Source organism: Citrobacter sp. U14242, assembly GCF_046555775.1.
GTDB lineage: Bacteria > Pseudomonadota > Gammaproteobacteria > Enterobacterales > Enterobacteriaceae > Citrobacter.
Window position 1 is genome coordinate 57,672 of record NZ_JBKGLW010000008.1, and the last position, 57,671, is coordinate 115,342.

General features: G+C 51.4%; 47 protein-coding genes, 1 tRNA gene and 1 other RNA gene (1 of these 49 only partly in view). 18 read left to right on the top strand and 31 right to left on the bottom strand.

The window, feature by feature from the left end; translation table 11 throughout:
- Positions 1-35: 35 nt before the first annotated feature.
- The 9 genes from ACLJXE_RS14430 to serC all read right to left on the bottom strand — a co-directional run bounded on the left by ACLJXE_RS14430 (position 36) and on the right by serC (position 12,067).
- Positions 36-1,268: a winged helix-turn-helix domain-containing protein gene (locus ACLJXE_RS14430; RefSeq protein ID WP_410751238.1), complete on the bottom strand. Its 1,233-nt coding sequence runs from the start codon at positions 1,266-1,268 to the stop codon at positions 36-38.
- A 41-nt stretch (positions 1,269-1,309) separates the two neighbouring features.
- A complete protein-coding gene (gene lpxK / locus ACLJXE_RS14435) occupies positions 1,310-2,287 on the bottom strand; it encodes a tetraacyldisaccharide 4'-kinase (protein ID WP_286628212.1) in 978 nt (325 codons plus the stop codon).
- The gene (msbA, locus tag ACLJXE_RS14440; RefSeq protein WP_040231807.1) at positions 2,284-4,032 is read right to left on the bottom strand and encodes a lipid A ABC transporter ATP-binding protein/permease MsbA; all 1,749 of its coding nucleotides are present in this window, start codon (positions 4,030-4,032) and stop codon (positions 2,284-2,286) included. Before msbA ends, lpxK begins: the two co-directional genes overlap by 4 nt.
- A gap of 36 nt (positions 4,033-4,068) precedes the next feature.
- Complete coding sequence (locus tag ACLJXE_RS14445) at positions 4,069-6,333, bottom strand: ComEC family protein (RefSeq protein ID WP_410751239.1); 2,265 nt, start codon at positions 6,331-6,333, stop codon at positions 4,069-4,071.
- Between the two features lie 206 nt (positions 6,334-6,539).
- Positions 6,540-6,824 (bottom strand): integration host factor subunit beta, encoded by a 285-nt coding sequence (gene ihfB / locus ACLJXE_RS14450; protein ID WP_003035780.1) that lies wholly within the window; start codon positions 6,822-6,824, stop codon positions 6,540-6,542.
- 159 nt (positions 6,825-6,983) lie between these two features.
- Positions 6,984-8,657 (bottom strand): 30S ribosomal protein S1, encoded by a 1,674-nt coding sequence (gene rpsA, locus ACLJXE_RS14455; RefSeq protein WP_003035776.1) that lies wholly within the window; start codon positions 8,655-8,657, stop codon positions 6,984-6,986.
- Between the two features lie 113 nt (positions 8,658-8,770).
- Complete coding sequence (gene cmk / locus ACLJXE_RS14460; RefSeq protein ID WP_137382818.1) at positions 8,771-9,454, bottom strand: (d)CMP kinase; 684 nt, start codon at positions 9,452-9,454, stop codon at positions 8,771-8,773.
- A gap of 171 nt (positions 9,455-9,625) precedes the next feature.
- A complete protein-coding gene (gene aroA, locus ACLJXE_RS14465; RefSeq protein WP_410751240.1) occupies positions 9,626-10,909 on the bottom strand; it encodes a 3-phosphoshikimate 1-carboxyvinyltransferase in 1,284 nt (427 codons plus the stop codon).
- A 69-nt stretch (positions 10,910-10,978) separates the two neighbouring features.
- Complete coding sequence (serC, locus tag ACLJXE_RS14470; RefSeq protein ID WP_410751241.1) at positions 10,979-12,067, bottom strand: 3-phosphoserine/phosphohydroxythreonine transaminase; 1,089 nt, start codon at positions 12,065-12,067, stop codon at positions 10,979-10,981.
- Positions 12,068-12,514: 447 nt separating this feature from the next.
- Here serC and ycaO point away from each other — a divergent pair, with 447 nt between their 5' ends.
- The 4 genes from ycaO (at position 12,515) to pflA (ending at position 18,805) form a co-directional block, all read left to right on the top strand.
- A complete protein-coding gene (gene ycaO, locus ACLJXE_RS14475; RefSeq protein ID WP_410751242.1) occupies positions 12,515-14,275 on the top strand; it encodes a 30S ribosomal protein S12 methylthiotransferase accessory factor YcaO in 1,761 nt (586 codons plus the stop codon).
- Positions 14,276-14,679: 404 nt separating this feature from the next.
- Positions 14,680-15,537: a formate transporter FocA gene (gene focA, locus ACLJXE_RS14480; protein ID WP_003831909.1), complete on the top strand. Its 858-nt coding sequence runs from the start codon at positions 14,680-14,682 to the stop codon at positions 15,535-15,537.
- Between the two features lie 59 nt (positions 15,538-15,596).
- Positions 15,597-17,879 carry a formate C-acetyltransferase gene (gene pflB / locus ACLJXE_RS14485; protein WP_137382814.1) on the top strand — a complete coding sequence of 761 codons (2,283 nt, stop codon included), beginning with the start codon at positions 15,597-15,599 and terminating at the stop codon, positions 17,877-17,879.
- Positions 17,880-18,064: 185 nt separating this feature from the next.
- Complete coding sequence (pflA, locus tag ACLJXE_RS14490) at positions 18,065-18,805, top strand: pyruvate formate lyase 1-activating protein (RefSeq protein ID WP_003035751.1); 741 nt, start codon at positions 18,065-18,067, stop codon at positions 18,803-18,805.
- A gap of 334 nt (positions 18,806-19,139) precedes the next feature.
- Here the strand turns inward: pflA and ACLJXE_RS14495 are convergent, their stop codons facing one another.
- The gene (locus ACLJXE_RS14495) at positions 19,140-19,988 is read right to left on the bottom strand and encodes a MurR/RpiR family transcriptional regulator (RefSeq protein ID WP_286628217.1); all 849 of its coding nucleotides are present in this window, start codon (positions 19,986-19,988) and stop codon (positions 19,140-19,142) included.
- 120 nt (positions 19,989-20,108) lie between these two features.
- Here ACLJXE_RS14495 and ACLJXE_RS14500 point away from each other — a divergent pair, with 120 nt between their 5' ends.
- The 5 genes from ACLJXE_RS14500 to ACLJXE_RS14520 are packed head-to-tail and all read left to right on the top strand — an operon-like array spanning position 20,109 to position 23,876.
- A complete protein-coding gene (locus ACLJXE_RS14500) occupies positions 20,109-20,384 on the top strand; it encodes a PTS sugar transporter subunit IIB (protein ID WP_286628218.1) in 276 nt (91 codons plus the stop codon).
- Between the two features lie 16 nt (positions 20,385-20,400).
- Positions 20,401-21,666 (top strand): PTS ascorbate transporter subunit IIC, encoded by a 1,266-nt coding sequence (locus tag ACLJXE_RS14505; RefSeq protein ID WP_410751243.1) that lies wholly within the window; start codon positions 20,401-20,403, stop codon positions 21,664-21,666.
- Positions 21,667-21,678: 12 nt separating this feature from the next.
- Positions 21,679-22,476, top strand: a complete 798-nt coding sequence (locus tag ACLJXE_RS14510; protein ID WP_410751244.1) for a transketolase — start codon at positions 21,679-21,681, stop codon at positions 22,474-22,476.
- Complete coding sequence (locus ACLJXE_RS14515) at positions 22,476-23,387, top strand: transketolase family protein (protein ID WP_410751344.1); 912 nt, start codon at positions 22,476-22,478, stop codon at positions 23,385-23,387. Before ACLJXE_RS14510 ends, ACLJXE_RS14515 begins: the two co-directional genes overlap by 1 nt.
- A gap of 51 nt (positions 23,388-23,438) precedes the next feature.
- Positions 23,439-23,876 (top strand): PTS sugar transporter subunit IIA, encoded by a 438-nt coding sequence (locus ACLJXE_RS14520; protein ID WP_286628687.1) that lies wholly within the window; start codon positions 23,439-23,441, stop codon positions 23,874-23,876.
- A gap of 4 nt (positions 23,877-23,880) precedes the next feature.
- On the opposite strand, the gene ACLJXE_RS14525 is transcribed toward ACLJXE_RS14520, so the two are convergent.
- The 10 genes from ACLJXE_RS14525 to lrp all read right to left on the bottom strand — a co-directional run bounded on the left by ACLJXE_RS14525 (position 23,881) and on the right by lrp (position 39,327).
- A complete protein-coding gene (locus ACLJXE_RS14525; protein WP_410751245.1) occupies positions 23,881-25,302 on the bottom strand; it encodes an amino acid permease in 1,422 nt (473 codons plus the stop codon).
- Positions 25,303-25,518: 216 nt separating this feature from the next.
- Positions 25,519-26,667, bottom strand: coding sequence for an MFS transporter (locus tag ACLJXE_RS14530; protein ID WP_410751246.1), 1,149 nt, complete (start codon positions 26,665-26,667; stop codon positions 25,519-25,521).
- Between the two features lie 330 nt (positions 26,668-26,997).
- Complete coding sequence (locus tag ACLJXE_RS14535) at positions 26,998-27,861, bottom strand: dimethyl sulfoxide reductase anchor subunit family protein (RefSeq protein ID WP_410751247.1); 864 nt, start codon at positions 27,859-27,861, stop codon at positions 26,998-27,000.
- A gap of 1 nt (position 27,862) precedes the next feature.
- Positions 27,863-28,480, bottom strand: a complete 618-nt coding sequence (locus tag ACLJXE_RS14540) for a DMSO/selenate family reductase complex B subunit (RefSeq protein WP_005123570.1) — start codon at positions 28,478-28,480, stop codon at positions 27,863-27,865.
- A 10-nt stretch (positions 28,481-28,490) separates the two neighbouring features.
- Positions 28,491-30,935 (bottom strand): dimethylsulfoxide reductase subunit A, encoded by a 2,445-nt coding sequence (gene dmsA / locus ACLJXE_RS14545; protein WP_410751248.1) that lies wholly within the window; start codon positions 30,933-30,935, stop codon positions 28,491-28,493.
- A gap of 236 nt (positions 30,936-31,171) precedes the next feature.
- Positions 31,172-32,464 (bottom strand): serine--tRNA ligase, encoded by a 1,293-nt coding sequence (serS, locus tag ACLJXE_RS14550; protein WP_003836908.1) that lies wholly within the window; start codon positions 32,462-32,464, stop codon positions 31,172-31,174.
- 92 nt (positions 32,465-32,556) lie between these two features.
- Positions 32,557-33,900, bottom strand: coding sequence for a replication-associated recombination protein RarA (gene rarA / locus ACLJXE_RS14555; protein WP_286628226.1), 1,344 nt, complete (start codon positions 33,898-33,900; stop codon positions 32,557-32,559).
- A gap of 10 nt (positions 33,901-33,910) precedes the next feature.
- Complete coding sequence (gene lolA, locus ACLJXE_RS14560; protein WP_410751249.1) at positions 33,911-34,522, bottom strand: outer membrane lipoprotein chaperone LolA; 612 nt, start codon at positions 34,520-34,522, stop codon at positions 33,911-33,913.
- 111 nt (positions 34,523-34,633) lie between these two features.
- The gene (ftsK, locus tag ACLJXE_RS14565) at positions 34,634-38,698 is read right to left on the bottom strand and encodes a DNA translocase FtsK (protein ID WP_410751250.1); all 4,065 of its coding nucleotides are present in this window, start codon (positions 38,696-38,698) and stop codon (positions 34,634-34,636) included.
- A 134-nt stretch (positions 38,699-38,832) separates the two neighbouring features.
- Positions 38,833-39,327, bottom strand: coding sequence for a leucine-responsive transcriptional regulator Lrp (lrp, locus tag ACLJXE_RS14570; protein WP_002439523.1), 495 nt, complete (start codon positions 39,325-39,327; stop codon positions 38,833-38,835).
- A 618-nt stretch (positions 39,328-39,945) separates the two neighbouring features.
- Between lrp and trxB the strand changes: the two genes are divergently transcribed.
- From trxB to infA, 5 genes are all read left to right on the top strand, one after another.
- The gene (trxB, locus tag ACLJXE_RS14575) at positions 39,946-40,914 is read left to right on the top strand and encodes a thioredoxin-disulfide reductase (RefSeq protein WP_286628228.1); all 969 of its coding nucleotides are present in this window, start codon (positions 39,946-39,948) and stop codon (positions 40,912-40,914) included.
- Between the two features lie 114 nt (positions 40,915-41,028).
- Entirely contained in the window at positions 41,029-42,795 is a 1,767-nt protein-coding gene (gene cydD, locus ACLJXE_RS14580) for a heme ABC transporter permease/ATP-binding protein CydD (RefSeq protein ID WP_410751251.1), read from the top strand.
- On the top strand, positions 42,796-44,517 hold the full coding sequence (gene cydC, locus ACLJXE_RS14585; protein ID WP_410751252.1) for a heme ABC transporter ATP-binding protein/permease CydC: 1,722 nt from the start codon (positions 42,796-42,798) through the stop codon (positions 44,515-44,517). It begins immediately after the preceding gene.
- Between the two features lie 44 nt (positions 44,518-44,561).
- The gene (gene aat / locus ACLJXE_RS14590; RefSeq protein ID WP_286628231.1) at positions 44,562-45,266 is read left to right on the top strand and encodes a leucyl/phenylalanyl-tRNA--protein transferase; all 705 of its coding nucleotides are present in this window, start codon (positions 44,562-44,564) and stop codon (positions 45,264-45,266) included.
- A gap of 286 nt (positions 45,267-45,552) precedes the next feature.
- A complete protein-coding gene (infA, locus tag ACLJXE_RS14595; protein ID WP_002211347.1) occupies positions 45,553-45,771 on the top strand; it encodes a translation initiation factor IF-1 in 219 nt (72 codons plus the stop codon).
- 78 nt (positions 45,772-45,849) lie between these two features.
- On the opposite strand, the gene ACLJXE_RS14600 is transcribed toward infA, so the two are convergent.
- On the bottom strand, positions 45,850-46,761 hold the full coding sequence (locus tag ACLJXE_RS14600; protein WP_410751253.1) for a LysR family transcriptional regulator: 912 nt from the start codon (positions 46,759-46,761) through the stop codon (positions 45,850-45,852).
- 108 nt (positions 46,762-46,869) lie between these two features.
- Here ACLJXE_RS14600 and ACLJXE_RS14605 point away from each other — a divergent pair, with 108 nt between their 5' ends.
- The 4 genes from ACLJXE_RS14605 to ACLJXE_RS14620 all read left to right on the top strand — a co-directional run bounded on the left by ACLJXE_RS14605 (position 46,870) and on the right by ACLJXE_RS14620 (position 48,842).
- Positions 46,870-47,730 (top strand): pirin family protein, encoded by an 861-nt coding sequence (locus ACLJXE_RS14605; RefSeq protein WP_410751254.1) that lies wholly within the window; start codon positions 46,870-46,872, stop codon positions 47,728-47,730.
- A gap of 16 nt (positions 47,731-47,746) precedes the next feature.
- On the top strand, positions 47,747-48,424 hold the full coding sequence (locus tag ACLJXE_RS14610; protein ID WP_061067608.1) for an isochorismatase family protein: 678 nt from the start codon (positions 47,747-47,749) through the stop codon (positions 48,422-48,424).
- Between the two features lie 149 nt (positions 48,425-48,573).
- Positions 48,574-48,661, top strand: a tRNA-Ser gene (locus tag ACLJXE_RS14615).
- 45 nt (positions 48,662-48,706) lie between these two features.
- Positions 48,707-48,842: non-coding RNA, RtT sRNA (locus tag ACLJXE_RS14620), on the top strand.
- A gap of 142 nt (positions 48,843-48,984) precedes the next feature.
- Here the strand turns inward: ACLJXE_RS14620 and rlmC are convergent.
- From rlmC to ACLJXE_RS14670, 10 genes are all read right to left on the bottom strand, one after another.
- Complete coding sequence (gene rlmC, locus ACLJXE_RS14625) at positions 48,985-50,112, bottom strand: 23S rRNA (uracil(747)-C(5))-methyltransferase RlmC (protein ID WP_410751255.1); 1,128 nt, start codon at positions 50,110-50,112, stop codon at positions 48,985-48,987.
- 40 nt (positions 50,113-50,152) lie between these two features.
- Positions 50,153-50,674 (bottom strand): YbjO family protein, encoded by a 522-nt coding sequence (locus ACLJXE_RS14630; RefSeq protein ID WP_410751345.1) that lies wholly within the window; start codon positions 50,672-50,674, stop codon positions 50,153-50,155.
- Positions 50,675-50,700: 26 nt separating this feature from the next.
- Positions 50,701-51,546, bottom strand: coding sequence for a putrescine ABC transporter permease PotI (gene potI, locus ACLJXE_RS14635; RefSeq protein WP_286628236.1), 846 nt, complete (start codon positions 51,544-51,546; stop codon positions 50,701-50,703).
- Positions 51,543-52,496 (bottom strand): putrescine ABC transporter permease PotH, encoded by a 954-nt coding sequence (gene potH / locus ACLJXE_RS14640; RefSeq protein ID WP_286628237.1) that lies wholly within the window; start codon positions 52,494-52,496, stop codon positions 51,543-51,545. Before potH ends, potI begins: the two co-directional genes overlap by 4 nt.
- 9 nt (positions 52,497-52,505) lie before the next feature.
- Positions 52,506-53,639 carry a putrescine ABC transporter ATP-binding subunit PotG gene (potG, locus tag ACLJXE_RS14645; protein ID WP_061067606.1) on the bottom strand — a complete coding sequence of 378 codons (1,134 nt, stop codon included), beginning with the start codon at positions 53,637-53,639 and terminating at the stop codon, positions 52,506-52,508.
- A 139-nt stretch (positions 53,640-53,778) separates the two neighbouring features.
- Positions 53,779-54,891 carry a spermidine/putrescine ABC transporter substrate-binding protein PotF gene (gene potF, locus ACLJXE_RS14650; protein WP_286628238.1) on the bottom strand — a complete coding sequence of 371 codons (1,113 nt, stop codon included), beginning with the start codon at positions 54,889-54,891 and terminating at the stop codon, positions 53,779-53,781.
- Positions 54,892-55,321: 430 nt separating this feature from the next.
- A complete protein-coding gene (locus ACLJXE_RS14655; protein ID WP_286628239.1) occupies positions 55,322-55,798 on the bottom strand; it encodes a YbjN domain-containing protein in 477 nt (158 codons plus the stop codon).
- Positions 55,799-55,888: 90 nt separating this feature from the next.
- Entirely contained in the window at positions 55,889-56,791 is a 903-nt protein-coding gene (rimK, locus tag ACLJXE_RS14660) for a 30S ribosomal protein S6--L-glutamate ligase (RefSeq protein WP_286628240.1), read from the bottom strand.
- A gap of 59 nt (positions 56,792-56,850) precedes the next feature.
- Positions 56,851-57,573 carry a nitroreductase NfsA gene (gene nfsA, locus ACLJXE_RS14665; protein WP_410751256.1) on the bottom strand — a complete coding sequence of 241 codons (723 nt, stop codon included), beginning with the start codon at positions 57,571-57,573 and terminating at the stop codon, positions 56,851-56,853.
- A protein-coding gene (locus ACLJXE_RS14670) for a YbjC family protein (protein WP_286628242.1) crosses the window boundary here: on the bottom strand, positions 57,557-57,671 show its end. Its footprint extends 176 nt past the window's final position; only the last 115 of its 291 coding nucleotides appear in the window; its start codon lies beyond the right edge, outside the window; it ends in the stop codon at positions 57,557-57,559. Before ACLJXE_RS14670 ends, nfsA begins: the two co-directional genes overlap by 17 nt.

The window sequence follows — 57,671 nt, forward strand, 5'->3', positions numbered from 1 at the left end:
CCGGATTGTGAATCCGTAAATATTAACATAATCAATTAAGAGGCTGGGTCTATTTCCCAACCGTGCCGAGAGTCAGCAAATAAACCGTCCGGGCAATTCCCCAATGTCACTCGCGTCGCCTGCTGCCAGCGAGCAAAATCACTGATAGCCTGGAGCAAACCTTTTTGCAGCATCCCCCCGGGCCTGACGCCATCCTGTAACCACAGTGAAATGACTTCCAGCACACCGGTTTTACGGTGCATTTTGGCATCTATACGTCCAACCAACTGGCCGCGATGCAGCAGAGGTAAGACAAAATAGCCATACTGACGTTTGGCCGCTGGCGTATAGCATTCCAGTCGGTAGTTAAAATCAAACAGCTGTTCAGCCCGTTTACGATCCCAGATCACCGGATCAAACGGGGATAAAACAGCGCTGTGAGTGGCAGTCAACTTTCCTGCTAACGCAAGTTCCAGTTGCGGCTGAAGGTTGCTATGCAGCCACAGGGTGCCCAGCCCTTCTACATCAACAGGAATTATATGTCGCTGTTCCCTTCGCATATCGCACCAGTTTTTTAACGCCGGACGCTTCAGTCGATAGTAGTCCGCCAACCACTGCTCACGGAAAATACCCAAACTACGAGCGCTATTATCCAGCATCACAATTTCGGCTTCATCCTGCGACAGCCGGTCACGCTCGTCATCCCAATGAGGCATGACGCGATGCGTTAAATCATACACTCGCTGAAAATTACGCCGTTCCACCACCATCACTTTCCCGGATGTAAAAAGCCCTTCCAGATGCCGCTTTTGTGGTTTCCATTCCCACCAGCCGCTGGCCCCCTTACGTGGATGCTCAAAATCGGCTGAACGTACCGGCCCGTTATGCTGGATATGCTGTAACAGTTGCTCAATCTCATGCGCATGTTCTTTCATCCACGCCGCTTTGTATTTCCAGCCCATTTTTTCCGGAGCCAACATACGATGGCGTATCAGCATAAAGTCGCTGCGCGGTAAAAAACAGGCTTCATGCGCCCAGTACTCCATCAGTTCGCCCTGCCGTAAGGAGTCATCGAGCCATTGGGGAGAATAGTCGCCCAAACGGCTAAACAGCACCAGATAGGGACTGCGCGCGACAATGTTGATGGTATCGATTTGCAATAAGGACATGCGAGAAATGGTCGCCAGAATATCCGCCGGCGTTGCCCGACGACGTGTTTTTTTCAGCAGACCCTGTGCAGCAAGGTGAAGATGACGGGCATCCGTCAAAGAAAGGTGCGGCAACGACATTTATGGCCTCATAAATGATTCGCTGCCGCAGCTTGAATCTGTTAGCGAGTCAGCGAGATTAAGCTATCCAGCAACACATCAGGTCGTTCGCCTGACAGATGTGCGTCAACGGGTAAATACCACCAGTTATCATCGGCAAATGCGCGGCATTTCACGGCATCTTTTTCCGTCATCACCAGCGTTTGTCCTGCGGCCACCAACGCACTGACGTCACTGTAGGTCAGAGACTGATGGTCCGCCAGTGCGACACATTTTTGTGGCCTGGCGCCACATGCCTCAAGCGTGGCAAAAAAACGTGGTGGATGGCCGATACCCGCCATGGCGACGATATCAGGCAGTTGCGCGACATCGCGGCGTTCACCGGTACGTAAATTAACGGCCAGCCCCGGCTCAAGATGCATGGGAATTTCACCCGGTCGCGCAACGCCGCCATTAACGATCGTGGCATCCACCGATTTCAGCCGACCAGCACGTTCACGCATTGGACCCGCAGGAAGCCACCAGCCGTTACCAAACCGACGCACACCGTCAATCACCACGATTTCAACATCACGTGCCAGACGATAGTGCTGTAACCCATCGTCCGTCACAATAATCTGCACGTCATGATGAGCAAGGATCGCTTTTACCGCATCCGATCTTACCGGAGAAACCGCTACGGGTACGCCAGTACGCTGAAAGATAAGCACAGGCTCATCCCCCGCTTCTGCGGTAGTGGTGTCTGCCGTTAGCAATAGCGGATAAGTCGCGGCTTTCCCGCCATAACCGCGAGACACCACCCCCACACGAATACCGCGTTGCTGCAACCGTTCAACCAGCCAGATGACTACCGGTGTTTTACCATTGCCGCCTGCGGTAAGATTACCGACCACCACCACCGGGACTGGCGCGCGCCACGCACGTTTAAGCCCAAGCTTGTAGCATAGACGGATCCCTCCACTCACCAGGCCATACAGCCAGGAAAGTGGCAGCAATAATCGCCATAACGGCGATTCACCGGACCAGATACGAGCGATCATTGACCAAATTGCATTTTATGTAATTGCGCATAAACCCCACGCTGCTCAAGCAGTTCGCTATGGGTTCCGCGCTCAACAATCAGCCCGTCTTCCACCACGATGATCTCGTCCGCCTGTTCAATGGTAGAAAGACGGTGAGCAATGACCAGAGAGGTACGGTTTTTCTGTAACTCATCAAGTGCAGACTGAATCGCGCGTTCGGATTCGGTATCCAGCGCCGACGTAGCCTCATCGAGGATCAGGATCGGACTGTCGCGCAGCAAGGCGCGAGCGATGGCGATACGCTGGCGCTGACCACCTGAAAGCAGCACACCGTTTTCGCCAATCACCGTATCCAGACCATCATCCATCTTGTTGATGAAATCCATGGCGTAGGCCATCTGTGCAGCTTTTTCGATCTGCTCACGGCTATACATATCGGTACGCGCGTAGGCGATATTGTTGGCAACCGTATCGTTGAACAGGTGAACGTTCTGCGATACCAGGGCCACCTGATCGCGCAGAGATGACAGGGTATATTCACGCAGGTCGTGCCCATCCATCAGAATCTGCCCTTCATCGATATCGTAGAAGCGCGTGATCAGGCTGGCGATCGTGGATTTACCAGAACCAGAACGCCCAACCAGGGCAACGGTTTTGCCCGCCGGGATATTCAGGTTGATATTACGTAACGCGGGAATGTCACGGCCTGGGTAGGTAAAGGTCACATTACGGAACTCCAGATCGCCGGAAGCGCGCTCAATGACGCGTTTACCCTCATCTTTCTCTTGTTCGCTATCCAGAATCGTAAATAAGGTCTGGCATGCCGCCATACCGCGCTGGAACTGTGCATTGACGTTAGTCAGTGACTTCAGCGGACGCATCAGGGCGATCATTGAAGAGAAGACAACTGTAATTGTCCCTGCTGTCAGGTTTTCCATCACGCTTGGGAAACTGGCCGCATATAACACGAAGGCCAAAGCCAGAGAAGCGATCAACTGGATGATAGGATCGGAGATAGAAGAGGCAGAAACCATCTTCATACCCTGCAAACGCATCTTGTTGCTGACTTTATCAAAACGCTTGGTTTCAACTTCCTGACCACCAAAAATCAACACTTCTTTGTGGCCTTTCAGCATCTGCTCTGCACTGGTGGTCACCTGTCCCATGGTGTTTTGCATATTTTTACTGATGCTACGAAAACGCCTGGAGACCACGCGAATGGCCACCGACACGATAGGCGCCAGCACAATCAGGATCAATGACAACTGCCAACTGTAGTAGAACATCATGATAAACAGGCCAATAATTGAGGCCCCTTCACGTACCACAGTGATCAATGCGCCTGAAGACGAAGACGCGACCTGCTCTGAATCATAGGTAATACGAGACAGCAGCGTACCGGTAGACTGTTTATCAAAAAAGGCGACGGGCATGCCCATCATATGACCGAACAAGCGGCGGCGCATGGTCATGACCACTTTGCCTGACACCCATGAAATACAGTAGCTGGAGACATAGCTCGTAATACCACGAACTATCATCAGCCCAATGACCACCAGCGGCATCCACAGCAGCACAGAGCGATCAGTTTTACCAAAACCATCATCCAGTAATGGTTTGAGGAGCGATAACATGAAGGTATCGCTGGCCGCGTTAAGGACTAACGCTATACCCGCCACGATCAGACCCGATTTAAAAGGCGCTATGGTTGGCCATAGTCGGCGAAACGTCTGCCACGTAGAGAGATCTTTATCGTTATGCATTCAAAAAACCAGCATTTGTTAGAATAGCCGCATATTCTACCCGTTATCCTCCAACACGCCAAACCACTGATGATACCAACGGGGTAAAATCTGATCCCGTAAGCTGCGTATTCGCCAACTTTTCTGATAAACATCCAGCGTGATTTGCCCCTGGTGGGGGGTGTCCAGCCACTGATAATTTTGTTGCCGGTAACGCTGTCGGACTTTCCATGACGGTAGACGCCAGGCATTGTAGCGGGATGCAGAGGCTATTGCGGCCTGTCCGCCAATGCGTTGAATCAGCGCCAGTGAGGATGAAGTGTTACTACCATGGTGTGGAACCTGCACAAACGTAGCCTGCAGATACTGCCAGTAGTGACTTAGCATTTTCTGTTCAGCGGGGGATTCAATATCACCTGTCAGAAGAATACTCTGATGTCCGTCATCCACTTTTACCACACAGGAATGGTTATTCCCCTGCTCTTTATTTCCACTCACTGGCCAATGTGCGCTAAATGTTAATCCCTGCCACTGCCAGCGCTCCCCGCGAAAACAAGGGAGATGGCCTTTCCAGCCCAACGGACTTCTAATCCACAGCGACGGCCAGGCTTGCTGTAGTGATTGCAGCCCTCCCCGATGATCCAAATGTTCGTGGCTTAGAATTACCCCTTGCGGTTCCAGGTTGTGCCAACGTAGCCAGGGAATGATCAACTGCTGCGCACTATCGCCCTCGGGCCAGGCCAACCCGGTATCATAGAGAATCGCTTTGCCATTACGGGCAATCACCATTGCCAGCCCCTGCCCTACATCCAGCATATGTACCTGCCACAAATCAGCGCGGGGTGTTCTCCAGAACGGTCCACTCAATAACAAAAGCCCGGTAAAACAGACAACCGGTAGCGTTTTCCAGGCATTTAATCGCCATGCAATAAGCATCAGCCATGGGGACAGCGCAAGCCATTGCCAACGTCCATCAATGTTGATCCATCCTTCCGGTAAACTATTGAGTCCCCAAAATAACAGGGCCAGAGAACGGTCAGCGAAATACCACAGCCCCGCCTCAATCATCACCTGACCGGTTAAATGCACGACCATCCCCGCTAATATCAGGGGAACTGAAACAAATGTGACCAGCGGTACCGCAAATAAATTGGCCAGGAATGAGGTCAGGCTAATACCGTGAAATAATGCGATTTGGACAGGCAGAAGCAGCACCGTGATACCCAACTGAAGATGAGCAAGCGCCAGTACTGCACGCCCTATACGTGGGAGTGGCCAGTACGGCATCGGCATCCACTGATACCAGAATATCAGCGCCGCTACGGCGAAAGCAGACAACCACAGGCTTTGTGAAAGCACCGCGACCGGATCCACGACCACAATTGCTGCCAGGCAGGTAATCCAGACCGCCCATCCACTCCACTGCCTGCCGCTTAGTTTTAGTCCCCCCCATACCATTAGCGCGGTAACTGTGCGTAATGCCGGTGGTTGCAGCCCCGTCAGCCAGGCATAAAATGCAGCGCAGAGCACGCCCCCGACTAGCGGAGCCTGCCAGCAGATCCAGCGTGCCGGCATTAAAAATTGTCCACCACGTATCAGTCCGCCAGCGAGGAGTGCGGCAAAAGCAATATGCAGCCCGGAAATGGCCATCAAATGTGCTGTTCCGGTATCACGCATTATATTTTTTACCGCCTGCGATACAAAGACACGTTCCCCCATCCCCAGCCCCAGTATGACTTGCTGCCAGGGATAGGCGGCAAGCGTCGTATTTAGCGAGGAGAGATAACGTGCACGCAGACTGCATTGCGGTGTAATCACTGAGGCCTGCAGAAAACGCCCCGTCAGCGACTGATGCTGTGCCAAGGCATAGCGCTGGCTATCAAATCCACCTTCATTCAGTTGCCCATGCACAGCGCGAACTTTCAACGTCATCGCCCATGTCTGACCTGCGCAAACATCGCCGGGTAAGTACTGCCCATACAGTACGACGCCAACGGCAGGAAATATCCGTCTCCCCTGAAGGTGTGTAATCTGACCGTAGTGCGTGGTCATATTGTCAGTCCCGGTTATTTGAACGATAGCCTGCTGCGTTTTGGCCGGGAGCGTATCGCCAGCCCAGATAACCTCCTTCGCTGCCAGTATTCCCCACAGGAAAAACAGCAGGACTAATCCGGCGTAATGCATATATTGATGAGGAATGAGACAAAGCAGACATGCCAGGCCAAATACAAGGCTGATACACAGCATGTCAGGTAATACGGGTAATATCGTCAGCGGGAGAATGCCGCATAACGCACACGTACTGATTGTTGTTATTTTCATATGACACCTCCCTGTGACAGGGAGTGTGCAGGACAACTCAGCAGATGTCTGGCAACCATTTACCGGTAAACGAGGTGCATTCCGCTGTTATTTAACTGCGGATGTAACATACAAAGAAGTTGGGAGAGAGATTCCAGTACAGAGAGGTAAAAATGAAAAAAGCACCCATACAGGTGCTTTTCTCGGGGCTAAGTCTTGCTGAGCACTTAACCGTAAATATTGGCGCGATCGCGCAGTTCTTTACCCGGCTTAAAGTGCGGAACATATTTTCCTTCCAGATCCACTTTATCGCCAGTCTTCGGATTACGTCCGGTGCGTGGTGCGCGGTAATGCAAAGAAAAACTACCGAAACCGCGGATTTCAATACGCTCGCCCTGCGCAAGAGTCGAGGCCATATGTTCCAGCATCTCTTTTACTGCATCTTCAACCGCTTTCGCGGGAATATGAGGTTGCTGGGTTGCAAGTCTTTCAATCAATTCTGACTTGGTCATGATTCCTCCGGTTCCTTAAAGGCAAAATTAGCTGCTGCATTGATTAAGGGCGGCCGTAGCCGCCCTTTGTCATTGATTACAGGACGAATCCTGTAATCTGTCAAGCTACTCGTCACCCTTTGTGCTGTTAATAGCACAAAGGATTTGGAGCACTCGATATTACTCGCCTTTAGCTGCTTTGAAAGCTTCAGCCATTGCGTTGTTAGAGAAGTTTGCATCTTCCTGTTTGTTAACAGTTGCGATTGCATCTTTCTCATCAGCTTCGTCTTTAGCACGAACAGACAGGCTGATTGCACGGTTCTTACGATCAACGCCGGTGAATTTAGCTTCAACGTCGTCGCCTACGCTCAGAACCAGAGTTGCATCTTCAACGCGGTCGCGGGAAGCTTCAGAAGCGCGCAGGTAACCTTCAACGCCGTCAGCCAGTTCTACGGTTGCGCCTTTAGCGTCAACTGCAGTGACTTTACCGTTTACGATTGCGCCTTTCTTGTTCAGTGCAACCCAGTTGTTGAACGGATCTTCTGCGAGCTGTTTAACGCCCAGAGAGATACGCTCACGTTCTGCATCAACCTGCAGAACAACTGCTGCGATTTCGTCGCCTTTTTTGTATTCACGTACTGCTTCTTCGCCTGCAACGTTCCAGGAGATGTCAGACAGGTGAACCAGGCCGTCGATGCCGCCGTCCAGGCCGATGAAGATACCGAAGTCGGTGATAGACTTGATTTTACCTTCAACACGGTCGCCCTTGTTGTGGGTTTCCGCGAACTGCTGCCATGGGTTGTTTTTGCACTGCTTCAGACCCAGGGAGATACGACGACGTTCTTCGTCGATATCCAGAACCATAACTTCCACTACATCGCCAACGTTAACAACTTTGGACGGGTGGATGTTTTTGTTGGTCCAATCCATTTCGGAAACGTGAACCAGGCCTTCAACGCCTTCTTCGATTTCAACGAAGCAGCCGTAGTCGGTCAGGTTGGTCACGCGACCAGTCAGTTTGGTACCTTCCGGATAACGCTTAGCAATAGCTACCCATGGATCTTCGCCCAGCTGTTTCAGGCCCAGAGATACACGAGTACGCTCGCGGTCGAACTTCAGCACTTTAACAGTGATTTCGTCGCCAACGTTTACGATTTCGCTCGGATGCTTAACGCGTTTCCATGCCATGTCGGTGATGTGCAGCAGGCCGTCAACGCCACCCAGATCAACGAATGCACCGTAGTCAGTGAGGTTCTTAACGATACCTTTAACTTCCATGCCTTCCTGCAGGTTTTCCAGCAGCTGATCGCGTTCTGCGCTGTTTTCGGATTCGATAACGGCACGACGGGAAACAACAACGTTGTTACGCTTCTGATCCAGCTTGATTACTTTGAATTCAAGCTCTTTGCCTTCCAGGTGCAGCGTGTCGCGGACCGGACGAACGTCTACCAGGGAACCCGGCAGGAACGCGCGAATACCATTCAGCTCAACAGTGAAGCCACCCTTGACTTTGCCATTGATAACACCAGTAACGGTTGCAGCTTCTTCGTAAGCTTTTTCCAGCGTGATCCAAGCTTCGTGACGTTTAGCTTTTTCACGGGACAGCAGAGTTTCACCGAAGCCGTCTTCTACTGCATCCAGAGCAACGTCAACTTCGTCACCAACCTGGATTTCCAGCTCGCCCTGGGCGTTTTTGAACTGCTCTGCCGGAATGGCGGACTCAGATTTCAGACCGGCGTCAACCAGTACTACGTCTTTGTCGATAGCAACAACAACACCACGAACGATGGAACCCGGACGGGTTTCGATTTCTTTTAAGGATTCTTCAAACAGTTGAGCAAAAGATTCAGTCATGTTTAATCTTCAGGTTTCATATTTAACGTCCACCTGGCTCCATGCCGGATGGGGTTGTTTAACATACCCGCTGTCAATCCATTGCAACGGGGGTACTGCAAATTCGGTCGCACTTATGCGAGAGCCAGTTTTTGGCGCGCGTATTGTAACGCTTTTTCAATCACTTGCTCAATGCTTAATCGGGTTGAATCCAAAACTAAAGCATCAGCAGCGGGAACCAGCGGCGCTACGGCACGGTTGCGATCACGATCATCGCGTTCTTCGATCTCGGCCAAAAGGCGTTCAAAGTTAACACTAAAGCCCTTCTCCTGCAACTGTAGCATACGTCGATGCGCACGTTCTTGCGAGGAGGCGTCCAGAAAAATTTTTACTGGCGCATCAGGGAATACCACAGTGCCCATATCGCGTCCGTCAGCGATCAGGCCCGGTGCTTCGCGGAAGGCGCGCTGGCGCCGTAAAAGCGCTTCGCGCACACGGGGAAATGCAGCCACCTGGGATGCGGCATTTGCCACTTCCTGAGTGCGGATTTCACCACTGACATCTTCGCCTTCCAGAATAACTTCCAGATTGCCGTCTGTTGAGATAAAACGCACATCCAGATGCGACGCAAGCGGTACCAGAGCATCTTCAGAAGTCACATCAACATGATGATGCAACGCCGCAAGCGCCAGTACACGGTAGATCGCGCCTGAATCTAACAGATGCCACTGCAATGCTTCCGCCATTGCCTTGCACAAGGTGCCTTTACCTGCACCACTTGGGCCATCAATGGTAATAACCGGGGCAATTGCCGTCATCTTTTTCTCCTTAAACAGGCATACGTTAACGTGAACGCCGCGCATTATACGCGCCAACGTCTACGAACGTTATCTTTGTGTGAAAAATACAGACTCATTGAAGCTGAGTGTAGAATAAATGGGCAATCGGAGATGACGGAATGTGCCGCATCCAAAGATGCGGCAATAAAGTCAGGCAGGTGTGCTGATACGGGCCAGTTGTTCGAAGTAATCCGGGAAGGTTTTCGCGGTACATTTCGGGTCAAGAATGGTAACGGGTGTGTCAGACAGCGCCACCAGCGAGAAACACATCGCCATACGGTGATCGTTATAGGTCGCAATATCCGCAAACCGCAGCTTAAGCGGCGGAGTGATACGGATAAAATCATGCCCCTCTTCAACTTCCGCACCCACTTTCCGCAGCTCGGTTGCCATAGCAAACAGACGGTCAGTCTCTTTGACACGCCAGTTGTAAATGTTCCGTAAAGTCGTTGTGCCCTTTGCAAACAGCGCGGCGGTCGCAATGGTCATTGCCGCATCAGGAATATGATTCATATCCATATCAACAGCGTTCAACTCACCGCGAGTACAGGCAATAAAATCATCACCCCATGTCACGGTCGCGCCCATTTTTTCCAGCACATCGGCAAAGCGAATATCACCCTGCATGCTATGACGCCCAATTCCGGTCACCTTCACCGTACCGCCTTTGATCGCGCCGGCCGCGAGAAAATACGAGGCCGATGAAGCATCGCCTTCTACCAGATAGGCGCCCGGAGACTGGTACTGTTGGTTGCCCTGCACGACGAAACGTTGGTAGTTCTGGTTTTCAATGTCAACACCAAACGTTTTCATCAGGTTCAGTGTAATGTCAATGTACGGTTTTGACACAAGATCGCCTTTAATCGCGATTGTCGTATCCTGCGGCGCAAGCGGTGCCGTCATCAGCAGCGCGGTCAGGAACTGGCTGGAAACGCTGCCGTCAACGTCAACCTGCCCTCCGTTGAAGCCACCATACAGACGTAAAGGCGGGTAATTCTCCTGCTCCAGATATTCAATTTTTGCCCCCCCCTGGCGCAGTGCGTCAACCAGGTGGCCAATCGGGCGCTCTTTCATACGTGGCTCGCCGGTCAGCACGATATCATTGCTGCCCAGGCACAGCGCAGCGGCCAGCGGGCGCATTGCGGTTCCTGCGTTACCAAGGAACAGCTCTACAGCGCCTTCGGCATGCAGTGGGCCACCATTCCCCGTAATTTCACAGCGGGTACGATCGGCCGAAAGGGTATAGTTAATCCCCAACGCATTCAGCGCATTCAGCATATGGCGGACATCATCACTGTCCAGCAGGTTTGTCAGGACAGTGGTGCCATTTGCTAATGCAGCCAGCAGCAAAGCGCGGTTAGAAACACTTTTGGATCCAGGCAGATTGATGGTGCCATCCACCCGCGCAATGGGTTGTAACGTCAGGGATTCCATGAAACTCAACTCTCAAAAACAGACATAAAAACCCCACAGGCTGGCTGCGGGGATGAAAAGTACAGCAGATTAGCCGCGGCGACGCTCAAAATCGACCATGAAATCGGTCAGTGCTTTTACGCCTTCCAGCGGCATAGCGTTATAGATTGAAGCCCGCATTCCGCCAACCACACGGTGTCCCTTCAGTGCATGCAGGCCCGCAGCAAACGACTCGTCCAGGAAGAGTTTATCGAGCGCGCTGTCAGCCAACTGGAACGGTACGTTCATACGTGAACGGTTCGACTTCGCCACATCGTTGCGGTAGAAATCGCTGTTATCAATCACGCCGTACAGCAGTTCTGCTTTTTGCTGGTTAATTTTATCCATTGCACTGACGCCGCCCTGTTTTTTCAGCCATTTAAAGACCAGTCCTGACAGATACCAGGCAAAGGTCGGTGGCGTGTTAAACATGGAGTCGTTGTCATTCAGTACGGTATAGTCAAGGATCGACGGGCAAGACACGTGGGCTTTACCCAGTAAATCTTCACGTACGATGACAATGGTCAGCCCAGCAGGGCCAATATTTTTCTGCGCACCCGCGTAGATAACGCCATAGCGGCTAACATCAAGCGGCGCGGAAAGAATGGTAGAAGACAGATCCGCCGTGACCACCACATTGCTGGCAAAATTCGGCGTTTCATCAATCGCAATACCGTCGATGGTTTCGTTCGGGCAATAGTGCAGATACGCCGCGTTGTCAGAAAGCTGCCATTCGCTCATCGGCTTAACAGCGCGCAGGCCGTCAACGGTGACTTTGGCATCAATAACGTTTGGCGTGCAGTACTTTTTCGCTTCTTTAATCGCGCTGGCTGCCCAGTAACCGGCATCAACGTAATCTGCCGTCGTTTTATCACCCAGAATATTTAACGGGATACCCGCAAACTGTCCACGACCACCGCCATGACAGAACAACACTTTATAGTTGGAGGGGATATTGAGAAGATCGCGAAAATCCTGCTCTGCTTCCTCTGCAACCTGGATGAACTCTTTACCTCGGTGGCTAATTTCCATCACCGACGTGCCAAGACCGTTCCAGTCACAAAGATCCTGTTGAGCCAGTTTAAGTACTTCCGCCGGAAGCATTGCCGGACCTGAACTAAAATTGAAGACCTGAGCCATTTCCCCTCACCACGTTGTGTTGTTATCCAATCAACATCCTGTCGTTTACGATAATTCCTGTGACAGACATTGGGTATAAGTTATTCCTGTGGATATCGGTTTTATCATTCAGTGACACGCGCCGCAATGGGTAAAACTGGTCAGGGCAAAAATGAGCGATGCGTCACACAACAGAATCTATCGGATTGACGGATAAAAACCGAGATTTTCGCTATCAGGAGGCGCATTTTGCCCAGCCGACCTTCGACCATTCTGGTTTTGCCTCGCGCAGAGATATATTAAAGAAAGAAGCCCCCCTTCCCTTCAGCAGATAGTCCGCGAACATTCGACTGCATACGCCACGGTGTGAATCAAATGCTTTATTTACGCCGAGGCTCCGGCGGCGATAGCGCCATTCATTGAAAACCCGTATCATTGCGCGCTTTCCGTACGACAAAAGTGATTTTCATGACGCAAACATTTATCCCCGGCAAAGATGCCGCACTGGAAGATTCCATCGCTCGCTTCCAGCAAAAATTACTCGACCTCGGTTTTCAAATTGAAGAAGCCTCATGGTTGAATCCCGTTCCTAACGTCTGGTCTGTACATATTCGCGACAAAGAATGCGCGCTGTGCTTTACCAACGGTAAAGGTGCGACTAAAAAAGCGGCACTGGCCTCCGCACTGGGCGAATATTTTGAGCGTCTGTCCACGAATTACTTCTTTGCGGATTTCTGGCTGGGCGAAACCATCGCTAACGGCCCGTTCGTACATTACCCGAACGAAAAATGGTTCCCACTGACTGAAGATGATGACGTACCTGAAGGTTTGCTGGATGCGCGTCTGCGTGCGTTCTACGATCCAGACAATGAACTGACCGGTAGCATGCTTATCGATCTGCAATCCGGCAATGAAGAACGCGGCGTTTGTGGCCTGCCGTTTACCCGTCAGTCAGATAATCAGACCGTTTACATTCCGATGAACATTATCGGTAACCTGTACGTATCTAACGGTATGTCTGCGGGTAACACACCGAATGAAGCCCGCGTTCAGGGACTGTCTGAAGTTTTTGAGCGCTATGTGAAGAACCGCATTATCGCGGAAAGCATCAGCCTGCCGGAAATTCCGGCCGAAGTGATGTCGCGTTACCCGGCAGTCGTTGAATCCATTGCAAAGCTGGAAGCCGAAGGATTCCCAATCTTCGCGTACGACGGCTCGCTGGGCGGCAAATACCCGGTTATCTGCGTGGTACTGTTCAACCCGGCTAACGGTACCTGTTTTGCCTCTTTCGGTGCGCACCCGGATTTCGGTGTTGCACTGGAGCGTACCGTCACTGAACTGTTGCAGGGCCGTGGTCTGAAAGATCTTGATGTCTTCACTCCCCCAACCTTCGACGATGAAGAAGTGGCTGAGCACACTAACCTTGAAACACACTTCATCGATTCCAGCGGTCTGATCTCCTGGGATCTGTTCAAGCAGGATGCCGATTACCCGTTCGTTGACTGGAATTTCTCCGGTACAACGGAAGAAGAGTTTGCAACCCTGATGGCCATCTTCAAAGCGGAAGATAAAGAAGTCTACATCGCCGACTACGAGCATCTGAGCGTTTACGCTTGCCGCATTATCGTCCCGGGTATGTCTGACATCTACCCAGCAGAAGATTTGTGGTTAGCCAACAACAGCATGGGAGCACACCTGCGTGATACCATTCTCTCTCTGCCAGGCAGCGAATGGGAAAAAGAAGACTACCTCAACCTGCTCGCACAGCTGGATGAAGAAGGGTTCGACGATTTCACTCGCGTACGTGAACTGCTGGGTTTGGCGACCGGAGCGGATAATGGCTGGTATACCCTGCGCATTGGCGAGCTCAAAGTAATGCTGGCTCTGGCGGGTGGTGACCTTGAGCAGGCACTGATCTGGACGGAATGGACGATGGAATTTAACGCATCCGTCTTTAGTGCTGAACGCGCAAACTATTACCGCTGCCTGCAAACCCTGTTGCTGTTGTCACAGGAAGAGGACCGCCAGCCGCTGCAGTATCTTAACGCATTTGTTCGTATGTACGGTGCAGAGGCAGTTGAAGCAGCAAGTGCAGCAATGAGCGGAGAAGCGCCATTCTACGGATTACAAACGGTTGATAGCGATCTGCAGGCTTTCCCGGCACATCAGTCTCTGCTGAAAGCCTATGAGAAGCTGCAACGTGCGAAAGCAACGCACTGGTCAAAATAGTGGCAAACAGCCTGTGTTGAGTAGGCTAAACGTATTGTCTGGGCTATATTACGGGGCGCTTTAAGCGCCCTGTTTTTTTATTTTTGTTTACTCAGAAATAAATGTAAAAGCAAGGTTAAATATTAGTAGTTGATATTAAAAATTTTAGTTTATTAATGTCGCTATTTATCTCAATTACTCCATTTTAATTAACCGTCCGACTGGAGGCATAAAGAAAAAATTCAACTCACTTTATAATTTTTAAAATTTATTTTTATATGGATAATCAACAAGTTACACCGTAATCGCATAAAAACCATGCGTCTTGCGGGCCTATAAGCCAGGCGAGATATGATCTATATCAAATTCTCATCTATAATGCTTTGTTAGTATCTCGTCGCCGACTTAATAAAGAGAGAGTTAGTGTGAAAGCTGACAACCCTTTTGATCTTATACTTCCTGCTGCTATGGCCAAAGTTGCCGAAGAAGCAGGCGTCTATAAAGCAACGAAACATCCGCTTAAGACGTTCTATCTGGCAATTACTGCCGGTGTGTTCATTTCAATTGCCTTTGTTTTCTATATCACTGCCACAACCGGTACCGGCACAATGCCTTTCGGCATGGCAAAATTGGTGGGTGGTATCTGCTTTTCCCTGGGGCTGATCCTTTGCGTTGTCTGCGGCGCTGACCTCTTCACTTCAACCGTACTGATTGTCGTCGCTAAAGCCAGTGGTCGTATTACCTGGGGTCAGTTAGCGAAGAACTGGCTTAACGTTTATGTCGGTAACCTGATTGGTGCGCTGATCTTTGTGTTACTCATGTGGCTTTCTGGCGAGTATATGACCGCCAACGGCGCGTGGGGACTCAACGTCCTGCAAACGGCCGACCACAAAGTGCACCATACTTTTGTTGAAGCTGTAAGCCTTGGTATTCTGGCTAACCTAATGGTGTGTCTGGCCGTCTGGATGAGCTACTCTGGCCGCAGCCTGATGGACAAAGCGTTTATCATGGTATTACCGGTCGCAATGTTTGTTGCCAGCGGTTTTGAGCACAGTATCGCAAACATGTTTATGATCCCTATGGGTATCGTAATACGCGATTTCGCCACCCCGGAATTCTGGACCGCTGTCGGTTCTTCTCCGGAGAATTTTTCTCACCTGACCGTGATGAATTTCATCACCGATAACCTGATTCCGGTTACGATCGGTAACATTATCGGCGGCGGTTTGTTGGTCGGGTTGACATACTGGGTCATTTACCTGCGTGGTAACGATCATCATTAATCTGTTGATGTTCATTACACGTAGTAAATAAAAAATCCACTTAAGAAGGTAGGTGTTACATGTCCGAGCTTAATGAAAAGTTAGCCACAGCCTGGGAAGGTTTTACCAAAGGTGATTGGCAGAATGAAGTAAACGTCCGTGACTTCATTCAGAAAAACTACACTCCGTATGAGGGTGACGAGTCCTTCCTGGCTGGCGCAACTGAAGCGACCACTGCACTGTGGGACAGCGTAATGGAAGGCGTTAAACAGGAAAACCGCACTCACGCGCCTGTTGACTTTGACACCTCCGTTGCTTCTACCATCACTTCTCACGACGCTGGCTACATCAACAAAGCGCTCGAGAAAATTGTTGGTCTGCAGACTGAAGCTCCGCTGAAACGTGCGATCATCCCGTTTGGCGGTATCAAAATGGTTGAAGGTTCCTGCAAAGCGTACAATCGCGAACTGGACCCGATGCTGAAAAAAATCTTCACCGAATACCGTAAAACCCACAACCAGGGTGTATTCGATGTTTATACCAAAGACATTCTGAACTGCCGTAAATCTGGTGTTCTGACTGGTCTGCCAGATGCGTATGGCCGTGGCCGTATCATCGGTGACTACCGTCGCGTTGCGCTGTACGGTATCGACTACCTGATGAAAGACAAATACGCTCAGTTCGTCTCTCTGCAATCAGACCTGGAAAATGGCGTAAACCTGGAAGCGACTATCCGTCTGCGTGAAGAAATCGCTGAACAGCACCGCGCTCTGGGTCAGATCAAAGAAATGGCTGCTAAATATGGCTGCGATATCTCTGGTCCGGCTACCAACGCTCAGGAAGCTATCCAGTGGACTTACTTCGGCTACCTGGCCGCTGTTAAATCTCAGAACGGTGCAGCAATGTCCTTCGGTCGTGTATCCACCTTCCTGGATGCTTACATCGAACGTGATATCAAAGCCGGCAAAATCACCGAGCAAGACGCTCAGGAAATGATTGACCACCTGGTCATGAAACTGCGTATGGTTCGTTTCCTGCGTACTCCTGAATATGATGAACTGTTCTCCGGTGACCCGATTTGGGCAACTGAATCTATCGGTGGTATGGGCGTTGACGGCCGTACTCTGGTTACCAAAAACAGCTTCCGCTTCCTGAACACCCTGTACACCATGGGTCCTTCTCCGGAGCCGAACATCACTGTTCTGTGGTCTGAAAAACTGCCTCTGAACTTCAAGAAATTCGCCGCTAAAGTGTCCATCGACACCTCTTCTCTGCAGTACGAGAACGATGACCTGATGCGTCCGGACTTCAACAACGACGACTACGCTATCGCTTGCTGCGTAAGCCCAATGGTTGTTGGTAAACAAATGCAGTTCTTCGGTGCGCGTGCTAACCTGGCGAAAACCATGCTGTACGCAATCAACGGCGGCGTTGATGAAAAACTGAAAATGCAGGTTGGTCCTAAATCTGAACCGATCAAAGGCGATGTTCTGAACTTCGACGAAGTCATGGATCGCATGGATCACTTCATGGACTGGCTGGCTAAACAGTACGTCACTGCACTGAACGTTATCCACTACATGCACGACAAGTACAGCTACGAAGCCTCTCTGATGGCGCTGCACGACCGTGACGTTATCCGCACCATGGCGTGTGGTATCGCTGGTCTGTCCGTTGCTGCTGACTCCCTGTCTGCAATCAAATATGCGAAAGTAAAACCGATTCGTGACGAAGACGGCCTGGCTGTTGACTTCGAAATCGAAGGCGAATACCCGCAGTTCGGTAACAACGACTCTCGCGTGGATGACATGGCGGTTGATCTGGTAGAACGTTTCATGAAGAAAATTCAGAAACTGACTACTTACCGTAACGCTATCCCAACTCAGTCTGTTCTGACCATCACTTCTAACGTTGTGTATGGTAAGAAAACCGGTAACACCCCAGATGGTCGTCGTGCTGGCGCGCCGTTCGGACCGGGTGCTAACCCAATGCACGGTCGTGACCAGAAAGGTGCTGTTGCCTCTCTGACCTCCGTTGCTAAACTGCCGTTTGCTTACGCTAAAGATGGTATCTCTTACACCTTCTCTATCGTTCCGAACGCACTGGGTAAAGACGACGAAGTTCGTAAGACCAACCTGGCGGGTCTGATGGATGGTTACTTCCACCATGAAGCGTCCATCGAAGGTGGTCAGCACCTGAACGTGAACGTCATGAACCGTGAAATGCTGCTGGATGCGATGGAACATCCGGAAAAATATCCGCAGCTGACCATCCGTGTTTCTGGCTACGCAGTACGTTTTAACTCCCTGACTAAAGAACAGCAGCAGGACGTTATTACTCGTACCTTCACTCAGACCATGTAATTGGTTTTGACTGAAATCGTACTTTAAAAAGCGTACAATAAAGGCTCCACGTAAGTGGGGCCTTTTTAATAGCCTGCTTTGTCAGCTATCTATACTTATGGATAACAGCCAAAACAGACTCGACACAGTTAATAACTGTGCACTAACACTGGCCCCGGATGGGCCACACCTGGAGAAACACCGCAATGTCAGTTATTGGTCGCATTCACTCCTTTGAATCCTGTGGCACTGTAGATGGCCCGGGCATCCGATTTATTACCTTCTTCCAGGGCTGCCTGATGCGCTGCCTGTACTGCCACAACCGTGACACATGGGATACGCACGGCGGTAAAGAAGTCACCGTCGATGAATTAATGAAAGAAGTCGTGACCTATCGTCACTTTATGAACGCATCCGGTGGTGGCGTAACGGCATCCGGCGGAGAGGCCATTCTCCAGGCTGAATTCGTCCGTGACTGGTTCCGTGCCTGTAAGAAAGAAGGTATTCATACCTGTCTTGATACTAACGGTTTTGTCCGCCGCTACGACCCGGTGATTGATGAGTTGCTGGAAGTGACCGATCTGGTGATGCTCGATCTGAAACAGATGAACGACGAGATCCACCAGAACCTGGTCGGCGTATCTAACCATCGCACACTGGAGTTTGCCCGCTACCTGTCCAACAAAGATATCAAAGTGTGGATCCGCTATGTTGTCGTACCTGGCTGGTCCGATGATGATGATTCAGCACACCGTTTGGGCGAATTTACCCGCGATATGGGCAATGTCGAAAAAATTGAACTGCTGCCATACCACGAGTTGGGTAAACACAAATGGGTGGCGATGGGTGAAGAATACAAACTGGATGGCGTGAAGCCCCCGAAAAAAGAGACCATGGAGCGCGTCAAAGGCATCCTTGAACAGTATGGTCATAAAGTGATGTACTAAGTTTACATCCCTGCAAAACGGCTGCCCAAAATGGCGGCCGTTTTGTTATCTACGCTCTCATATCCGGCAAACGAGCCATATCACAGGAAAGGACGTCATGCGGTTATTCATCTTGAGTGTTTATCAAAAGACACAAACCAGGCCGACAACATCGCTCCGATATGATGACAAGCAATATATCGTACCCAAGTACCTTATGCCTCTGGAATAAGAACACCATAACGCCGGAAAACAAGACGATGGAATGCGGAAAAAAGTAATATGGACAGAAAGTGATATCCTCACTCTTCCGCCATCATTTTTGTCTTACAGACGGGACGCCAGAATCCAATCCTTACGACATGAAGTATTCCGACAGTTTATTGGTCACACTTTCGATTGAGAAAATACGTTTCTGATGCGCTTTACGGCACTGCACATAGCGTTCGTCCTGTTCTTCCAGCGCGCTCAGCATACGATCCGCCACCATCATCGCCCCGGCTATCTCCGCAAAACCCGATTCCCCTTCCCCCTGTAGCGCAACAGCCGCCTGCAAGTTCCAGTCCGAAAGCCGGTTTAATGGCGCAAACGATCCCCGCGTCAGTGAGACAATTTTAATCCCTTGTTCTTTCGCCAGCGCCAGTGCCTGCATCATATCGGTGGACACCTGCTCAGTATGGATAACAATAATCCCAGTCTTTTGGCTGTCGGCCAACGGCGAGATCGCCGCCGGATAGAATCTGTCGATATAACTGGCGACTTTCCCCATCTGCACCAGGTTTATCTGTAGAAACAACGCTACGGGTACAGCCGTCCCAACCGCATAAATCGCAATATTGCTGAGTGAGTTAAGCCAGGCCGCCACCGCCTGTAACTCGATGCTGTCGATAATTGCATTGCTGTCACGGACGCTGTCCAGTACCGCAGCCGTCTCTTCACACGCCCCGTCATCCGAGCGCGCCGCGCCCTGCTCTAACGCCAGCGCCGTTCTGAAATCAGAGAATCCTTTAAAGCCAAAAGCACGGCAGAACCGGGTGATACTGCCCTCGCTGGTATCAATAGAATCCGCCAGCTCCGTTATCGTGTGCCGCATCACAAAATCAGGATTTTCCGTGATGAAACGCCCCACCTTTTCCAGGATCGGACTCAACCCTGAAGCCTCGTTTCTTATGTTAATCAACAAATTAGTGTCTATCTGACTCATTTTTGGCCTTTTTGCACAAAATGCAAATGCTGTCACATACTTCGCTCTGCTTTGCGATAATAATTTTTATCGCACCATAATAATTAAAAATAATTATTTTTACAAACAGGAGAACGTCTCATGAAAGGTCTGATCGTCTGCCGTACCGGTATGGGTAGCTCGCTAATGCTCAAAATAAAAGCGCAAAGAATTATCGATAAGCATAGCTGGGATATCGATCTTGAACATGATGTGCTGTCAGGCTTAAGGACCTGGCAGAACATCGACTTCGTGATCACTATGAGCGACCTCACCGACGAAGTTGAAGCCGCCGGGTTCAGGGCAATCGGCATTACCGATCTGATGAACAGCGAAGAGATGGAATCCGCGCTCACCAGCATCGTTCAAAATCACTAACCTCTCCGGGGGAAATATGGATTTCCTTAAGTTCATTGTATTCGACATTCTGGGTGTAACCCCACTTTTAGTTGGCTTTATTGCGTTAATCGGCTTGCTAATCCAGCGCAAACCTATCGAAAAGGTCCTTTCAGGCACCTTTAAAACCATCGTCGGATTTCTGGTCTTTGCCGGTGGCGCAGGACTAGCAGTGACCTCTCTCGGTAATTTTCAGACATTATTCAGCGATGGATTTGGTCTGAAAGGTGTGATGCCACTGGCAGAAGCATTAACCGGGCTGGCGCAAACAAAATTTGCCATGTGCGTTTCGCTCATTATGGTCGTCGGTTTTGGCTGGAATCTGTTTTTTGCACGCTTCACGCCGTTCAAGTACATCTTCCTGACAGGCCAGCATAATCTTTATCTTTCCGCCTTATTAACCGTCACACTCAAAGCCCTCGGCTACAGTGATATGACAACAATTATTGTCGGCTCAGTATTACTGGGGCTGGCAGCCTGCATTTATCCTGCTATCGCCCAACCCTGGATGCGCAAAATCACGGGTAATGATGAAATTGCCATGGGCCATTACGTCACCCTGGCCTATGCGCTTTCAGGATGGATTGGCTCTAAAGTTGGTGACCCTAAGCAGTCAACCGAAAAACTGAATCTTCCCGGGTGGTTGGGGATTTTTAAAGACTATATCGTCTCCGTTTCCATCTCCGTCAGTATTTTCTACTACATCGCGGCGCTTGCCGCAGGTAAAGAAGCGGTGACTGCCGCAGCGGGAGGAATGCACTGGCTGGTCTATCCGTTATTCCAGTCGCTCACGTTTACGGCATCGCTCTATATCATCATCACCGGCGTTCGTTTGTTATTGTCGGAAATCGTCCCAGCCTTTTTAGGCATCTCTGAAAAATTTATACCCAATGCCAAACCTGCGCTGGATTGTCCTGTGGTCTTTCCTTACGCCCCTACTGCCACGGTTTTAGGCTTTATTTCCTCTTTTATAGGGGGACTCGTGGTCATGGGCATACTCGCGTTAATTGGGCAAACGGTCATCATCCCCGTGGCTATTCCCTACTTCTTCATTGGTGCCACCGCCGCAGTATTTGGCAACGCATCCGGTGGCTGGAAAGGGGCAATTGCCGGGAGTTTCGTCACCGGCATATTAATTGGCATCGGCCCGGCACTCATCTACCCGATTATGGAATCAGTCGGTTTGTCCGGAACCAGCTTCCCGGAAACCGACTTCGTTGCACTCGGTTTAGTGGTGTATTACATCGGCAAAATGTTGCCTTGATAAGGAATGAACATGAATATTGACGAACTAAAATCCCACGCGCTGGCCGCTCGCCGGGATATTGTCTCCATGATTTATGAATCAGGCATTGGCCACCCTGGCGGTGCGTTATCCATTATCGATATTCTGACCTGGATTTACGATCAGGAAGTAGATTTGACCGCATCGCCCCGTGCCCGTGTAGTGATGAGTAAAGGCCATGCCGTGGCTGCCCAATACGCCCTGCTGCATCAAAAAGGCAACATTGCACGTAGCGAATTTAAGTCCTTCCGGCAGATTAACTCGCGTTTACAAGGGCATCCCAGCATCAAATCTATGCCAGAGGTGGATGCCACAACGGGTCTGTTGGGCCAGGGATTATCCATTGCTTTCGGTATGGCGGCAGCGAAAAAGCAACATGGTGAACTGCAGCGCGTCTTCGCCATTATCGGCGATGGTGAAATGCACGAAGGCCAAATCTGGGAAACGTTGCAACAGGCCGGTCATATGAAAATGGATAACCTGGTGGCAATTATCGACTACAACGGTTTCTCTTCCCATGACCCGGTCAATCAGGTGGTGAATCTGGAGCCGCTGGCCGACAAAGTACGCCTTTTTGGCTGGCATGTACTCGAACTTCATAATGGCAATGACATGCATCAGGTGGCCGACACCTTCATGCTATCACGGCATCTGAAAGGGAAACCCATCGCGATTATTGCACATACCACCAAAGGCAGCGGCGTTAGCTACATGGAAAATAACGGCGACTGGCATTCAAAAACCCCAACCACCGAACAATATCAACAGGCTATGGAGGAGCTGCAATGATGAAAGCACCCCGCGATGAAATCGGTAACGCCCTGATTGCGCTGAAACAGCAAGGCTATCCCATTGTCGCCATCGACAGCGATTTAGCCAGCTCAACGCGGACCGACCAGTTTCAGGCAGCCTATCCGGACGCGTTCTTTGAAATGGGGATCGCCGAAGGTTCAGCAATGAGCTTTGCTGTGGGCCAGGCACTGGAAGGCAATATTCCTTTCTATGTGAACTTCGCCATGTTTGTGACAGGCACGGCCTGGACTCAACTACGTCAGGCCTGCTATGCCAATGCCAATATTAAACTGGTCGGCAGTCATCCCGGGATGGATGATGGCCCGGATGGTGCCTCCCATCACGCCCTGGAAGATCTCGCATTAACCCGTGTTTTACCCGGGATCACCATTCTGACGCCTGCTGATGCCGAAGAAGTTGCAGGAGCCTTTGAGCAAGCAGTGAGAATTGCTGGACCGGTTTATATTCGCGTTGCTCGCGAACCGATGCCCGTGCGCGATAAATCTATTGTTCCCCGAGTGACTGATATTGACGCCGTGGAGAACGCAGGCAACGACTTTGCCATTCTTTATGAAGGGACCGTGCTTGAACAAGCGAGTACAGGTTACACCCAACTAAGCACGCAAGGGAAACGGGGAAAACTCATTCATGTCGCCACGCTAAAACCGTTTAACCGCCAGCGTTTCCTGCAGCTGGTTGCCGATTGTCCGCGTATCGTCACGATTGAAAACCATACCATTACGGGTGGGCTTGGCGGACAAATTGCTGAAGTTCTGGCCGAGGAGGGATTAAGTACGCGATTACACCGTCTTGGGACTCGGGACACATTTACCGAATCGGGCAACAGCCGACAGCTAAAAGAGAAATACGGAATTTCAGCCTCTGCAATTTGCGAAGTACTCAAATAATCGGCTGGGCAGACCGTAACACGGTCTGCCCACTGAGATAAGGATAAAATGATGGTCTCTACGCTGTTTTCAGCCTGTCAGTTTCAGGAACAATGCCACACCTGGCAGGAGGCAGTACAACTGGCTTGTCATCCTCTGGAAGAACAAGGGGCAATTACAAATGGGTATACTCAGGCGATCATCCGTGAAACAGAACGACACGGTCCATGGTATATATTAAGCCCGGAGTTTGCCCTGCCTCATGCTCGCCCGGAAGAAGGTGTGCTCAGCAGTAAAACGCACCTGTCGCTTCTGTGCCTGAAAGAGGCAGTACCATTTCCTGGACACCCGGATGTACGGCTAATAATTATTCTTGCTGCAGCCAACAGCACTCAACATATCGAAATGATTCAGCAGTTGGTGTGCTGGCTGGATGAAGCTGAGCGCTTACAGCAGTTATCCCATACTACCAGCCTGGCGCAACTTCACTCCACTCTTGAAGAGCGTTAGTTCATTATAGTTTCCTACGTGCCAGCAACGGGAAAATTAAGCCCAGTCCGACCAGCACAAACGGCGTCACAATGTTCAGCGTGAGCTGGAATGTCCACTCTGGAGTAAAGGCTTCCATTTTCGGAAAGATCCCCGTGAGGCAGGCAAACGCAGTAAACGCAAAACACCAAATTCCCACCGTCATCGCCAGAGGGCGGTTACGAATGAAGACATATTCCGGTTTATATTTCTGCGCCAGACGAATAACGGCAATAAATGCCACAAACACCCACAGATAGCGCAGAGGCATCACCACTGAATTCAGATTCAGCAACCATTTATACAAATTGTTCATGTCACCGATACCCAGCGTTGGCAACATAATCAAAATGGCCACCAGCACCAGTGTCAGAATATAGCCATTCACCGGTGTACCAGAGGCATTCGTTTTACACAGGCTTTCAGGAATATATTTGCGATCGGCATCGCCCAGTAAAACTTTAAGCGGCGCATCAATAGAAAACACCAAAGCCGCAATTTGACCTAATGTGTTGGCAACTGCATAAATAACCATCAATGTGTTACCCATGCCGTAATACTCCCCGAGTTTCTGGAAAGCGTAATACTGGCCATTCGTCATTAAGTCATCAGGAATATGCTGAGAGTCAAACATCATCCCCATTGCCAGAGAACCCAGGATAGCACACACCGCTACCATAACCGCCAGAACTAACATCCCTTTCGGGAACTCTTTGCCAGGGTTACGCGTCTGGTTAACGTATGGAGAAATTTTCTCCGCGCCACCGACTGCAAAGACCAGCATCGAGATCGTTGTGATATAGGTAAAATCGATATGCGGGATAAAAGATTCCCAGGTGATATTGGTTGTGGCGATCTGCACATCAGTAATCGCCGGAGCGGTGACGGCCATTACGACATACAGAATGGACATCACAAACATCGCGATCCCCGCGACCGATCCAACGATTTTAAGCGATTTCATGCCACGGGATGCAACCCACATGAAAAAGACAAACAGCGCTAACGTCAGCCCCTGCAACGCCACCACGGTGTACTCTTTAATCAGCGAGCCATCGCCTTTCAGCGCCCATCCCAGAGCAATCAGAATAGCCTGTGGCTTTTGCGCCAGATAAGGGATATGCACCACCCAATAGGTCCACGCTGCAAGATAAGCCAGCCCCGGTCCCATTGTGTGTTTAATCCATGTACTAACCCCACCTTTACCGTCTTTAAACGTGGAGCCAAGTTGTCCGACAATCAGTGCATAAGGGATAAAATAGAGGGCGAAAATAAATATCCATGAAGAGACAACCACTAATCCCTGATTAGCATAGTTGTTTACAACATTGCCGAATCCCCACACGGTAATAAAAGACATCAATGCGATGTTGTACCACCGCAATTGTTTTTCCTGCACACTTGCCATTGGCGATCCTTCGTAGACGCTATTTTTGATACTCAATAAATGAAGCGAAGGATTATGCGCGGTAAAATGGACAAGCGGAAACGGCAGAATGTAAAACTATAATCTTCTGCACATTTTATTTTCAGGAAAGAATAGCGATGATTAAATAAAACAGGCTCCCATAAAGTATACATAAACAGCATGTATGGGAACCTGTTTTTATCCTGTTAAATCAGATCAGATATGCGCCACAGAATTCGGTGTATGCCCAGTCTTACGCAGCAGCATCAGTAAATAAATAAACGATACGCTGGCAATCATGATAAACAGTAAACTGTCAGAATAATTTTGCATCAGCATGGCGGTAAATGACGGCCCAAGCAGGCTACCCACGGTATAGCTTAATAATAATGCCTGGTTCATCGCGACCAACTGATGATGTTCTACTTTCTCGCATGCCCAGGCCATCGCGACCGGATAAAGGGTGAAACCTGCCGCGCCCAGCATAAACAATGCAGGTGCCATCGCCGCCTGATTTAGCATGGCGATACTCCCGACGATCACTACAAATACCTGGACGCGCAAAACCAGCAGACGACCTAACTTATCGGCCAGGCGACCAATTGGCCATTGTCCCAGAATACCTGCACTGACCAGTACCGCCATCCAGAAACCAATGCTGGCATTGCTGACACCCTGATGGTTGAGGTACAGCGGCATCAGACCATACAATGACCCCAGCACAATCCCGGAGATAATGCAGCCATTCACACCCAGACGGGCCTGGCGAAGCTTCAGCATAGAGACAATGGGGGGTGACTGTTGTTCATCACCCTGCTGATTCACAATGCGGGTAAAGAGCAGCGGTAATACTCCGGCAAGGATAGTGCCGGTCACCCACGGCAGAATATTCATTAATTCTGTCGAGACTTTACTGACCAATAATTGCCCCAAAAACGTCCCCACGTAATAGACCATCATATAGGCGGCAAGTAAGCGTCCACGGTTACGCGACGTCCCGCTGCACATCAACGCACTTTCCACCACCACCCAGATCATGGCACAACCGATCCCCGCAATAAAACGCCAGGTCATCCAGCTCCAAAAACCGACCATGACACCCAGCCCGACACAGCCCGCGGCAAAAATAAGCGAAGCGATGTAATAGCTGCGGTTAAAACCGAGGTGTTTAATTAAGTACCCGGTCAATAACGTCCCAACCAAATTTCCGGTGAAATAAGACGAACTGACCACGCCTACCTGCCAGGTTGGCAGATTTTCATGGGCGAGCCAAAGCGGGACGAGCGTGTTTAACACGGCGATCGCCAGGGTCAACAGAAGCAGCCCGCACAGCAATAGCATAACGGGACGGGTATAGGTGGACATGAATAAAAACCGTGAGGAAGTTCAAATTTCATGCGCATCATGCCACTGCAAAAAACATTGTCAATCGGCGCAATCAGGGACCTGAGGCGCTTTCAGGGGGATCGATTCGTATTACTGATTCTTAACGCGGATTGATAAAAAATGGGAAAATACATCTATTTGTTTTAATTGATCTAAAACAAAATTGCCCCGCTACGTTCAGTCGAAAAAATTCATGGATAATCGGCATCTTTTATTTGCGAGATGACCGTATTAACGCCTTATCCGACCTACAAGTTCCGAACTGCAATTTGTAGGCCGGACAAGCGCGATGCCATTCGCATTTTCAGGTTAGCTGGCGACCGCCATGCCGACGGTCATATGCAGACCATAGAACACGCCGCGGCCAATCAGCTCACCGACTAACAGCAGAATAAACGCGACGGAAAGCAGCGGTATTGCCGGTTGGTAGCCCTTCACCTGCGGAACAATCCAGCAGCACAACGCTAAAGCCAGTGCCACAATCCGCCATGCCATCAGCGAACCGTAGTCCGGTACCAGCGCAGACGCCTGCTGAATGGAACTGTGGATTGTCGCCAGTTCGGCCCCCTGCATCACGGACATGATGCCGCTTACGACCAGCGCAAGCACTGAAATAGCAGGCAGCAGTCGCATCGCCCAGCCGTCAATTCTGGCAACGCGTAATAGCAGATATCCCAGCAGCGGACCTCCCATGAACAACGTCAGGAAGAACCCAATCGGCGTCCAGACACTATACCAGGTAGGCACCGTATCAATAGTGTTATATACGCGCACCATCATCCAGACAAAAACTACGCCCAGCACCATGGTGAGAACTAACCACAGATTGCGTAGCGCTGGCGACATTTTTTTCAACACCGCCAGTAGCCAGCCAAGACCACCAACGGCAAAGAAGATCGAGCCACTGGCGATTTCGTTACTTAGCGCAGAAGAACCGACACGGTTGAGGGAGTTAAACGCCCGCATCGGTGAGCCCAGGTGAAGCATGGAAGCAATAAAACCGATACCCATCAATACCCACAGGCCAAACATGCAGGCAACCACACGCTGTTGTGAATCAGTGCGTAAGTCCCCTTTCATCAGCGCCAGCGCCAGAACAATAAAGCCACCCACCACACACTGCCCGAAAACAGTGAAGATCATCAGCGGCCACTCATGCCATCCACTTCCCATCTTACACCTCCTTCGGATTAGCCAGATAACCCGTGGTATCCCCGGTCGGGCGGCTATTGGCATTGGGTTTGATGACGATGCTCGGTTTGGTAAAGTGCGCACCAGGTAACGGCGCAACCGCAGCCAGGGTGCCGTGTTTTTTACGCAGTTCCTCTATCGGGCCGAAGTCCAACGCACGCAGCGGGCAGGATTCGACACAGATGGGTTTCTTACCCTCAGCAACGCGTTCATGACAGCCATCGCACTTGGTCATGTGTCCTTTGGCCGCATTGTATTGCGGTGCGCCATACGGGCAGGCCATGTGGCAATAGCGGCAGCCAATGCACACGTCCTCATCCACGACCACAAAACCATCTTCACGTTTGTGCATCGCGCCGCTTGGACAAACCTTGGTACAGGCCGGGTCTTCACAGTGGTTACACGCAATGGAGAGGTAGTAGGCAAAAACGTTCTGGTGCCAGACACCGTTATCTTCCTGCCAGTCACCGCCAGCGTATTCGTATATACGGCGGAAACTGACGTCCGGCGTTAAATTTTTGAAGTCTTTGCAGGCCAGTTCGCAAGTTTTGCAACCGGTGCAACGGCTGGAATCAATAAAAAATCCATACTGGGTTGTCATCGGTTACTCCTTACACCTTTTCAACCTGAACAAGGTTCGTATGTGATGGGTTCCCCTTAGCGAGAGGAGAAGGTCGCTGGGTCGTCAGCACGTTAATACAACCGCCCTGATCCACACGCTTCACATCCGGGTCATACCAGGCGCCCTCACCCAACGCTACAACGCCAGGCATCATACGCGGGGTAACTTTAGCCTCAATATGCACTTCACCACGGTCGTTAAAGATACGAACCTTGTCACCGTTGTTAATACCACGTCGCTGTGCATCCATCGGGTTAATCCACATTTCCTGGCGACAGGACGCTTTCAGAACGTCAACGTTGCCATAGGTCGAATGGACGCGAGATTTGTAGTGGAAACCCGTCAATTGCAGAGGGAATTTTTCCACCAGTGGATCGTTTAAGCTTTCAAAGCCCGGTGTATAAATCGGTAATGGATCGATCACATCGCCTTCCGGCAGTTCCCAGGTTGCGGCGATTTCTGCCAGCGCTTGAGAATAAATTTCAATCTTACCTGACGGCGTGGTCAGCGGATTGGCTTTGGGATCTTCACGAAACGCTTTATACGCCACGTGATGTCCTTCAGGATCACGCTGCTTGAAAATGCCCTGCTTACGGAACTCTTCAAATGTCGGCAGTTCCGGTATAGCCTTGCGCGACTGTTCATACAGATGACGCATCCACTCTTCCTGAGTACGGCCTTCCGTAAACTGTTGCTCGACGCCAAGGCGTTTTGCCAGCTCGCTTGTCATTTGGTAGATAGTCTTGCATTCAAAACGTGGCTTGATTGCTTGATCGGTGAAAATCACGTAGGACATATTCCCGCAAGATGCATCCAGTGCGAAGTCCATTTGCTCAGAAGCCGTGCAGTCTGGCAGCAGAATATCGGCATATTTCGCCGAGGAGGTCATATGACAGTCGATAACGACGATCATTTCGCACTTCTTATCATCCTGCAGGATTTCATGCGTGCGGTTGATATCAGAGTGCTGATTAATAAGACAGTTACCGGCATAGTTCCAGATCATCTTAATCGGAACGTCGAGCTTATCCTTACCACGAATACCGTCGCGCAGCGCCGTCATTTCCGGACCACGCTCAATGGCATCCGTCCACATAAACATTGAGATGCTGGTTTCAACAGGGTTTTCCAGCGTTGGCATACGCTCAAACGGCAAATCGTAGGATCCCTCGCGTGCACCGCTGTTGCCGCCGTTAATACCAACGTTGCCGGTCAGAATGGCCAACATCGAAATGGCACGGGTCGCAATCTCACCGTTGGCGTGACGCTGCGGCCCCCAGCCCTGGCTAATGTAGGCGGGTTTCGCACTACCAATTTCACGTGCCAACTTAACAATTCGCTCAGCAGGAATACCGGTTATCTGCGCAGCCCATTCCGGGGTCTTCGCGATACCGTCTTTACCCTGACCGAGAATATACGCCTTATAGTGACCGTTCTTCGGCGCACCCGCCGGGAGGGTTTTTTCGTCATAGCCCACGCAGTACTTATCGAGGAACGGTTGATCAACCATATTCTCGCTGATCAGCACATAGGCAATACCGTTAACCAGCGCGGCATCCGTACCCGGTCGAATGGGGATCCATTCATCTTCGCGTCCCGCACCGGTATCCGTGTAGCGGGGATCGATGATGATCATGCGGGCATTAGATTTCTGCCGCGCCTGTTCAAGGTAATAGGTCACCCCACCACCGCTCATACGAGTTTCGCCTGGGTTATTACCAAACAAGACAACGAGCTTACTGTTTTCAATGTCAGATGGGCTGTTACCATCTGCCCAGCCGCCATAGGTATAGTTCAGCCCTGCCGCGATTTGCGCAGAAGAATAATCCCCATAGTGGTTCAGGTAACCGCCGCAACAGTTCATTAAACGTGCCACCAGCGTTTTACCCGGTGGCCATGAGCGTGTCATCGTGCCGCCCAGCGTACCGGTCCCATAGTTAAGATAGATAGACTCGTTACCGTAGTCTTTAATCAGACGCTGCATATTGCTGGCGATGATATCGTAGGCTTCATCCCAACTGATGCGCTCAAATTTACCTTCTCCGCGTTTGCCGACACGCTTCATTGGGTATTTCAGACGATCGGGATTATAAACTCGACGGCGCATGGACCGACCACGCAGGCAGGCACGAACCTGATGCAAGCCGTCATAGTTATCATCGCCCGTGTTGTCGGTCTCGACATATTTGATTTCACCGTCTACGACATGCATACGTAGCGGACAGCGGCTACCGCAGTTTACCGTACACGCACTCCAGATCACTTTCTCATTGATCGGTGACGGGTTAATGGCATCTGCTGCATTGGCAATACGGGTAAATGGCAGGGTAAACGCGCTACTGGCTACTGCCAGTCCGCCTATCGCCGTCGTTTTTACCAAACTGCGACGACTCACCTCAGCTGCCAGCACGGCATCGGGGATCTTAGTTTTCATAGTGGCTCACTCTGCTGCTCACAATAAACAAAAAGGGAATGTTCGTTGTATAGTCGTTTATATATCGACATTATCGTTATACAGACCGTTATATAGCGAATTTATGCAAAGACAGAGATAAATACTGACTTTCATTCGAAGGTAGTATTACCACCAATGGAGTAAGGGTTATTGTCCGGCATCAAACGGGCGTAAAAAAAGCGCCCTGAGGCGCTTTTTTAGCAAGGAAAAATGACTTAACCGATGAATTCCAGGCCATTCATGTACGGACGTAATACTTCCGGTACCTGAATACGGCCATCAGCTTGCTGGTAGTTTTCCATAACGGCAACCAGCGTACGTCCCACTGCCAGACCAGAACCGTTCAGCGTATGCACTAAACGTGTTTTCTTGTCAGATTTGCTACGACAACGCGCCTGCATGCGGCGAGCCTGGAAATCCCACACGTTGGAGCAGGAGGAAATTTCACGATAGGTATTCTGTGCCGGGATCCACACTTCCAGATCGTAGGTTTTGCATGCGCCGAAGCCCATGTCACCAGTACACAGAATGATCTTACGGTACGGCAGACCCAGCAGCTGAAGGACTTTTTCAGCATGACCGGTCATCTCTTCCAGCGCGTCCATAGAATCTTCAGGACGAACAATCTGCACCATCTCAACTTTGTCGAACTGGTGCATACGGATCAGACCGCGGGTATCACGACCGTAAGAACCGGCTTCAGAACGGAAGCATGGCGTATGCGCAGTCATTTTGATTGGCAACGCGTCTTCGTCAATGATTTCATCGCGTACCAGGTTGGTCAGCGGAACTTCTGCCGTTGGGATCAGCGCATAGTTGCTGCTGTCGGCTTCTTCATCCAGCGGACGCGTATGGAACAGATCGCCAGCAAATTTCGGCAACTGACCGGTACCGTACAGCGTGTCATGGTTGACCAGATACGGAACGTAGTTTTCACTGTAGCCATGTTGTTCAGTATGCAGATCCAGCATGAACTGAGACAGCGCACGGTGCATACGTGCAATCTGCCCTTTCATGACAACAAAACGAGAGCCGGTCAGTTTAACCGCAGCGGCGAAATCAAGACCTGTGTGCATTTCACCCAGCGTAACGTGATCGCGCACTTCGAAATCGAACTCACGCGGGGTACCCCAGCGGCTAACTTCAACGTTGTCATTCTCATCTTTACCTACCGGAACCTCGTCCGCTGGCAGGTTAGGAATGGTCAGCGCAATGTCGCGGATCTCGGCCTGTAAGGTATCAAGTTCAGCTTTCGCGGCATCCAGCTCTTCGCCCAGTTTGTTCACTTCCAGACGTAAAGACTCGATATCTTCCCCGCGCGCTTTTGCCTGGCCGATGGATTTCGATCGAGAGTTACGCTCTGCCTGCAGGTTTTCAGTTTGTACCTGCAAAACTTTACGACGCTCTTCAAGAGCGCGCAGCTTATCTACATCCAGCTTAAAGCCCCGGCTTGCCAGTTTTTCTGCGACTGCGTCTGGCTCATTACGCAGCAGATTGGGATCGAGCATGCTTATCCTGTGCTTATCGAATTAAAATAGGAGAAAGTGACCACAGCCTGCGATCACAGGGATACATCGACAACATTACCGCAACGATAACACTAACGGTAGCGTTTTATAGGGCTATTTTGATCCTGTCCGGCGAGCCAGGCGAGCTTTTCGCCAATCTTGCCCTCAAGACCTCTGTTTGTCGGGTGATAATAGCGCGTTTGTGCCATTTCCTGCGGGAAGTATTCTTCGCCGGCAGCGTAGGCATTTGGCTCATCATGGGCGTAACGATATTCCTGGCCATAACCCATCTCTTTCATGAGCTTCGTCGGCGCGTTGCGCAAGTGCACCGGTACGTCGTAATCTGGGCGTTCACGGGCATCTGCCAGAGCGGCTTTAAAGGCGGTGTATACCGCATTACTTTTCGGCGCGCAGGCCAGATAGACAATCGCCTGAGCAATCGCTCGTTCACCTTCCGCAGGACCTACGCGGGTGAAACAATCCCATGCCGAAATGGCCACTTGCATAGCGCGAGGGTCGGCATTTCCCACATCTTCAGAGGCAATTGCCAAACAGCGCCGGGCAACGTAGAGCGGGTCACCGCCTGCGCTAATGATGCGGGCATACCAGTAAAGAGCCGCATCCGGTGCACTACCGCGGACCGACTTATGTAATGCTGAGATCAGGTCGTAAAAACGATCGCCTTTATTATCGAAACGCGCGCTACGTTCACCGGCAATCTCAGTCAGCAATGTAGCGTGTAAAACGCGTTTTCCGCTGTCATCCACTTCGGCCATGTCGGCCATCATTTCCAGCGTATTTAACGCCCGCCGCGCGTCACCGTTTACCAGTTCAGCAATCGCCCGACGCGTTTCGTCCGGCAAAACGATATCCTGACCGCCATAACCTCGCGCTTTATCTGACATCGCCTGATCCAACACCTGCTCGATATCTTCGGTGGTCAATGATTTCAGTAAATAAACGCGCGCCCGCGACAGTAGCGCCGAGTTCAGTTCAAATGAGGGATTTTCGGTGGTCGCCCCAATAAACGTAATCGTGCCATCTTCAATATGCGGAAGAAAAGCGTCCTGCTGGCTTTTATTAAAGCGGTGAACTTCGTCCACGAACAGTATTGTACGTCGGCCGGCATTACGGTTCTGACGTGCACGTTCAATCGCTTCGCGAATTTCCTTCACACCCGAGGTGACGGCTGAAATACGTTCAACATCAGCGTTCGCATAACGGGCAATTACTTCGGCAAGCGTGGTCTTTCCCGTTCCTGGCGGTCCCCATAAAATCATGGAGTGCAGGTGTCCGGCCTCGATGGCGCGCGGCAAGGGCTTACCCGCAGCCAGCAGATGTTGTTGGCCGATATACTGCGCTAAATTTTCTGGCCGCATACGCGCGGCCAGGGGTTGAAAAGTATTATCAGAAAAATCGAGCGACAGGTTGCCCACTCACGCGCCTCTACTTACGTTGATCGTCTACCGTTACGCCCTGTGGCGGGGTAAAGGTGAATTTTGATGGTTCGATCGCGCCGTTCTGCTGCGATTTCAACTGGTAGCTACTACGCTGATCGTCCTGTTCAACAGCACTAAACTGATGAATTGTTCCGTCGCGTCCAACATTGATGGTGAACTGCTTCAGGTTGCCGCTGCTGGTTTTAGGCGTCAGCACAAAATCATCGCCGTTTTGCTTAATATTGTACTGCTGCCAGTCGCTGGACTGGTTACGCGCAATCAGCATAAACGGCGTGTTACCTGTGGCATCTTTCAGCCAGGTCGCCGTCGCCTGCTCAACAAACGGGTTGAAGAACCACAGTGTTTTACCATCAGAGACCAGAATGCTTTCGTCAGGCTGTGTCATATGCCAGTTAAACAGATTTGGACGTTTAACCCATAAATCACCCTGGCCTTCCTGTACCGCTGCGCCGCTACCATCCGTTACTTTCTGGGTAAAACTGGCGTGGAAGCTGCTGACTTTATCCAGACGGCTTTTCAGGTCGCTGGCGGCGTCAGCCCAAACGCTGCTCACCACAAAGCCCGACAATAATGCACAGGTGATTGCGATTCTTTTCATCGTTATTCCTCAAAATACGTCACTCCCAACGGGGAGCTCCTTCTGCTATCCATTTCAGGCCAAAAATCAGCATGAGGAAAGTAGAAAATACTGAATTACTTAACTTTGCAATCAATCAAAGGGCGGTGGAGCCAGCACTTCACGATTGCCATTATGTCCCTGCTCGCTGACAATTCCCTGCGCTTCCATCTGTTCGATGATGCGCGCCGCACGGTTATAACCAATGCGGAACTGGCGCTGGACACCGGAGATGGAAGCTTTGCGTTTCTGGGTAACAAAATTCACCGCCTGATCGAACAACGGATCCAGCTCTTCCCCACCGTCAAAACCACCGCCACCACCTTCACTTTCGGTGTCCGAGGTAATGCCTTCCACATACTGCGGACGGCCACGCGCTTTCCAGTCTTGGACGACCGCGTGAACCTCCTCATCGCGCACAAAGGCACCATGTACACGCACCGGGATCGTTGAGTTTGGTGCAGAATAGAGCATATCGCCCATGCCCAACAGGGATTCAGCCCCCCCCTGATCAAGAATGGTGCGAGAGTCAATCTTACTCGAAACAGTAAACGCTATACGCGTTGGGATATTTGCTTTGATAAGCCCAGTGATAACGTCAACCGACGGACGCTGGGTTGCCAGCACCAGGTGGATACCTGCCGCACGCGCTTTTTGCGCCAGACGGGCAATCAGTTCTTCCACTTTTTTACCGACAGTCATCATCAGATCAGCAAATTCATCGACCAGAACCACAATATACGGCTCTTTTTTCAGCACCGGATGAGTGACATCCATGCTATCGCCAGGTTTCCAGTACGGATCCGGGATTGGACGTCCCATACGATCTGCTTCCGCAATCTTCTCGTTGTAGCCCGCAAGGTTACGCACGCCCAGCGCTGACATCAGCTTATAGCGGCGTTCCATTTCATTAACGCTCCAGCGCAAGGCATTGGCTGCGTCTTTCATATCCGTAACAACTTCAGTCAACAGATGCGGGATACCTTCATAAACCGACAGCTCGAGCATTTTCGGGTCGATCATGATAAAGCGAACATCTTCCGGCTGCGCTTTGTAGAGCATGCTGAGGATCATGGCGTTGACCCCAACAGACTTACCGGAACCCGTGGTACCTGCCACCAACAGATGCGGCATCTTCGCCAAATCAGCAGTAACCGGTTCGCCCGCAATGTCCTTGCCGAGAACAACAGTAAGCGGTGACGGATTATCACGGAATTTCGCGTTATCCAGTACTTCGCGCAAATAGACGGTCTGGCGTTTTTTGTTCGGTAACTCCAGTCCTACATACGGTTTACCCGGGATAACCTCCACCACACGAACTGCCGCGGTCGACAATGAACGCGCCAGGTCACGGGAGAGGTTAGAAATCCGCGCAGCTTTAACACCCGGCGCCAGATTCAGTTCAAAACGGGTAATCACCGGGCCCGGCGAATAGTTCACCACATCGGCTTTAATGCGAAAATCTGCTAAGCGCGCTTCCACCAGACGTGCCATTTGCTCCAGCGCGAACGTATCTATTGGCTCAACTTCCGCCGGTGGTGGGGTGAGCAGATCCAGCGATGGCAGCAGTGTCGTCGGACGCTGTACAGGGCGGCTGTCGCCATTACGCATCAATAACGGATGGATCAGGCTTTCCTGCGGCGGCGGTGTGACAGGCTGCGATGGTTGCTGATAGTGCTGCTGCGGTGCGACAGGCTGTGGCGGCTGCTGGTAATGCTGCTGCGATGCAACAGGCTGTGGCGGCTGCTGATAGTGCTGCTGCGGTGCAACAGGCTGTGGCGGCTGCTGGTAATGCTGCTGCGGTGCAACAGGCTGTGGCGGCTGCTGATAGTGCTGCTGCGGTGCAACAGGCTGTGGCGGCTGCTGGTAATGCTGCTGCGGTGCGACAGGCTGTGGCGACTGCTGGTAATGTTGCTGCGGTGCGACAGGCTGTTGATACTGTGGAGCAGGTTCCGGCATCACGCTTGGGGTAAACAACGGCTCATGCGGACCATCATCCACTAACGCTTTCATTGGTGAGAATTCAAAATCATCAAGCGAGAATGGATTCGCCCCGGCAGGCTGCGCGCCGGAATAACGTTGCTGCAGGGAAGAAGCAAACTGACGGGCCAGTTCAGCTTCTGCTGCTGAATCTTCATCATCAGCATGCGCAGTGTCATCCTGATACTCTTCGCCATAACGATGCTGCTGCGACTGGGCAAATTGACGCGCCAGTTCATCCTGCTGCATTGCATCAATTTCATCGTCACTGTATTGCGCATCCGTATCAAGCTGCTCTTCGCGCGCTTTCTCTTCAGCCATACGTTGTGAAGGCAACTTAATGCCATATGAAGCTAACTCTCGGCGTGTCGGGACACGCACACGATTTGGACGTGGCAGTTGCGGGCCTATTCCCTCTTTCACCTGCGGACGCGGCGCACCACTCCCTGCAAGACTAAATACCGGTGCGGCAACGGCTGCACCGGCACCCAATGCAGCGTTTTTCACCCCAGCAGCCAGCGGCGCTGCGGCAGCCGCAGACTCAACGGGTGGTATGGATGCTGTTGGCATAGACGGTGCAACGGGTTTCACCCGTTCTGGCTCTTGCACAGGTTCTGGAATCTGTTGATACCAGGCAGCTAGCTGCTCACGCTCACGCGCGCGTTTTTCTTCCACTTCTTCAAAATAGTAGAGCGGTGGACGCGCTGGCTTCACTTCTTCAACGACAGGTTCAGGCTCGGCAACCGGCGGCTGTTCGACAACAGGCTGCTGATGAACCACGGGTTGTTGCTGCACGATGTCTTGCTGATAGACAGGCTGCGGTTCAAGCGGCGCACTCTGCTGGTAAACCGGTTCTGGTTGCCAGGCGTGTTCCACCACCGGCTCAGGTGCTTGCCACGGCATCGTCGGCTGTTCATAGCCAGCGTCGGCAACTGGCGGTACAGAATATGGCATTGGCGGTTCAACCGGTGCAGGTTGCTGCCAGGGTTCATAAGGCTGAACCGGTGGCTGTGCGTACTGAACGGGCTGTGGGTAACCTTCCGGTACGGGCGCGATAACCGCTTCACCGGTTTGCGGAGCCGGTGCGGATTGCCATGCTACAGCAGGAACGGGTTGTTCTAAAACGGTTCCCGGTACTGACGCAGGTTGCAACAGCGGATCGACTGGCGCACTCCAGGCCTGCGTTGCCGCAGTGGCAGTGGCGGCCGCCGCCGCAGTGACCGGCTCAGTCACTGAATGGCCGTTTAATAGCGGGTCGAATTCATCGTATTCAGGCAGTGTGGCTCGGTTGCCAGAGAACAAGACATCGTTAGGATCGGCTACAACGCCACGCGCGCTGTACTCAATTTCTTCCTCATCATCCATGCGTTTGCCGGAGAACAACGCTGCATCAGTATGGCGGCCGAGTGGATTGGTGAACTTCTCTGCCAGCCGTTTACGGCGCGCTAACGCTCCGCGCAGAATACGTGCCCGTCGAGACTCGTGTGGGGTGCCATCAACGGCGTCGACAGACTCTTCATCATCTTCATATTCTTCGTCATCAACCCAGGTATCATCGCGACGAGTACGGTTGCTGGCAAATGTCAGGATATTCAGTAACCAGCCACCCAGTTTCTCGGCAATGCTCACCCATGACCAGCCAGTAAACAGCGTTAAACCCGCGGCCCAGATACATAACAGCGCAAGCGTACCACCACTGCTGTGCAACAAGGGTTGCAGCGTGGTACTGAGCAGACTGCCAATAACGCCGCCAGAGGCAAAATACCAGATGTCATCGGCATTGATTGCGGCAAGCCCGCAAGATGTGAGGATCAGCGCCAGAACGCCAATAATACGCAGCGATACAGCGAAGTAATCGACGTATTCGTCGCTGGCCTGATGTCGCCAGGCAAACCAGCAGCCGCCGACAATTATCACGGGGATGGTGTAAGCCATGACACCAAAAATAAAGAACAGCGTATCCGCCAGCCATGCTCCAGGTATTCCACCCAGATTATGGATAGGCTCGTGCCATGCGGTTTGCGACCAACTGGGGTCCGAAGGGTTAAAGCTGAGTAAGGCAGCCATCAACCAGACGGCAAAAAGGGCAATAAGGATCAGCAACGCTTCCAGAAGTCGGCGCCCGCTGCTTAACTTCGTCAATGTGACGTCTTTGTCTTCAGTGTATTCCTGGCTCAAAAACGGCTCTCCAGGTTTCAGGCTTTTCCTGCCCGATGCTAAAACGGACAACAGCACCGGGTTACCCCGGCACTGCTGCTGTATGGATTAACAGGAGTGTAATCAAACTGCGTCGATTTTGCACCTGTTCCGTGTTAGCGCGTCTTAATTACCAGACGATTGCTCTGTTTGACTTCTTCCATTACCACGTAAGTACGTGTGTCATTCACGCCAGGCAGACGCAGCAGGGTTTCCCCCAGCAGCTTACGGTATGCCGACATATCCGGTACGCGTGTTTTCAGCAGATAGTCGAAATCACCGGAAACCAAATGACACTCTTGAATTTCTTCAAGTTTTTGTACTGCAGAGTTAAATTGCTCAAACACATCCGGGGCGCCACGATTCAGAGTAATCTCAACAAAAACCAGAAGTGATGCATCCAGATAATGCGGGTTCAACAGTGCTGTATAGCCCTGAATAAAACCCTGTCTTTCCAACCGACGCACACGCTCAAGGCAGGGCGTTGGTGAAAGTCCCACTCGTTTTGAAAGCTCGACGTTAGAAATACGCCCATCCTTTTGCAGCTCATTAAGAATGTTACGATCGATACGGTCGAGATCTTTGCCAGGGCGCTTCTTACTATCTACCATTATTATTGTCTCTCTGTATTCCTTCCCTACTCCTGCCTGACTCTACTAACATCACTGTTCAGAGTCGCTACCCATCACAATAAACCGCAACCCAGAGGGATTTACGGTGCGCAATGCCTGGGTTTATGGTGAGAAGACCGTTGCCTGTCGGCGGCTATCGACATCACGAATGGCATCTGTCCACACCATGCGTAGATTTCACTAACCCGGTAAACATGGTATCTACATGCATGATTATGCAGCATATACATGACACAGTTTTTTTCTTCCTTGAATGTTTTCGCAAAACAGCAGGTGATTGTCAAAGCAAAACATCGATTTTTAGTACAACATGCCAGTTATTCATTGGGAGTGATGGAAAATCGTCATTTTATCACCTTATAACTGACCGATTTTAAGTAGAAATCATTATATTCCCGTCATAGTTCACGTTGTCTGTGCGTTGGCTTCACGCGTCCACTCAACTCGAAAGAGTTAGGGAAGCGTAGTACCATCAATTTTGCCCATCATCGGTTTCCGCTATTACACATATTGTTAACAAAATCGCCATACTCTTTTTTTACGTCTGCAAATTCCCTACAATCCTGCCCATTGCCTACCAACAACTATGGGGATCTCATGGGCACAACCAAACACAGTAAACTTCTTATTCTGGGTTCAGGCCCTGCGGGCTATACCGCCGCCGTCTACGCTGCGCGCGCAAACCTGCAGCCGGTGCTGATTACCGGTATGGAAAAAGGCGGTCAGCTGACCACGACAACAGAAGTGGAGAACTGGCCTGGCGATCCAAACGATCTCACTGGCCCGCTGCTGATGGAGCGCATGCACGAGCACGCAACGAAATTTGAAACTGAGATCATCTTCGATCACATCAGCAAGGTTGATCTGCAAAACCGCCCTTTCCGTCTCACCGGAGACAGCGGCGAATACACCTGTGACGCACTGATCATCGCCACTGGCGCTTCAGCACGCTATCTGGGCTTACCTTCAGAAGAAGCCTTTAAAGGCCGCGGCGTCTCCGCCTGTGCAACCTGCGATGGTTTCTTCTATCGTAACCAAAAAGTGGCGGTGATCGGCGGCGGCAACACCGCTGTGGAAGAAGCGTTGTACCTGGCGAATATCGCCGCCGAAGTTCACTTGATTCACCGCCGCGACAGTTTCCGTGCCGAGAAAATCCTCATCAAACGTTTGATGGATAAAGTTGAAAACGGCAACATCGTCCTGCACACACATCGCACACTGGAAGAAGTGACTGGCGATCAAATGGGTGTAACCGGATTGCGCCTGCGCGATACGCAAAACACTGACAACGTTGAATCTCTCGACGTCGCCGGATTGTTTGTCGCCATCGGCCACAGCCCGAACACGGCTATTTTCGATGGTCAACTTGAACTGGAAAACGGCTATATCAAAGTTCAGTCCGGTATTCACGGCAATGCGACACAAACCAGCATTCCAGGTGTGTTCGCTGCCGGTGACGTGATGGACCATATTTATCGTCAGGCGATTACCTCAGCTGGCACTGGTTGTATGGCTGCCCTGGATGCTGAACGTTATCTCGACGGTCTGGCTGACGCCTGCAAATAGTTTTTACAAATCAGTAACAAAAGTAAAAAAGGCGACTATAAGTCGCCTTTATTTTTGCCCCGTTGTAACATTGTCCTGCCCAAAAATTCCAATAACTCACCTGCTAAGCGTGCAATGAATAAAACCCGTCAAAAAGAGCTTACCCGCTGGTTAAAACAGCAAAGTGTCATTTCTCAACGCTGGCTGAATATTTCACGCCTGTTGGGGTTCGTGAGTGGCCTGTTAATTGTCGCTCAAGCCTGGCTCATGGCTCGAATTCTGCAGCACATGATCATGGAAAATATTCCCCGTGAAGCGCTGCTGTTCCCTTTTATCGTGCTGGTCTTGATTTTTATCCTGCGGGCGTGGGTTGTCTGGTTACGTGAGCGAATAGGGTTTCACGCGGGCCAACATATTCGCTTTGAGATTCGTCGCCAGGTTCTGGACCGTCTGCAACAGGCGGGGCCAGCATGGATACAGGGGAAGCCTGCCGGAAGCTGGGCCACGCTGATTCTGGAACAGATTGACGATATGCATGACTACTATGCGCGTTATTTGCCGCAAATGGCGCTTGCTGTATGCGTCCCGTTATTGATTGTGGCTGCCATTTTTCCGTCAAACTGGGTTGCAGCCCTTATCCTGCTGGGAACCGCACCACTGATCCCTCTGTTTATGGCGATGGTCGGTATGGGCGCTGCCGATGCCAACCGGCGTAACTTTCAGGCACTTGCCCGACTCAGCGGTCACTTCCTCGATCGCTTGCGCGGCATGGAGACACTGAGAATTTTTGGTCGCGGCGAAGCGGAGACGGAAAGCATCCGGGCAGCATCGCAGGATTTCCGTCAGCGCACGATGGAAGTGCTTCGCCTGGCATTCCTGTCTTCAGGCGTGCTGGAGTTTTTCACTTCGCTCTCCATTGCCCTGGTCGCCGTGTACTTCGGTTTTTCTTATCTCGGCGAGCTTGATTTCGGCCACTACGGAACCGGCGTCACGCTGGCGGCAGGTTTCCTGGCGCTGATTCTGGCACCGGAATTTTTCCAGCCGCTGCGCGATCTGGGGACGTTTTACCATGCCAAGGCGCAAGCGGTAGGCGCTGCCGATAGTCTGAAAACATTCATGGAAACCCCGCTCGCGCATCCTGAGCGTGGCGATATTGAGCTGGCGACCAAAGACGCGGTTTCAATTGAAGCCGAAGATCTGATCATCACCTCACCTGAAGGCAAAATTCTGGCTGGTCCGCTTAACTTCTCCCTACCAGCAGGCCAGCGCGCAGTGCTGGTTGGGCGTAGTGGTTCCGGTAAGAGCTCGTTGCTGAATGTCCTGTCCGGTTTTCTCTCGTATCAGGGCTCATTGCGTATTAATGGCTTTGAACTTCGTGACTTGTCGCCTGACGCCTGGCGTAAACAGCTTTCATGGGTTGGGCAAAACCCGCAGCTTCCGGCTGTTACATTGCGTGAAAATGTGCTGCTGGCATGCCCTGATGCCAGCGAAGAACAGCTACAGGCCGCGCTCGATAGCGCCTGGGTCAGTGAGTTTTTACCGCAGCTTCCTCAGGGTGTGGATACCCCTGTGGGCGACCAGGCAGGTCGACTTTCTGTCGGGCAAGCGCAGCGTGTTGCCGTTGCCCGTGCCTTACTCAACCCGTGCCAGTTACTGCTGCTCGACGAACCCGCAGCCAGTCTTGATGCGCACAGCGAACAACGTGTGATGCAGGCATTGAATGCGGCATCGCGCCGCCAGAGCACACTGATGGTTACGCACCAGCTGGAAGATCTTGCCGACTGGGACACTATCTGGGTCATGCAAGACGGTAAGATTGTCGAACAAGGTACCTATGCTCAACTTAGCGCAGCCAACGGGACTTTTGCGACATTACTGGCTCACCGTCAGGAGGACATCTAAATGCGCGCGTTGCTACCCTATCTGACACTGTATAAACGTCATAAATGGATGTTAACACTGGGGATTGTTCTGGCGATTGTTACATTATTGGCAAGCATTGGTTTACTGACGCTTTCAGGCTGGTTCCTGTCTGCTTCCGCCGTTGTCGGTGTCACCGGGATCTACAGTTTTAACTACATGCTCCCGGCGGCTGGCGTTCGCGGGGCGGCAATTACCCGAACCGCAGGTCGTTATTTTGAACGACTGGTCAGTCACGACGCGACGTTTCGTGTATTGCAACATTTGCGTATTTACACCTTCAGCAAATTGCTGCCACTCTCCCCTGCCGGGCTCGCCCGATACGGTCAGGGCGAACTGCTCAACCGCGTTGTGGCGGATGTCGACACGCTCGATCATCTCTATTTACGCGTGCTCTCCCCGCTGGTTGGTGCGTTTGTCGTTATTGTGGTGGTCACGCTAGGATTAAGCGTTCTCGATCTCACGCTCGCCATCACCCTTGGTGGCATTATGCTACTTACTCTGTTTATCTTGCCCCCGTTGTTTTACCAGGCAGGTAAAAGCACCGGGCAGAACCTGACTCATCTGCGCGGGCAATATCGTCAGCAGTTGACCTCCTGGTTACAGGGTCAGGCTGAGCTGACCATTTTTGGTGCCAGCGTTCGCTATCGCACGCAAATGGAAACCACCGAATTACAGTGGCACGAAGCTCAGCGTCGTCAGTCCGAATTAACGGCCTTGTCTCAGGCTGTCATGCTGCTGATTGGCGCTCTGGCTGTGGTGATGATGTTATGGATGGCTTCAGGTGGCGTAGGCGGAAACGCACAACCTGGTGCATTGATAGCGTTGTTTGTGTTCTGTGCGCTGGCCGCTTTCGAAGCGCTGGCCCCTGTTACCGGCGCATTTCAACATCTCGGCCAGGTGATTGCTTCAGCACTACGTATTACCGAACTGACAGAACAGAAACCGGAAGTCACCTTCCCGGATACGGAATCTACCGTTTCGGAACAAATTACTCTGACATTGCGTGAGGTGTCTTTCAGCTATCCCGGGCAAACACAAAAAGCTCTCGACACCCTTTCTTTGCTCGCTAAACCCGGTGAACACATTGCGATTCTGGGTCGGACAGGCTGTGGGAAATCAACGTTACTGCAATTATTGACCCGTGCATGGGATCCACAAAGCGGCGAAATTCTGATTAATGACCATCCGATTTCAACGCTGAACGAAGCCGCTTTGCGCCAATGCATCAGCGTCGTACCACAGCGAGTGCATCTGTTCAGTGCGACATTGCGCGATAACCTGCTTCTGGCTGCGCCGCACGCCAGCGATGAAGCGCTATCCGGGATGCTGTGCCGTGTCGGTCTGGAAAAACTGCTGGAAGGTGATGGACTCAATGCCTGGCTGGGTGAAGGCGGTCGTCAGCTTTCAGGCGGAGAGCTACGCCGTCTGGCTATCGCGCGCGCCTTGCTGCACGATGCGCCACTGATGCTTCTGGATGAACCTACTGAGGGTCTGGATGCGACAACGGAAAGCCAAATGCTTGAATTGATTAACGATGTGATGCGCAATAAAACCGTACTCATGGTCACACATCGCCTGCGCGGGCTGTCGCGATTTAATCAAATAATAGTGATGGACAACGGACACATAATTGAGCAAGGTAATCACGCAGATCTGTTAGCCAGGCAGGGGCGTTATTACCAGTTTAAGCAACGTCTGTAAGCTATTATTGAACGATCCAACTCGCGTAGTGGAGTTTCGCTGTCATGCGCCTGGTGCAACTGTCCCGCCATTCTATCGCCTTCCCCTCACCGGAAGGCGCTTTACGCGAGCCTAACGGTTTGTTAGCACTGGGGGGCGATCTCAGCCCTGCCCGCCTGCTAATGGCCTACCAACGCGGTATTTTCCCGTGGTTTTCCCCAGGCGACCCTATCCTCTGGTGGTCGCCCGACCCGCGCGCCATTCTTTGGCCTGACAAATTTCACTTAAGTCGCAGCATGAAGCGCTTTCATAAACACTCACCGTATCACGTGACACTTAATTACGCGTTTGGTCAGGTCATTGAAGGATGTGCAAACGACCGGGAAGAAGGCACCTGGATAACGCATGATGTAGTGGATGCCTATCATCGGTTGCATGAACTTGGACACGCGCACTCGATTGAAGTATGGCGACAAAACGAATTAGTCGGCGGGATGTACGGCGTTGCGCAAGGTACCCTTTTCTGCGGTGAATCGATGTTCAGTCGCCAGGAAAATGCCTCCAAAACCGCACTGCTTGTTTTTTGCGCTGAATTTATCCGTCAGGGCGGAAAATTAATCGATTGCCAGGTGTTAAATACCCACACCGCGTCACTGGGAGCCATTGAGACTCCGCGCAGGGACTACCTTGAACATTTAAGCAGGCTACGCCAGCAGCGCCTACCGAGCCACTTCTGGGTGCCCAGGACGTTATTTTCGCCTCAGGAGTGAATGTTTTCGGCACATTTTTTGTCGGGGTGTTATAATTGGTGCCGCAGAGTCGGTTTAGCCCATTACCCCGCCGCCGTTAAGGAACAGTTCGCGTCAGGCAACGCCTATCGTTTATCTCATCGTTCCCTTACACGTTGCGCTTTTAGTGCAGCTTTGTTGTGTGTGGTTAGAGTAATGCGCCAAACCCGATTTGCTGCGTTTTAAACGCACAAATCTTTACTTATTAAAAGAACTTCGGCATTATCTTGCCGGTTCAAATTACGGTAGTGATACCCCAGAGGATTAGATGGCCAAAGAAGACAATATTGAAATGCAGGGTACCGTTCTCGATACGTTACCTAATACCATGTTCCGCGTAGAGTTAGAAAACGGTCACGTGGTTACTGCACACATCTCCGGTAAAATGCGTAAAAACTATATCCGCATCCTGACGGGCGACAAAGTGACTGTTGAACTAACCCCGTACGACCTGAGCAAAGGCCGCATTGTCTTCCGTAGTCGCTGATTGTTTTAACGCCTGAATGGCGTCCAGATAATAAAAGGTCGGTTTAACCGGCCTTTTTTGTGGACTGATATTACGTATTTAATCCTCGATCATTCGTGCATATTCTTCCGTGAGGAAATCCACCAATGCACGAACCGACGGTAATAACCCCCTGCGCGATGGAAAGACCGCGTGAATGATCTCTCGCTTTGGTTCCCAGCCATCCAGTAATGCCACCAATTCGCCCGCTGCTATTTGCTCTTTTACCATCAATTGCGGGAGCTGAACGACCCCTACACCTGCCACTGCCGCTTCGCGTAAAGCCAGCATATCGGTGGTGATCATACGCGGTGTGTAATGTACCTCTGCTCGCGCACCCTGTGGGCCAAATAATTCCCAGCGATGCACATGCTTACCCGTAGCCAGGCTCAGACCAGGCCATCGGGTCAGCTCCGCTGGCGCATGTAAAGTGCCCATCTGCTCGATCAATAGCGGGCTGGCATATAGGCGATGCCCCCTGTCAGCAAGTACACGCATTACCAAATCGCTATCCTCAAAAGGACGGGGTCTGACGCGAATCGCGACATCAAGCCCTTCACCTACCACATCAACCCGACGATTTGTAGCCTCAAGCTGTACGGATACATCGGGATAACGTGCCATGAAACGGGCGAGCATGGAGCCGACATGCACGTGCAGTAAAGTGACCGGACAGGTCAGCTTCACAATACCTCGCGGCTCAACCTGCAACGCCGCAATGGCATCCTGCGCTGCCTGCGCTTCCACCAGCATAGCCTTACAGTGTTCGTAGAATGTCTGCCCAACTTCAGTAACATTAAACTGCCGGGTAGTTCGCTGAATCAACCGAACCCCCAGCCTCTCCTCCAGTTGTGCAATTCGGCGGCTCAGTTTTGATTTCGGTTCATCGAGCGCCCGACCGGCCGCAGCGAATCCTCCTTCTTCAACTACGTGAACAAACCACGCGAAATCATTGAGATCCAGCTTAGTCATCTTATTGTCCTATTTATGAGACTGTGAGGGCTATTTTAGCTACTACTCAGCCCTCTGTCATGAATATAAGCTTATTCACATCAAGATAACGCCACTGAGGAGACACATATGAAACAAGTAACAGGCGTCTACACCGCACCTCGCCCACACTGGGTTGGCGATGGATTCCCGGTTCGTTCGATGTTCTCTTACCAGTCTCATGCTGAACAATTAAGTCCGTTCCTGCTGCTGGATTACGCCGGGCCACATACCTTCACCCCAGGTAATGAAAAACGTGGTGTGGGTGAGCACCCTCACCGTGGTTTCGAAACGGTGACCATCGTTTACAGCGGTGAAGTTGAACATCGTGACTCAACCGGCCGTGGTGGGATTATCGGCCCAGGCGACGTGCAGTGGATGACTGCAGGTGCAGGCATTTTACATGAAGAATTCCATTCTCCGGAATTTACCCGGAAGGGTGGCGAGCTGGAAATGGTGCAACTTTGGGTCAACCTACCAGCGAAAGACAAAATGACCGTACCAGGATATCAGGGCATTAGTAGTGATGTTATCCCTACTGTCACGCTGCCAGATGACGCCGGCACTCTCCGTGTCATTGCGGGCAGCTATCAGGAGACAAAAGGTCCGGCACATACCTTCTCGCCGCTGAATGTCTGGGATATGCGTCTGCAGCGTAATCATCAGTTCACGCTGTCTCAGCCGGAAGGATGGAGCACCGCGCTGGTCGTACTGAAAGGCAACATCACCATAAACGGCACCACCCCCGTCAGCGAGGCACAGCTGGTGGTATTAAGCCAGCAGGGTAAAACATTGCATATTGAAGCCAGTAGCGATGCCAGCGTATTGCTGTTGGCAGGCGAACCGTTGAATGAGCCGATTGTTGGTTACGGTCCGTTTGTGATGAACACGAAACAAGAAATCGCAGAAGCCGTACGCGATTTTAACTCCGGCCGCTTTGGCCAAATCTGAGTCAAAGGAGAATACTATGTCCAGTCCTGCAAACTTTAATGGTTCACGCCCGGTCATCGATGTAAATGATTCCGTTATGCTACTTATCGATCACCAGAGCGGACTTTTCCAGACCGTAGGCGATATGCCAATGCCAGAACTGCGTGCGCGTGCTGCCGCGCTGGCTAAAATGGCCTCCCTGGCGAAGATGCCGGTGATTACCACCGCATCAGTACCGCAGGGACCTAATGGCCCGTTGATCCCTGAGATCCACGCCAATGCGCCTCATGCTCAATACGTGGCGCGTAAAGGTGAAATCAACGCCTGGGATAACGAAGATTTTGTTAAAGCAGTGAAAGCGACCGGTCGTAAAACGCTGATTATTGCTGGTACCATCACCAGTGTATGCATGGCATTCCCGGCCATTAGCGCGGTAGCTGAAGGTTACAAAGTGTTCGCAGTTATCGATGCTTCCGGCACCTACAGTAAAATGGCGCAGGAAATTACCCTGGCACGTGTCGTTCAGGCAGGCGTAGTACCGATGGATACCGCCGCGGTTGCTTCCGAATTGCAGGGAACATGGAACCGTGAAGATGCCGCAGAGTGGGCAGAAGTGTACACGAAAGTCTTCCCGGCATATCAGTTGCTGATTGAGAGCTACAGCAAAGCTCAGGAAGTCGTCACCAACGGTGAAAAACTGGACTCTCAGCGCTAATCCTCTCCCCCACGCCTGTCCGGGTGGGGGAATATGTACATTGCGTAACCAAACGAATATGAACATGTAAATTCTGCTTGACCGTTTTAGCGCAACTCCCTATAGTAGCGCCCCGTTGCCCCCCATGAGGTCAGGCAGCAATACAATATGGTGAGGTGTCCGAGTGGCTGAAGGAGCACGCCTGGAAAGTGTGTATACGGCAACGTATCGGGGGTTCGAATCCCCCCCTCACCGCCATATTCAAGAGAGAGCTCGTACGCAAGTACGGGCTTTTTTTTTCGCATATTGCGCCTGCCGGGGGGATGAGAAGCCCCGACCGGGGTTCGACAACTGGCGCAGCCAGTTGGACAGACTGAGAGCGCAGCGAACAGGCTGCCCGCAGGGCGAGCAACGCGAGTCAATCCCCCCCTCACCGCCATATTCAAGAGAGAGCTCGTACGTAAGTACGGGCTTTTTTTTCGCATGTTGCATTTGCCAGATGTGACGCAAGCACCTTATCCGGCCTACATTTCTGCATCTCGTCGTAGGCCTGATAAGCAAAACGCCATCAGGCATGCCATTTATCGTCGACTAAGCAGCGTCAACACTTCGTAGTGTGCAGTATGTGGAAACATATCGAAAAGCTGGACGCGTTCAATGTGATACCCTGGCAACTCGTGAATATCCTTCGCCATGGTTTGCGCATTACAGCTGGAATAAACAATAAAACGTGGTGCCATTTGGGAAAGAAAATCGCACAGCGGTTTGCCAATACCCCGGCGCGGTGGGTTTACCAGCACCAGGTCCGGCACTTCGCCCTGAGCAGTAGCAAACTGAGTTGAATCCAGCGCCTGAAAATGCAGATTCTGCAACCCAAGCTCCTGTGCCGACTGTTTCGCACAGGCGATCGCCTCTGGCGCGATTTCAATCCCTGTCAGTTTCATCTGCGGCGTGGCGCAGTGCAGACCAAAACCCCCAACACCGCAAAACAGATCCCACATGTGATTAACAGGCAGCTGACGCACCCAGTCACGGGCGGTGGCATATAAACGTCCTGCTACTACCGGATTGGTCTGGAAGAAACTCTGCGGGCGGATCCACAGCGGCACATCGTTAAAACGTTCGGCCAGTGCCTGCTGTTCGGTCAGGAAGATTTCTGTCTCCCCTTCCATAATCGCCATATGCACAGGCTGGATATTGACGCTAATGACTTTTAACTGCGGTAATTGTGCCTGCAGCCACGGTAGCGCCGTACGCAGCTGTGCCAGTTTCGCGTCAGAACGTAAAACAAAACGCAGCATCATGCCACCGTCAAACTGGCTTTCCGTTAACAGCAGATATTTAAGCTCACCCCGTTTGCGCGCCACGTTGTAAGGCGTAAGCCCCGCGCGGGCAATAAACGGCTTTAGCACGGTAAATATGGGTGCAAAAGAAGCGGGATACAGCGGACAATCGCACAAATCTTCAGATGTACCGTCGCGATGCAGCATGCCCAGCAGCGGTTTTTCCACGCTGCCACTGACCACCATTTTAGCTTTATTTCGAAAAGCGTTTTCCGCACCACCGATCGGCGCACACCATTCCCCGACCGAAAAATCGGCCAGCAGATGCTGGAGATTGGTTGTTTTAGCAGAGAGTTGTTCGGCGATGGGCTGTGTTATCCACTGACAGGAACGACAGCGTTCAGCGTCATAAAGTGCGCACTGCATACGGAAACCTTCAAATTAACAGGGGCGAAGATTATACACGTTATTGCAAACGGAAGAACCGCCGACTGGACGCCGGAACAAACAGCAACAGCAGCACCAACATATCGGGCAATTTTTGCATCACCAGCGTACGGAAGATTTCACGTCTGGATTCCCCCGCAATGCTGAACAGCTCGGGATAGCCATAACCTAACGATGCCGCCCACAGATATCCACTGGCAATAATTTGGGTTAGCAGATAGATCCAGCGGGCCCAGTTACGCCCTTTAACCAGTGAAAAGGCACAATAAATTTCAATAAAAAGCAGCACCAGACTGCCCAGAAACACCAGCGTCAAATCCCAGGTCTGTACACTGCGATGAATAAACTCGCTCACCCCTTTCAGGCCAAGGGTGTTGAAGATCATCAGCAGGTCGAGACAGCGGATCATAATAATAGCCAGCGCCGCCACCTGCACCAAAGCAGGGACGTTTAAGCGAGCATGTGAGGTGGATGATTTCTTAAAAAATCCCAACGCGTCGTCTTCCTTGAAAACGGCGCAACCACCACAGTTGCGCCGTATAGACAGGTTGGCAGATTTTAGTTTTTTCAGCCGCGTCTTGCACGTTGGATATCGCGTATCCGTTGTTTTTCTGTTCGTGCCATCAGATACCACGCGATAAATCCGATAATTCCTACCACGCCGAGGATCAACGTCGCCAGTGCGTTGATCTCTGGGTTAACCCCCATACGCACACTGGAGAATACCAGCATTGGCAAGGTGGTCGCCCCTGGGCCAGAAACGAAACTGGCGATAACCAAATCATCCAGCGATAGCGTAAAGGCCAGCAACCAACCGGAAATGACCGCCGGCATAATCATCGGTAACGTGATGACGAAAAACACCTTCAGCGGCGTCGCGCCGAGATCCATCGCCGCTTCCTCAATAGAGTGATCCAGTTCGCGCAGACGCGACGAAATCACTACCGCGACATAAGCGGTACAGAAGGTGACGTGCGCAAGCCAGATAGTCAGCATACCGCGATCGGCTGGCCAGCCAATCGCATGTCCGAGGGCCACAAACAGCAATAACAATGATAAACCCGTAATCACATCCGGCATAACCAGCGGCGCGGTGATCATAAAGGCAAAACCGTTTGAACCACGAAAACGGCCAAAACGAACCATCACCACGGCAGCAATCGTACCAAGAATGGCCGCCATCGTCGCAGCACAGGCAGCAATCGTTAAACTCATGCCGACGGCACTCATCATTGCAGTATCGTGGAAAAGTTCACCGTACCAGCGTGTTGACCAACCCGCCCACACCGTCACCAGCCTGGAGCTGTTGAACGAATAGATAACTAACATCAGCATGGGGGCGTACAGGAAAGTAAACCCCACGACCAGGATAAAGGTCCGCCACGGCGAGCGAATGACCGGTAAGTTATTCATCCGTGTTCCCCCACGCTTTTCTGCTGATATTTATGGAACCACATGATTGGCACAATCAGTAACAGCAACATGATGATGGCAACAGCAGACGCCACCGGCCAGTCACGGTTATTGAAAAACTCCTGCCATAGCACGCGGCCGATCATAATGCTGTCCGGCCCCCCAAGCAGTTCCGGAATAACAAATTCCCCTACTGCCGGGATAAACACCAGCATTGAACCGGCGATAATCCCGCCTTTGGTCAAAGGCACAATCACGCTAAAAAAGGTTTTCAACGGCCGTGCGCCCAGATCCAATGCAGCCTCCACCAGCGAATAGTCAATGCGCGTCAGTGCGGTATAAATCGGCAGCACCATAAAGGGCAAATAGGCATAAACAATACCGATATAAACCGCCAGGTTGGTATGCAGGATCGTCAATGGCTGATCGATAACGCCCAGCCACATCAGGAAGTTGTTCAGCACCCCGTTATTTTTCAGGATCCCCATCCAGGCATAGACGCGAATCAAGAAAGAGGTCCAGGAAGGCAGGATCACCAACAACAGCAAAATATTACGTGTAGAAGGTTTACTGTGTGCCACGGCCCACGCCAGTGGGTACCCCAACAGCAGACAGCAGATCGTCGAAATCCCCGCGACCTGCAAAGACTGCAGGTAAGCATCGAAATAGAGCGGGTCGTCCGTCAGTTGCAGGAAGTTACCTAAATTGAGCGTAATAGATAGCTGACCATCGGCCCATGCCACAAGGTCAGTGTACGGCGGTATCGCCCTGGCCATCTCGGACAGGCTTATCTTGAAGACAATCAGAAACGGCAATAAAAACAGGAGAACCAGCCACACATACGGCAGCGCGATCACCAGCTTGCGACCATGTTTCATTTGCAGCCGCGACATATACAGCGTGAAACGGCTCGCTTTTTCGGCACGTGCCGGAGGTTCAAGTGTACTCATCTTTACTCCTTAAACCGTCAACACCACACAGCTGTCCGCATCCCAACACAAACGTACCTCGTCACCCCAGGTCGGTAGCCCCTTACGATAGCGATGTTCGTTTTGCAACTGGGCACTCAACATCTGGCCGCTTTTTAAACGCACGTGATAGACAGACAAATCACCCAGGTAGGCAATATGCACCACCTCGCCCACCGCAAAGTTATAGCCATCCGGCGGAGGGGCATCACAGAGCATGATTTTTTCCGGACGAAGCGCGACATACACCGGTACGTTATCGACAATGGAAGTATCAGCATCCACTTTTAGCGGATGCACCAGCCCCGGAGAATCAATCACCAGACCGTCCTCCTGACGCTCCTTTAGCAGCCCTTCAAAAACGTTTACCGAACCGATAAATTCAGCGCTGTAGCGGGTGGTCGGGTGCTCGTAGATCTCTTCCGGCTCGCCAATCTGCACAAATTTTCCGCGGTTCATGATGGCTATACGGCCCGCCATGGTCATGGCTTCTTCCTGGTCGTGTGTCACCATCACGCAGGTCACCCCTACACGCTCAAGAATATCAACCACTTCCAGCTGCATGCGGTCACGCAGTTTTTTATCCAAAGCGCCCATCGGTTCATCCAGTAACAGCAGCTTAGGGCGTTTGGCCAGGCTCCGGGCCAGTGCCACACGTTGACGCTGACCGCCTGAAAGCTGATGTGGCTTACGTTTGGCGAACTCCTGCATGTGCACCAGTCCGAGCATCTCATTCACCCGGCTAGCGATTTCCGCTTTCGGCAGCTTGTCCTGTTTGAGCCCAAAGGCAATATTCTGTTCCACCGTCATATGTGGAAACAGAGCATAGGACTGAAACATCATATTAATGGGACGCAGATAAGGTGGAACGTGCGCCAGATCGACACCGTCCAGCATGATTTGCCCAGTGGTTGGCAGCTCAAACCCCGCCAGCATGCGCAGCAGGGTTGATTTACCACAACCAGACGCACCAAGCAGGGCAAATATTTCGCCTTTGTAGATAGTGAGATTGACGTCATCGACGGCATGCTGACCGTCAAATGACTTCGTCAGGTTGCGAATTTCAAGCAGCGGGGTCAGCGCCTTACGGATTTTCGCTTGTGGGCGTGGGGTTGCATCATTCACTTAAGTGCTCTCCGGCATAAAACAAAGAAACGGTGCAAATAACGCACCTTATTGGTGCGTATTGCCGGGTTTTGTGTGTTCGGGATCGCGACATCCCCGGCAGGCACAAGCACCGCCGGGTCGTGTCCAGAACATCGGGTTATTTTCCGCTTTTTACCTTCGTCCAGGCGCGGGTACGTACACGATCGATCTTCGGATCCTGTACTTTCAGTGTGAACAGTTTGGCGCGCACGTCCGCTGGCGGATAGATACCTGGGTTATCACGAACTTCCGGGCTGACCAGCGCCGTCGCTTCTTTGTTAGCATTGGCGTAGAACACGTGATCGGAAATATGCGCAATCACATCAGGACGCAGCAAGTAATTGAGGAACTGGTAGGCTTCGTCTTTGTTTTTCGCATCTGCAGGCATCGCGAACACATCAAAGAACGCCATCGCCCCCTCTTTTGGAATAGAGAAGGAGATATTGACGCCATTTTTCGCTTCTTTCGCACGGTTTGCGGCCTGCCATACATCCCCTGCCCAGCCAATTGCTACACAGGTATCACCATTTGCCAGATCGTTAATGTATTGCGAGGAGTGGAAATAACGAATATTCGGACGCAGTTTCAACAGCAAATCGGTTGCCGGCCCGGTGTAATCATCTGCTTTCGTGCTGTTTGGATCTTTACCCAAATAATTCAGCACGGTAGCAAACACTTCTTCAGGCGCATCGAGGAAAGAGACACCGCAGCTTTTGAGTTTTTCCAGATTCTCCGGTTTCAGGATCAAATCCCAACTGTTAACCGGAGCATCCGCGCCCAGCACCGCTTTAACTTTATCCACGTTGTAGCCAATACCGGTGGTTGCCCACATATACGGCATAGCAAACTTATTGTCGGGATCGTGTTTACCCACCAGTTTCAGCAGTTCAGGATCGAGGTTTTTCCAGCCCGGCAGTTTGCTCTTATCCAGGGGCTGGAATACACCCGCAGTCAGTTGCCGTTCGAGGAAGCTGGCTGACGGGACAACGAGGTCAAAACCGGTGCTGCCAGCCATTAGCTTACCTTCCAGCACCTCATTAGAGTCAAATACATCATAAATGACTTTAATGCCGGTCTCTTTCTCAAAATTAGCCACCGTGTCCGGAGCAATATAGTCAGACCAGTTATAAATATGCAGTGTTTTTTGTTCAGCAGCGAGCGTGCCGGCAGAGAGGGTCATCAGAGCACCTGCAACCAGGCCTGATAACCATTTTTTATTTAAGGCGGTCATAATCTCTTTCCTTCTGAAAGTTCGTTAACAAACGAACAAAAAAGTCACACTCTAATGATATGCAAGAAACGTGCATATTATTTCATGCGGCATCAATGAAAGAGAGGTCTCTCTCCCCGCCGCTATTGCTCGCTGATATCCGCTGACTCATTCAACATGCATACAGCTACAGATAGCTCATAATGAGCAAATTGAACGGTGACGTTTATAAGCCTTGCAAGAATAACTTTAGCCAGGATTTGTGGATATAGCCCAGATAAAAAAACGTCTTTTATCAATTTTTTATGCAGGTTTTGTCTATGACGTAAAGCGGAAGGGGCAGAATCGAAGTGAATAACTCTTTAAGAAAAGGTTAAATGCAGAATAAAAACATGAAATATGCAACCGCTCTGGCAGCGGCTGCGCTATAGATACCCATAATCAGGAACTATTAGTGGAGGAAATGAACCTCTGCATTGCTGTTTTGCGCGTCTTCTTCGGCGTTAAACAACAACTGATGTGCCCCGGCTTCAAGGATCACCATCGATATCTGTTCCTCGCTCTGACGCACAAAACATTCAAACTGTTCAAACGTCACACCCGGCATAACGGATAAAGACTGGCAAACCACCAGCTTTGGCAGATTATCATCCTGCATATCCAGAAAGGCTTTTACCGTCAGCGAGCTGGCATTGATAGCGGACAGATCGGCGGCCAGCGGTAGCAGCGCTGAAGGTCTGACTTCCGCCATCGCAGAAAACAGAATGACGTTATCCACCAGATCAATTTTTGCATCAAAAATGCCGTCGAAGTTCTGCATGTGCGGTAGATGCAGCGCCTGACAGGTATCACATTCAAAAAAACTCATGCCCAGGTCGTCGAGCCATTGACGCAACGTATCCAGAGTGGGAACGACCAGTGATGTCATAATAATGTGCGACCTCTATTGATGAAAAAATTACCGGCACAGCTTACGCAAAAAGACCGTGTCATACCACGATCGCTATCGATATTGCGTTTAGCCGCCGATTTTAAGACAAAATTCAGGAGTAGCATGACGCTCGATCCACTGGATCATTCGCGCAGCAATATCTATCCCAGTGGTTTTCTCCACGCCTTCCAGCCCTGGAGAGGCGTTGACCTCCATAACCAGCGGTCCGCGTTCTGCACGCAGGATGTCGACGCCAGCAACGTCAAGCCCCATCGTGCGGGCAGCTTTAAGCGCAATGCCCCTTTCCTGCGGCGTGATATTGGCAATAGTGGCAACTCCGCCGCGATGCAAGTTAGAACGGAAATCGCCCTCTTTAGCCCGCCGCTCAATAGCCGCGACCACCTCATCACCCACGACGAAACAGCGAATATCTCGCCCCTTCGCCTCTTCGATATATTCCTGGACCAGAATATGGGCATTCAGACCACGAAATGCATCCACGACACTCTCTGCAGCCTGGCGCGTTTCAGCCAATACCACACCGATCCCTTGAGTCCCCTCCACCAGTTTCACCACCAGCGGCGCACCGCCGACCATATCAATCATATCGCTGGTATCATCCGGCGAGTGGGCTATCCCGGTAATGGGCAGGTCAATTCCCTGTCGCGCTAACAGTTGTAACGAGCGCAGCTTATCGCGTGCGCGGGTAATCGCGACTGACTCATTCAGCGGGTAGCTACCCAGCATCTCAAACTGGCGTAATGCTGCCGTACCGTAGAAGGTAATGGCTGAGCCAATCCTTGGGATGACCGCGTCAAAATGGGGAAGCTGACGGCCTTTATAATGGATAGAAGACGCCGCTGGGCTAATGTTCATATAACAAGAAAGAGGATCGATAACTTCAACCAGGTGACCGCGTTGCATCGCCGCTTCACGCAGGCGTTTGCAAGAATAGAGCGTTCCATCCCGGGACAAAATGGCAATTTTCACCCTGCACCTCTCTAAAAGACCTGGTAAAAGCTGGCGTATCATACACTGGGTTAAACGCTTTAGCGCATCGCCCATCCCTGTTTATGTAAATATTCCAGGATAAAGGGACGGCTTTCTTTAATGATGGTACGGCGAATATGATCGCTCCAGGTATCGCGACGCGTGTTGCTACCACGGGTCAGATAGTACTGCGCAAGCTGCTCATCATATTGCGACAATACATCCTGATCGAGCGGCTGGTACTGGTTTTCATGCACCACCAGTGTTGCTGGCAGCCGGGGCTTGATGTCCGGATTATCCGCAGGCCAGCCGAGACACAGGCCAAACAGCGGCAAAACATGCTTTGGCAGCTTCAGTAATTCCGTTACCGGCTCAATATTGTTACGCAGGCCGCCAATGAACACACCGCCAAGCCCCAGTGATTCAGCCGCTGTCAGCGCATTTTGCGCCATCATCGCCGTATCAACCACGCCAAGCAATAGTTGCTCCGCCAGCCCCAGTTGCGCATCGGGGCAAATTTGCAAATGGCGATTAAAATCAGCACAAAAAACCCAGAACTCGGCGGCCTGCGCGACGTGCTTTTGTCCACCCGATAATGTCACCAGGGACTCACGCAGATTTTGATCGGTAATACGAATTATCGTCGTGCACTGCAAAAAACTTGAGCTTGATGTCCCTTGAGCGGCAGCAATAATCGCCTCACGCTGTGCATCGGAAATACCTTCATCGGTGAAATGGCGAATGGAACGGTGGCTACGAATTAAATCAATGGTTGGAGTCATCTTTTTTTTCTCTGGCTGAATGGGAAGAAGCGTCGGGAGCACGCGACATCAGCTGCGGTGCCAACAGCTGCGCAATGCGCAACATCAATACCACCGCG

Excerpts from the sequence above, each read along its gene's own strand:
- ACLJXE_RS14430 (WP_410751238.1), bottom strand. The coding sequence starts at position 1,268 with ATGTCGTTGCCGCACCTTTCTTTGACGGATGCCCGTCATCTTCACCTT.
- lpxK (WP_286628212.1), bottom strand. The coding sequence starts at position 2,287 with ATGATCGCTCGTATCTGGTCCGGTGAATCGCCGTTATGGCGATTATTG.
- msbA (WP_040231807.1), bottom strand. The coding sequence starts at position 4,032 with ATGCATAACGATAAAGATCTCTCTACGTGGCAGACGTTTCGCCGACTA.
- ACLJXE_RS14445 (WP_410751239.1), bottom strand. The coding sequence starts at position 6,333 with ATGAAAATAACAACAATCAGTACGTGTGCGTTATGCGGCATTCTCCCG.
- ihfB (WP_003035780.1), bottom strand. The coding sequence starts at position 6,824 with ATGACCAAGTCAGAATTGATTGAAAGACTTGCAACCCAGCAACCTCAT.
- rpsA (WP_003035776.1), bottom strand. The coding sequence starts at position 8,657 with ATGACTGAATCTTTTGCTCAACTGTTTGAAGAATCCTTAAAAGAAATC.
- cmk (WP_137382818.1), bottom strand. The coding sequence starts at position 9,454 with ATGACGGCAATTGCCCCGGTTATTACCATTGATGGCCCAAGTGGTGCA.
- aroA (WP_410751240.1), bottom strand. The coding sequence starts at position 10,909 with ATGGAATCCCTGACGTTACAACCCATTGCGCGGGTGGATGGCACCATC.
- serC (WP_410751241.1), bottom strand. The coding sequence starts at position 12,067 with ATGGCTCAGGTCTTCAATTTTAGTTCAGGTCCGGCAATGCTTCCGGCG.
- ycaO (WP_410751242.1), top strand. The coding sequence starts at position 12,515 with ATGACGCAAACATTTATCCCCGGCAAAGATGCCGCACTGGAAGATTCC.
- pflB (WP_137382814.1), top strand. The coding sequence starts at position 15,597 with ATGTCCGAGCTTAATGAAAAGTTAGCCACAGCCTGGGAAGGTTTTACC.
- pflA (WP_003035751.1), top strand. The coding sequence starts at position 18,065 with ATGTCAGTTATTGGTCGCATTCACTCCTTTGAATCCTGTGGCACTGTA.
- ACLJXE_RS14495 (WP_286628217.1), bottom strand. The coding sequence starts at position 19,988 with ATGAGTCAGATAGACACTAATTTGTTGATTAACATAAGAAACGAGGCT.
- ACLJXE_RS14500 (WP_286628218.1), top strand. The coding sequence starts at position 20,109 with ATGAAAGGTCTGATCGTCTGCCGTACCGGTATGGGTAGCTCGCTAATG.
- ACLJXE_RS14505 (WP_410751243.1), top strand. The coding sequence starts at position 20,401 with ATGGATTTCCTTAAGTTCATTGTATTCGACATTCTGGGTGTAACCCCA.
- ACLJXE_RS14510 (WP_410751244.1), top strand. The coding sequence starts at position 21,679 with ATGAATATTGACGAACTAAAATCCCACGCGCTGGCCGCTCGCCGGGAT.
- ACLJXE_RS14515 (WP_410751344.1), top strand. The coding sequence starts at position 22,476 with ATGAAAGCACCCCGCGATGAAATCGGTAACGCCCTGATTGCGCTGAAA.
- ACLJXE_RS14520 (WP_286628687.1), top strand. The coding sequence starts at position 23,439 with ATGGTCTCTACGCTGTTTTCAGCCTGTCAGTTTCAGGAACAATGCCAC.
- ACLJXE_RS14525 (WP_410751245.1), bottom strand. The coding sequence starts at position 25,302 with ATGGCAAGTGTGCAGGAAAAACAATTGCGGTGGTACAACATCGCATTG.
- ACLJXE_RS14530 (WP_410751246.1), bottom strand. The coding sequence starts at position 26,667 with ATGTCCACCTATACCCGTCCCGTTATGCTATTGCTGTGCGGGCTGCTT.
- ACLJXE_RS14535 (WP_410751247.1), bottom strand. The coding sequence starts at position 27,861 with ATGGGAAGTGGATGGCATGAGTGGCCGCTGATGATCTTCACTGTTTTC.
- ACLJXE_RS14540 (WP_005123570.1), bottom strand. The coding sequence starts at position 28,480 with ATGACAACCCAGTATGGATTTTTTATTGATTCCAGCCGTTGCACCGGT.
- dmsA (WP_410751248.1), bottom strand. The coding sequence starts at position 30,935 with ATGAAAACTAAGATCCCCGATGCCGTGCTGGCAGCTGAGGTGAGTCGT.
- serS (WP_003836908.1), bottom strand. The coding sequence starts at position 32,464 with ATGCTCGATCCCAATCTGCTGCGTAATGAGCCAGACGCAGTCGCAGAA.
- lolA (WP_410751249.1), bottom strand. The coding sequence starts at position 34,522 with ATGAAAAGAATCGCAATCACCTGTGCATTATTGTCGGGCTTTGTGGTG.
- lrp (WP_002439523.1), bottom strand. The coding sequence starts at position 39,327 with ATGGTAGATAGTAAGAAGCGCCCTGGCAAAGATCTCGACCGTATCGAT.
- trxB (WP_286628228.1), top strand. The coding sequence starts at position 39,946 with ATGGGCACAACCAAACACAGTAAACTTCTTATTCTGGGTTCAGGCCCT.
- cydD (WP_410751251.1), top strand. The coding sequence starts at position 41,029 with ATGAATAAAACCCGTCAAAAAGAGCTTACCCGCTGGTTAAAACAGCAA.
- cydC (WP_410751252.1), top strand. The coding sequence starts at position 42,796 with ATGCGCGCGTTGCTACCCTATCTGACACTGTATAAACGTCATAAATGG.
- aat (WP_286628231.1), top strand. The coding sequence starts at position 44,562 with ATGCGCCTGGTGCAACTGTCCCGCCATTCTATCGCCTTCCCCTCACCG.
- infA (WP_002211347.1), top strand. The coding sequence starts at position 45,553 with ATGGCCAAAGAAGACAATATTGAAATGCAGGGTACCGTTCTCGATACG.
- ACLJXE_RS14600 (WP_410751253.1), bottom strand. The coding sequence starts at position 46,761 with ATGACTAAGCTGGATCTCAATGATTTCGCGTGGTTTGTTCACGTAGTT.
- ACLJXE_RS14605 (WP_410751254.1), top strand. The coding sequence starts at position 46,870 with ATGAAACAAGTAACAGGCGTCTACACCGCACCTCGCCCACACTGGGTT.
- ACLJXE_RS14610 (WP_061067608.1), top strand. The coding sequence starts at position 47,747 with ATGTCCAGTCCTGCAAACTTTAATGGTTCACGCCCGGTCATCGATGTA.
- rlmC (WP_410751255.1), bottom strand. The coding sequence starts at position 50,112 with ATGCAGTGCGCACTTTATGACGCTGAACGCTGTCGTTCCTGTCAGTGG.
- potI (WP_286628236.1), bottom strand. The coding sequence starts at position 51,546 with ATGAATAACTTACCGGTCATTCGCTCGCCGTGGCGGACCTTTATCCTG.
- potH (WP_286628237.1), bottom strand. The coding sequence starts at position 52,496 with ATGAGTACACTTGAACCTCCGGCACGTGCCGAAAAAGCGAGCCGTTTC.
- potF (WP_286628238.1), bottom strand. The coding sequence starts at position 54,891 with ATGACCGCCTTAAATAAAAAATGGTTATCAGGCCTGGTTGCAGGTGCT.
- ACLJXE_RS14655 (WP_286628239.1), bottom strand. The coding sequence starts at position 55,798 with ATGACATCACTGGTCGTTCCCACTCTGGATACGTTGCGTCAATGGCTC.
- nfsA (WP_410751256.1), bottom strand. The coding sequence starts at position 57,573 with ATGACTCCAACCATTGATTTAATTCGTAGCCACCGTTCCATTCGCCAT.